Origin of the sequence: Acinetobacter sp. YH12231, from assembly GCF_013417755.1 — a bacterium.
GTDB classification, from domain to species: Bacteria; Pseudomonadota; Gammaproteobacteria; order Pseudomonadales; family Moraxellaceae; genus Acinetobacter; species Acinetobacter amyesii.
Genome location: NZ_VPDJ01000016.1, coordinates 57672 through 103354, shown reverse-complemented (window position 1 = coordinate 103354; position 45683 = coordinate 57672). Strand labels below are relative to the sequence as shown.

Sequence of the window (45683 nt, the reverse complement as noted above, 5' to 3'; positions counted from 1 at the left end):
TTGTCTCAAAGGACGCGGGTTTAATCTTGAAAATACGCGCTTGACAGACCCTAGACGAGTGAAAAAATTGATTGCGGTGTTAGCTATAAGCTTCTGTTGGTGTTACTTAACGGGTGAATGGCAACATAATCAAAAAAAAGCGATAAAAATAAAGAAGCATGGACGACTCTCAATGAGTTTATTTCGCTATGGTTTAGACTATGTTCAAATGGCGATTCAGCGTTTAATTGGTTTTGGGAAAAAAGAAGAGTTTAAGGAAATTTTGGCAATTTTAAGAAAGCAGAATCCTGATAGGATAAGGGTTCTGTGAAATTTGTCGTGTACAGAGGACTTATTTATCAAAAAAGTCGTGGTTTATGCGTTTTTCCACCATCCCCATACGCATTTAAAGCACAAAGGGTGGTGGAAAAATCAACAAATGAATAAACTCATCGAAGATTTATGACGGATTGTCTTCAGTCGGACTTTCTTCAACACGTTGCTCGTTTTCAGCAGTCCCATTTTTAGCAGTGCTGTCTTGAGCTTCAGACTTCTTTGCCTTTTTATCTTTATTCTTTTTTGACTTCTTCTTTTTTTTCTTTTTCTTTGGCTCTTCTTCCTCAAGCTCAGCACCGTCTTCAATCGCTTGCCAGTACTCAAGTTGCTCCATGACAGCAGCGTAGATTGAGCCTTTGCTATAACGACCTTTTTTATCAAGAGTGCCTACTGGACGCGCCATCAAAATTTCTAATGCTTGGTCAATGGTATCTATGGCGTGAATATGGAATTGACCTTGTTGCACAGCTTCAATCACATCTTTGCGTAACATTAAGTGCTGCATATTTTGGCGTGGAATAATCACACCTTGCTTGCCTGTTAACCCTTGTAATTTACATGCATCATAGAAGCCTTCAATCTTGGCATTTACACCCCCAATCGGTTGAACTTGACCCAATTGGTTCATGGAGCCAGTGATTGCCCAAGATTGATCGATCGGTAATTGGCTAATAGCGGAAATAAGAGCTGAAAGCTCTGCAACAGTTGCGCTGTCGCCATCCACTTGACCATAGCTTTGCTCAAAGGCGAGGGCAGCAGAGAAATGTAAAATTTGTTCACGACCAAAGTGTGCCTTTAAGAAACTCGACATCAATAGGACGCCTTTGGCATGCAGAGAACCACCGAGTTCTACGCTACGTTCGATATCTAAAATATCGCCACCGCCTTGATAAACCGAAGCTGTTAAACGTGACGGTAAACCAAATTCAACATCTGCATATTGAATCACAGAGAGGGCGTTGATCTGCCCGAATCGATGACCTTTGGTTTCAATTAATTGTGTGCCGCGACTGAGATCTTGCCAATACAATTCACGTAAGTAGCCTAGACGGTATTTACGATGATCAAGAGCGGTGTTGATATGTGTTTCTGTCACCATTTTATCGCCAGCGAGGGCTGCATGATGATGTGCTTCACGAATCAAATCACCTAAGGTGAGGGCATGTAATGACAAAGAGCTTTGATCTTCAGCTTGACGACTTGAATCAGTTAACAGTGCAGCAAGTGCTGTACGGTCAAACGGCAGAAGTTTGTCTGTTTGCACATAATCAGCAATTAGCTGCATATATGCCTGCTCATTAATGTCATTACGTTGTAATGTATCGGTAAAATCGGCACGAATTTTAAAGACACTGCCCAGTTCTGGTTCGAGTTCTAAAATATCGTAATAAATATCAGGTTCAGCAAGCAGGATCACTTTGATATTTAAATCAATAGCTTCAGGCTCAATCGAAATACTGCCTGTCAATGTAAGCATATGTTCAAGTGAAGATAGCTTTAAATGTCCTGACTTTAATGCACGTTTTAGACCTTGCCATGCATAAGGCTGCTCTAAAAGTTGTTCAGCTTCCAAGATGAGGAATCCACCATTGGCCTTATGCAATGCACCAGGACGGATTAACGTAAAGTCTGTGGTGATGGTGCCATTTTGGGTCAGTTGTTCGACATGACCTAGCAAATTGTAATGGGTTGGGAAATCTTCAAAAATAACTGGCGCACCAGCATTTGGTTTGTGTGTGGCGATAATGTTAGCTTGGTAGCGAGATGGCACGCGGTTAAATAGGCCAGGTGTAAAGTCATCTTCTTCTTGCTCAAGCACAAACTCAACATTTTGAATGATGTCATCTGCATATTGCTTCAGATAATCTTCCAAGCCTTCAACCATGCTGAATTTATTTTGAATTACATCAATACGCGGCATGACGACTTGTTTAGCAATTTCACGGTTTAAAACCTGAACTTTATCGCGTGCGTCATCTTCAAGATCACCAAGATGTAGACCAAGGCGTTCAAGTTTTTTATCCATATAACGGACGTTTGACGCAATTTCAGCTCGTTGTTTACTGCTTAGTGCATTGATGTCTTCTTTGGACATTTCTTGGTATTTGTTATCGACCAAATGCACGGGAACGAAACAATGATCATCATCCTGAGAAATCAGTTTAAGATCGAGCTCTTCACCTTCTCGGGTTAATTCAACTAAAGCAAGATGTTGTTCATCACCAGCATGTTGGCGAATCATTTCAATGCGATTGTGATAGGTTTCTGCGGTGAAGCGACGTTCAAGCTGTTTTAATATAGTTTGCCAACTTTGATGTAATAACGTTTGGAATTTTGTCGCTTGACCAGAAGGAAGTTTCAGCGCAATCGGTTCACGCGGAAACTTGAAATTATTGACATACACCCAGTCTGAAGGCGTTGGCATATTTTTAGCGTGTTGTTGTAATAAGCGCTTAATCATGGTGCGCTTACCTAAGCCTGCGGTACCTACAGCAAAAATGTTATAGCCTGAATAGGGCAATGCAATGCCAGCTTCAACCGAAGCACGGGCACGATCTTGTCCTAAAAAGTCATTGAGTGGTTTGATCCGCTTGGTAGACGTCGGTATTTTTTTAAGCTCAGGCGTATGCGTCAGCTGAAGCGGCTGCAACTGGGTTTTAGTTAAAGTATTCTGTATTTCGGGTTGATCAAAAGCACTCTTTAGTGTCGTTACTGTTTCTGCTAAGTTTTTTGTGTTGGTTTCATTAATGGTGGTTGATAAAGAAGAGTGAATTTGTTCAAGTCGCTGGGTCACTGTTGAATCCAAAAAACTAAAGAATAGAGATATGTAATTAAGGTATACAGGTTTAATGCCAAAGATCAAGCAACAGCATGCGAAATATCGATAAAATAAAACAATGATTTCATAAATGTTGTTGAAACCGTTGTCATTAAGCGCTTGAATAGCAACATTCGATTTTGACAAAAATAACTGAGTCATGACAACACAAGCTTCAGGATGGAAATCTGCTTTTACTGCATTTTTAGACCGACGTGCGCTGATTATGCTTTTTCTTGGCTTTTCGGCCGGTATCCCAATTTTACTGATCTTTTCCAGTTTATCGCTTTGGTTAGGTGAAGCAGGAATTGATAAAAGTGCAGTGACTTTTTTTAGTTGGGCAGCGCTTGGCTACTCATTTAAGTTTGTTTGGGCGCCATTAATTGATGAGTTGCCTGTGCCATTTTTAACTAAACAACTCGGACGGCGCCGTGCATGGTTGTTGATCGCTCAGGTTCTCATTATCTGTGCAATTTGTATCATGGCATTTTCAGATCCTGCTTTAGGACAAAGCTATATTTACCAAATGGCCGCTGGCGCTGTATTGCTAGGTTTTTCTGCCGCAACGCAAGACATTGTGATTGATGCTTATCGTATTGAGTTGGCAGAAACTGAAATGCAGACCGTTTTAGCTTCGACTTATAATGCAGGTTATCGTATCGGCATGATCGTGGCAGGTGCAGGGGCGTTATTTTTGGCGGCATATTTAGGCACGGCCAAAGGTAACTATATTTATGAAGCTTGGAAATATACTTACCTTGCAATGGCTGCTGTAATGGTTATCGGTATTATCACAACTTTATCGATACGTGAGCCGCAGGTTGACCGTGTACAAAAGCATTATAAACGGACCGACTATTATCGTTTAGTCGCTGTATTTTTTGCTGCGGTGGTTGCTTTTGTTTTGAGTTATATCTATTCAGGTGTTGCGGTTGAAAGCTTGAAAGAGCAGTGGCAAATTTCAGACTCATTTGCATTGTTTTGTTTAGAGGCTGTACGCTTTATTGGTTCAGCTATGGTTGCTTTTGGTGTCGGTTCTGTTTTAGTGAAATCAGGTGCTGTAAATAAGCAGATGGCATTTGAAACTTGGGTTAATCCAGTTGCAGATTTTTTTAAGCGTTATGGTCTAAAACTGGCTTTAGTGCTGTTGTTACTTATTGGTTTTTACCGTATTTCCGATATTATCGCCGGCGTCATTTCTAATGTGTTTTATCAAGATTTAAACTTCACCAAAGAGCAGATTGCTGAAGCTGTAAAAGTCTATGGTGTGATTTTTAGCTTGGTTGGCGGCTTCCTTGGCGGTTTGCTAGCGCAGCGCATGAACATTATGAAATTGATGTTTGTTGGTGCGATTTTAGCAAGTTCAACAAACTTGATTTTTATCGGTCTGGTCAAATCAGGTCAGCCATTGAGCGATGTCACTGTAAATGTAGCAGGGCAGCAATATACAGCGACGCCGGATGACACGGGAGCTTGGGCAGTTCAAATTCCAAAAGCAGTCTTGGCGGCTGATCAAAATATTCAGGTCAGTGCGGATTATCAGTCTAAGAATCAACATCCAATACAGGTGAGTTTGCCGTATCTGAATAATGCTTTTGCAAACTCAGCAATGATGTTGTTGCCAGTGACTTCAGATAACACGATTTCAGCTCAAGAGACTGCAAATAGTATCGTGGTCCGTGGACAATACTTGGCAGGCGAGTTAAAAGAAAATCAAAAAATTCAAATTATTTTGGATGCTAAACCATTCGACGCGAAGCTTGATAAAACCGGTGTTTTTAGTGCTGCAATTCCAGGGCAAGCGCTCGAAACAGCAAAGCAAAAAACATTAACGGCTCAACTGCTAGAAAATGATGTAGTGAAAAAGAGTGTCGATTTAGCATATCAAGTGAATACAGCGGCCAATATGGCGGGTGTGCTTGGTGTTGATATTCAACCGATTAATTTGGCTAGTGCTGAACAAAATGTGGACATCAAAGGTAAGGTCATTAAGTCTTATAGTTCGCTGTGGCTATATTTCGCGATTATTGTTGATAATTTGGCGTCAGGTCTTGCTGGTGCGGCATTTATTGCATTTTTATCGAGCTTGACCAGTGTTTCTTTCACAGCCGTTCAATATGCCATCTTTAGTTCATTAATGACTTTAACTCCTAAAATTTTAGGCGGTTATTCAGGTACGATTGTGACCAATATCGGTTATCCAAACTTTTTCTTGATGACGACTTTAATTGGTATTCCGATTTTGATTTTAGTGGTTTGGGTCGCCAAGCTATTGAAAGAACATGAACAAAAATCCAATTCATAATTCAATTTAAATTAAAAAAGCCCATTCAATCTGAACGGGCTTTTTTAATCTAAGCTTATAAATAGCCTAAGCATATCTGCGGTTTTGGACAAGGATATTTGAAATAAGCAGGTATATGCGTTCTAGACTTAAATTGAACTTTGCATGTTAAATCCCTATAGTATTCAGACATAATGATAGATTTAGGAAACTCGATTATGCGCATGCTGCATACCATGTTACGTGTAGGCAATTTAGAGCGTTCATTGGCGTTCTATACTGAAGTACTCGGTATGACTTTGCTTCGTAAGCGTGATTATGAAGAAGGTCGTTTTACTTTGGCATTTGTGGGCTATGGTGATGAAGAAAATCATACTGTACTTGAGTTAACGCATAACTGGGATACGGAGAGTTATGAATTGGGTAACGCTTATGGCCATATTGCTATTGCAGTAGATGATGCCTACAAGGCTTGTGAAGAAATTAAAGCACGTGGCGGAAACGTGGTACGTGAAGCAGGACCAATGAAAGGTGGTGTGACCGTCATTGCCTTTGTTGAAGATCCCGATGGCTATAAAATTGAGTTGATCCAACAAGACTCAAATGCACGAAATAATTAATCTGCAATTATTCATTTAAAGTCATCTGTAATTCTGAATATTCTTATTTATAAATTTTTTTGCGTTGAGCTCACTATCAACGTTTAAAATAATGAATATATCGGAGAAAAGCTGGCTTTATTTATATGGCCCAGTAAGATGAAATTTACTCAATGGTAAATTTAGCTTATTGGGCATTTTTGTGCCGATGAGCTTTAAAGGGAAATTTGTACAGGATGTTGTTATGCTAAAAATGTTGGCTTTGGATCGTTTTACCATTCTACTTTTTGTAATGGTCATACTTGCGACTTTTTTGCCTGTTAGTGGTCAAGCTGCAGAAATCTTTGGCTATATTACCACGGCTGCAATTGCCATTTTATTTTTCCTCCATGGTGCAAAGTTATCTCGTGAGGCTGTGGTTGAAGGCATTATGCACTGGAAGTTACATGCTTTAGTTTTTGCTTTTACCTTTGCATTATTTCCATTACTGGGTTTAATGGCGAAACCAATCCTCGTGCCGATGTTAGGGCAAGAGTTGTATTGGGGCTTTTTGTTTATGTGCTTTTTACCTTCGACAGTACAGTCTTCTATTGCATTTACTTCGGTAGCACAGGGTAATGTTGCTGGCGCAGTCTGTAGTGCATCATTTTCAAATATTATTGGGATGTTTATTACCCCAGTGATGGTGGCCTATTTTATTCTTGGTCAGTCACAACATAACTATGATCCGACGGCATCTATTATCCAAATTACCCTGTTATTACTGATTCCCTTCATTTTAGGGCAGCTCCTCCGTCCTTGGGTGTTTCCTTATATGAAGAAAATGCCAAAAATCGTGAAGGTATTTGATCAGGGCTCAATTTTGATGGTGGTCTATGGTGCATTCAGTAGTGCAGTGGTGGCAGGGCTATGGCATCAAGTGAGTGGTATGACCTTATTCCTATTGATTGTGGCGTGCTCTGCCTTGTTAACGATCATTATGTTATTGGCGCTATATGTACCACGTTGGTTGGGCTTTAGCCGAGCTGATCAAAAGACGATTTTCTTTTGTGGTTCTAAAAAAACCTTGGCGAGCGGCGTGCCCATGGCACAAATTTTATTTATTGGGCAGCCGATGGGGATGATAGTTTTACCGATTATGATCTTTCACCAAATTCAGTTGATGGTCTGTGGTGTGATTGCCAACCTTTGGGCAAAACAAAGCCGTGGGCAAGAATAGGGCGAGATGAGTACGTCCTTTTAAAATACCTTATATAGATGAAAAAAAATCATGAAAATTAAAAGAGGCTTCTTCATTTTATTCTTGGATTTGAACACAGTCGTTCATGCTCAAGAGGATTTATCTTTAAATAGTAACCGTGATGTCATTGAAAAAATGCCGCTCATCAGCCTACAGTCAATGCTAGATTTTTGTCGTGATCGACAACCACAGATCAATACGGAATTAGATCAGGCTTATCAAGCTGCAAAAACTTAAATTAATTGCTGCAGTTCAGGCTATCCGTTTTAATGGTGTAGAGCCATTAAAGGCAAAAGATGTTGATCTGTCAGTCGATGCACAATTTAAACAGCAGCTTCAAAGTATTTTAGAGGGTATGAGCAGATCATTACAGTCAGTAAATGCTACGACGTTTTGTCCTGCATTTATTGAAAGATTAAACCATTTTGATCAAGCCCAATTTCAGCGTACAGTCGAATTACAATATCAGAAATATTTAGAGCAAGCTCAACCCAAAGAGTAGAGCGATTCAGCCTTGAATATCTATTTATTAACATTAAAAAATCAGCTATAATTTGCCCCAACTTGTTGTGCTTAGCTCTGACGGTATCCGTCTCGGTGGGCCAAAAGAATGGTCTGTTATGGTGTTGGTCTGCTTTTTTAAGCCTTCCTTGTAGCGATACAAGAGTGATCAATTGCGATGACAGCTAAACCTTCTTAAATCTTAGGAGTAATCGACGATGCGCGCCGATATTCACCCAAAATATGAAACTTTAGTTGCTACATGTTCATGCGGTAACGTAATTGAAACTCGTTCAGCTCTCGGTAAAGAAACTATTTATCTAGACGTATGTTCTGCTTGCCACCCATTCTACACTGGTAAACAGAAAAGCGTTGACACTGGCGGTCGTATCGACAAATTCAAACAACGTTTTGCTGGTATGTCACGTTCTATCAAACGTTAATATCCAAAACGAAAAACGGGCTTTATGCCCGTTTTTTTGTGCCGATAAAAAGATAAACCTTAAATCGGTAATGTTCAGAACTTTATTGGTCCTGAACATCGATGAGATGGTCGAGTTTCTTCTGGAAATAATCACCTTGAATAAAACGAGCTTCGACATTCCAAGCATTGGCAAACAGGGTCATGTCATTTAATTCACGTAGCATGATTTCAACAGTTTTGATTTCATGATAAGTGGTAATTTTTTCTTGGAGCTCTTGGCATGACTTATCGTTTGCAAGCATTTTGGTCAAACTTGAATCTAATGTTAAGCAGTGAACATCCATTTGACGTAATAATGATTCACTAAACATCGAATGACCAAAATTGCGTAAAGCCAGTTCAGCACCATTTTTACGAAGTTCAACAAATGCTTTTTGAGCGGCATCGATATTGAGCTGAATGTCTTCTTCTGCAAATTGTAAAATTAACGGATTTTTCAATTTACTACGAATAATCGTAATCAGTTTCGAAATAAACTCAGGGAAGGTGCGGTCGCTATATAGCACTTCTTTGTTCAGGTTAACGATTAATTTAGCTTCAGGGAACTGAGTGATGAAGTTGTGTAGCTGTTTACACGATTCAACCAAGATCCAACGATCCAACTTAATGGATAGCTCTGAGTCTTCAGCTAACTCACGCAGTTGGGCGATATCTTTCCATTTATTTTCAAAAATAAAGCCGCTGGTTACTTCATAAGTATAAAGATGAGAATCTTCTTTATCATACAGTTGTTGATATTTAAGATGAATTTCACCGCGTTCTAAGCAGTTGCGAAGGGCCTTGATAACAGGAGCTTCATCACTAACGACAATCGGTGCAATTTGCGCTTCTGGTGTACCAAAATCCAAACTTGGAATATCAATTTCTAATGGAATCGTTAAATCGATTTCAGGCGCTTGTTGGTTGGTAGGTAGCGCAGTATTAAAGGCTTTTGCAACAAAGGTTTCAAAATGTGCTTCATCACGAATATCGCTGTCTAAAACACTGTATCCCATGCGTAAATTTAATGGATAAGTTTCATTATTTACACTGAGTAATTGAGGTTTGCTCAGGGTGTTAAGACCAATCAATTTAGACTCAAGTTTGAGCTGATTATCCGCTTGGAATAAGGCAACCATTGCACCATTGTCTAAACTAAATAATGGAGCATGTGTTTGATCTTTCAAGAAGTCTTTAATATTGGTGAAATAGCTCTTATAAGTATTCCAATCTTTTTGAAAAATCGCATCTGAGCAAGAAGCCAACGTAAATAGCACTAATGCATTTACATTGGCAGGTTGCTGACCGATGATACGGTTGAGTTGTTGAAATGCTTTTGGTTTTTGTGGGCTGGCTTCAACTGGCGCGTTGCTAACAGCATTACTGTTTTGACTACCAATTTCAATTGCGAGCTGTAACGCGTCTTCTTCAGCTGCGGCAATAAATTCGAGTTTTAGTGGGTTTTGCCCAGCCACAGCGATATTTTGCGAATCAAGATCAAAACGTCCTAAGTCGAGCTGTCCTTGGCTGATTTTTTTAAAGCGTTGTTTAAAGTCATTGAGGTCAGAAGGTTGTAATAGATCGAGCAGGGGCAGACCGATTACATCGTCTTCATTTTTTAGACCAAATAAAGTGAGATATTCAGCATTGGCTTGAATATGAATACCTTCTTGAATCACTGCAACCGCTTTACGACTATCTTCAACTAAAGACTGGGTTTGAATCTGAGCCGTTTCAAGCTCTTCCATTAAATGTTGTTGAGATTGTTGTAGGCGACTAAAGGATAAAGCACGGATTAAACCAAAATAGAAACTCTCAGGTTCAGCAATATCGACAATGTCATAAATCCCTTTTTTGACTAAACTTGCATATTGTTCTGCTTGATAGTCTTCGGGTTTAAGTAAAATAATCGGTAAATTCGGTTGGCTCGATAGTTGAACTAAACTTAAAGCTTGTTCATATTTTAAATCATAAGCACGTCCAAAAATGATCAAGTCCCAATTGAGATTCAGCTGTTTTTCGAAATTTTGTAAATCATCAAGTAATATGGCATGAACTTGATGTTCGCTGTCTGTCAATAATTCACGTATCTGGTTAAAACGTATTTGATTATCATCAATAATGAGTAATCGAGTTTCCGTACGTTTTAGTTTTTTGGATAGTAATGGATTTCTCACTTTAATGCTTCCCATAAGTCGTTATTTTTGATCTCATTGCTCTGTTTCGCAATATAGTCTTTAACGACATTTTCTTGCTCTTCATTCAATAATTCATATTCAAAGCGAATAAAGCTTTGTGTCACCAACTGCGCTTTGGTGAGATAGACTTTGATGTCTTCTTTGCCTAAGCGAAGGTGGATCGTTTGTTTCTCTCGGAAGAGATTTGCCCCAGGTAAAATTAAGGTCGTAGACACTTGATCAAGTTGTGTGGTCTGTACCAATAAAGCAGGTTGATGATTTGTTGTATTGCGGTCGGTACGAATATGGGCTGAACATGGATACAAATCTTGAGCCAGTACTTCGAGACCCAATTCCAAACTTTTTTCAGTCGATTGTTTGATCCAACGAACAACACCGCCACGCCATTGGCTTTGAGCATTTTCTTGGATCAAAATAAATTCGCCGGTTTTTAAATTAGCAGGGGTAGGGCCAGTCCATTTAATGCGATAACCATTCACACTAATATCTAAAACGTCAGCAGTATGAATCTGTTTTGCTTCACGATCTAGCGCTTTCGCATTAGTCATGCCTGTTGGCATATTTGAATCATGCGAATTGACAAAAGAGGCTTCATTGTGGAATTGATAATTGCCTTCTAAATCTAAAGTTTCGTGGAAGTTTTTACCTTTAGAGAGATAGAAATGCGCCACCATTAAGCTAAAGCAAATATTAATTTGCGCAGAATATTCATAACGCTCATGACGACGTTCAGTGTTGTTGGTCAAAATATTATGAATATGGAAATATAGCGCTGGGGTTAAGAATAACTTTTCATTTTTAGATAGATAATTGGCATTCTTAGTTTGCGTTTCAGTCAAATGATCGAGCAAGTTTTGCGTTGAAATGTACACATTGGCTTGATAAGACCGATCTTGTTTCGAGTTATAAATCGGTGGGTGATCTTTTTTCGTGTCCACAATATAGCGTGAAAGTGTGGTTTCTTTCGGTAAGATTTGAACCAATTTTGCCCAGTCAAAGCTACATAAATACAAACCTTGAATTTCAGCAGGGCGAATCTGATGATTATTGAAAATATCTAACAAGATCAATTGTGCATAAGCTTGGGCAATATTTGCAATTTGATGCTGGGTACCAAGTAATTGATTGACATTACTTTGATAGAAATTGTGTTCAATGGCACATTCAATCAGTTGATGTGCCGCAATCCATTGACCTGCAGTCGGTGTGGCATACAACATATGTTGTTGATACAACAACAGTGTCAGTTGTTGCAACGCATAGTAGATTGATGCAATTCGAGCGGTTTGTAAGCTTTTTTTATGGCCGAATGAAAAAATCGAAAACTTTTGTTGATTAAGCTGCTGATTACATCGTTTGGCAATATCAATATAGATTTTGGCAAAGTGACTGCGTAAAAGCATCGCCAATTCAATGATTTGGTCATTACGATCCGTGGTAATGAGGCTTTGATTGGTAAAGTGTTTTTCTAAGCTTGTGAGCACACTTTCCATAGTCGGATGTAAAATTTGAACCAAATCAAAACGTAACATCTCTTGGCATTTCAGCTCGGAGATTTCAAGTAAGGCATTGAATAAAGCTTTAGATGAGGTACCCAATTGTAAAATTGAAATACCGTTTAACCACTCTTGCAGACCTTTAGCATTGGTCGGACAAAAGCTTAATTTATCCAGCTTTAATTCAGTCGGATTGTAAAACGTATCTGAAGTATGCGTGGTCATCTTTATTATTTAACTCAAAAAGTTGAAGCCCCAAAAAGCGGTGTCTTGTTTTTTTCGCCCGCTATTTCCCGTACAAGTTTAGGAACCAAATAACCAGGTAGGTTCTCTAAAACTTTTTTATAAATTAAATCAATATCCTGAGCTGGTGTATCAAAATGATGAGCACCTTTTACTTTATCCAGAACATGCAAATAATATGGCATTACACCTGCGTCGAATAAGCGGTAACTTAAATCGACCAACACTTCTGCAGAATCATTAACCCCTTTTAATAAGACTGCTTGGTTCAGCACGGTGATTCCTTGTTTGACAAGCTGTTGAAGCTGGCTGCACGTGAAGTCATCTAGCTCTGATGGATGATTTGAGTGTACCACTAGAATAATGCGTAGCCTACTGTTTTTTAAATTAGAAACCAGCTCTTCATCGACACGGTTGGGGATTACGATAGGAACTCGTGAATGAATTCTCAAAAATTTAATTTGTGGCAAAGTCGATAAACGTTCAATCCACACTTGAAGTTTACGATTTGATAGTGTGAGCGGGTCTCCACCACTTAAAATCACTTCATTAATATCGGGTTGTTGTTCAATATATTGTTTAATGTTTGCCCAATCGTCATTTTTAGGCAGGTTTTCTTGGTAGGGAAAATGCCGGCGGAAACAATAACGGCAATGGACCGCGCAGGCACCGGTTAAAGTCAGTAAAAAACGAGACTTGTACTTATGTAATACCCCTGGCTGTTGGTTAGCCTGCTCTTCACCTAAAGGGTCGGTGACAAAACCGGCGTGTTCTTCAAGTTCCAAATGATGCGGTAGGACTTGGAGTAAAAGCGGATCAAGCGGATTACCTTTTTGCATTTTTTCGACAAAAGCGCGCGGCACACGTAGGCGAAACTCATCTGCTGCGAACTGAGCACCAGATAATAACTGATCATGCGAAAGTTCTAATACATCGAGTAATTCTTGAGGATTTGTAATCAAATCACTCAATTGGGTTTGCCAGTTTTGCTCTTGAAATAAATAGTTTATCATGCCGATTGTTTAAAAAATGCAGAAAGGTGAGTAGGGAATATTGCTGAAATTAATGCGTCGAACTTTTAAGTGTAAGCTGAAATAATTCCGATAAAGCTCACAACGGATGAAGCCTACGAAACATTTATTAAGTTTCAGTAAACAGCAATTTTACCTGTTTGTGGGCATTGTATAAACAAAGTTCTTTAATGTCTGAGTGTAAGTTAAGCAGCTTGACCCCTTTAATGGGGATTTTTTCGTTGCGACATGGTGCATTGGTCATTTAGAATACGCAATATCACATTAATGTGCATGTGGCAGCCAATGTTACAGTCAGTACTTGCTAAATGACATGTTACAGCCCATAGCATCTATAGATTAAAGTTAGTAAGTTTGGAGTGAGCCAGTCATGGCCTATTATTCTACGAATGATTTCAAGTCAGGCCTTAAGGTCATGCTTGACGGTAACCCATGTTCAATCATGGAAAACGAATACGTAAAACCAGGTAAAGGCCAAGCTTTTAACCGCGTAAAATTACGTAACCTTAAAACTGGTAAAGTTTTAGAAAAAACTTTCAAATCTGGTGATTCACTAGAAGCTGCTGACATCCAAGAAGTTGAAATGAACTACTTGTATAACGACGGTGAAATGTGGAACTTCATGGATCCAGAATCTTTCGAACAAATCGCTGCTGATAAAGTTGCTATGGGCGACGCGGCTAAATGGTTGAAAGATGACTCAAATGAACTTTGCACAATCATGCTTTGGAACGGTGTTCCTTTAACTGTGAGCGCGCCAAACTTCGTTGTATTAAAAATCGTTGAAACTGATCCAGGTGTACGTGGTGATACTTCAGGCGGTGGCGGTAAACCGGCTAAGCTTGAAACTGGTGCAGTTGTACGTGTTCCATTATTCGTACAGCAAGAAGAAAGCGTTCGTGTAGACACTCGTACTGGTGACTATTTAGAACGTGCATAATGGTTTAAAAATAGACTATTATCGAAAGGGATGAAGTGATTCATCCCTTTTTTTATACCTATTGGTTTAAATTTTTATGCCAAAGTATTAGATGAAAAAACCTATAACAGGAGTAGAGTTTCAAGGGAAGAAACAGCAGTACCTCGAACAAGAAAAATCAAGCTGATTTATTTCAACATTTATGAGGGATTGAGATGGAAACCATTCAACCGAAGTCAGGAATGGCTTCAAAGATTATCTGGCTGTTTGTAGCCATTCTAGGTGCCGTTTCATTCGGCATACTAGCACTCAGTCGAGGCGAGCATGTCAATGCAGTTTGGCTGATCCTTGCAGCAATCTGTGTGTATAGCATTGCATATCGTTTTTATAGTTTATTTATTGCCAATAAAGTCTTTGAACTGAATGAGCGACGTTTAACGCCTGCCCATCGCTTAGCTGACGGCTTGGATTATGTACCGACCAATAAAAGCGTTCTATTTGGTCACCACTTTGCTGCGATTGCAGGTGCAGGCCCATTAGTCGGACCGATCCTTGCTGCGCAAATGGGTTATTTGCCGGGAACAATTTGGCTCTTGGTGGGTGTTGTTCTTGCCGGTGCGGTTCAAGACTTTTTAGTCTTGTTCATCTCAACGCGTCGTGATGGTCGTTCACTCGGTGAAATGGCAAAACAAGAACTAGGTTCTTTTGCCGGAATCATCGTGATGCTTGGTGCACTTGGCGTGATGATCATCATTCTTGCGGTACTTGCTTTGGTTGTTGTAAAAGCGTTGACTAACAGTCCGTGGGGTGTTTTCAGTATCGCGGCCACTGTACCGATTGCGATTTTCATGGGTATCTACATGCGATTTATCCGTCCGGGTAAAATTGCAGAAGTGTCAATCATTGGTTTTGTACTGATGATGGCAGGGATTATTTATGGTGGTGACATTGCACAGCATCCGTACTGGGGGCCATTCTTTACACTTTCAGGTACTGAACTGACTTGGTGGCTGATCGGTTATGGTTTCGTAGCATCTGTGTTACCCGTATGGTTACTGCTTGCACCACGTGATTACCTATCGACCTTCTTGAAAATTGGTGTTATTGCAGGTTTAGCAATCGGGATTATGTTTGCTTTACCTGAAATGAAAATGCCGGCAGTAACGCATTTTATTGATGGTACAGGTCCTGTATTTGCAGGCTCAATGTTCCCATTCTTGTTTATTACCATTGCCTGTGGTGCAATTTCAGGTTTCCATGCGCTCGTTTCTTCAGGAACGACACCGAAACTTGTGAATAATGAAAAAGATATTCGCATGATCGGTTATGGCGGCATGTTGATGGAATCTTTTGTTGCGATCATGGCTTTGGTCTGTGCAACGATTCTTGAGCCTGGTGTGTATTTTGCGATTAATGCGCCAGCAGCTGTGATTGGTACAACGGTTGAGTCCGCTGCAGAAGCAGTTCGTACATTAGGCTTCGTGGTAACACCTGAAGCATTGACCTTACTTGCACAAGAAGTGGGTGAAAACTCGATTCTGTCTCGTACAGGGGGGGCGCCAACATTTGCGATTGGTATGGCGCATATCATTACGGAAATTTTTAATAACCGTTCAATGATGGCGTTCTGGTATCACTTTGCGATTTTATTCGAAGCACTCTTTATTTTAACTGCTGTGGATGCAGGTACGCGTGCATGTCGTTTCATGGTGCAAGATACAGTGGGTATCGTGGTTCCTGCGGTTAAAAACTCACATAATTTCTTCGGAAATCTGTTAGGTACAGCGGTAGCTGTTGCAGGTTGGGGCTTCTTCGTTTACCAAGGTGTGGTTGATCCACTCGGCGGTATTAATAGCTTATGGCCGCTATTTGGTATTGGTAACCAAATTCTTGCTGCGATGGCTTTGATCTTGGGTACAGTGATTTTATTCAAGATGAAAAAACAAAAGTATGTTTGGGTGACGATTATCCCAACAGTATTCTTGTTTATTACTTCAATGACCGCTGGTTGGCAGAAGATTTTCCACGAAAATCCAAAGATTGGTTTCTTGGCTCAGGCAGATCGTTTTAATGCAGCCATTGCGAAAAATGAATTGTTGGCACCTGCGAAAACCATGGCAGAAATGCATACGGTTGCATTGTCGAATCAAATCAATGCCGGTCTTTGTGCATTCTTTATGATCGTGGCATTTGTGATGTTATTTGCAGCGATTGGTGTGGTGCGTCGTGCCTTGGCAAATCCAAATCCATCGGTGAATGAAGCAGAAGCAATTTACCGTGACCCAGCTGAAATTAATCCGTCAAATTCAGCACATTAATAGGGGAATATGAATGAACCTGAAGTTTGCAAAAAGTGGAAAAACGGTGATTTATAAAATCATTAAAATGACCATTATGTCGCAGAAGGATCTAATTCTGAACCCGAAAAATTGGTCACGTATTGCGACGTTGTGGCAACGTTTACAGCAAAGCTTCCGCCTGATGGTGGGTGTGCCAGATTACCAAAACTATTTGGAACATATGGCAAAACATCATCCTGATTTGGAAGCGATGGATGCAAAAACATTTTATCGTCACTGTGTAGATGCACGTTATCCATCAGCTGGTGGTGACATGAAGAAGTGTCCTTGCTAATGCTTTGACTTGTGCTAAAAATCCAATAAAAAAAGCGTTCTTCGGGACGCTTTTTTTATTACTGATTTGTGATCAGTCGAAGCGATAACAACGCTTTTGTATACTCAATAAATATCAAGCGTATGTATTTAAAGTATTGAACTGGGTATAGATTGGAGATAAACACTGTATTTTTAAATAAAACCCTGTATGTTAGTCATTCATTTAACTTTTTTATTGGGGAATAAAAGGTGTTTTGGGTATCAGAGAAAAGCCAACAAAATAATACATCAACGCTTTTAAGTGAGGAGAGCCTTGCGCCTTTTTACCCGAAAATAAATACATTCCTCGAACAAATTAACCAAATTATTTTGGATAAAAATCAGCAAACCAAATTGGCTTTAGCTTGTCTATTGGCAGGCGGGCATGTGCTATTTGAAGACTTACCTGGTTTAGGAAAAACGACATTATCTAGCGCCTTGTCACATTTGGCGGGATTAAAGTTTCAACGGATTCAATTTACCAATGACATGCTGGCCAGCGATGTGATTGGGGTAAATATGTTTAATCAAAAAGAACATCATTTTGAGTTTAAATCTGGGCCGATTTTTACCCAAATTTTATTGGCAGATGAAATCAACCGTTGTAGTCCAAAGACCCAAAGTGCTTTATTGGAAGCGATGGAAGAGGGGTATGTGACGGTTGATGGTGTGCGCTATGCTTTGCCTCAACCATTTTGGGTGATTGCGACACAAAACCCTTTATTTCAAAGTGGTACTTATGCCTTACCTGAGTCCCAGTTGGACCGGTTTTTAATGCGTTTGTCTTTAGGTTATCCATCGCGTCAGGCAGAGAAATTATTGCTCCAACAAACTTCACGCCATGATCTGATTGCGGCATTAGCACATATCTTTAATGAATCAGAAATTTTACAACTACAAGGCTTTGTCGAGCAGATACATCTGAGTGATCGTTTGATGGATTACATTTTGGATCTTGCTGCTGAAACACGTAAAGGGAGACATGGTCTTTCTACGCGTGGTGTTTTATCCTTAAAGAAAGCTGCGCAAGCCTATGCGCTGATTGAGCAGCGAAATTATGTGAATCCTGACGATGTACAAGCCGTTTTTACAGCTGTGGTATCTCATCGAATTGGGTTGTCAGATCTTGAAGCCTTTAAGCTTTTAGAACAAGTTTCGATTCAATAAAGGAGTTGAACCTTGGCTTCAATGTGGCAGCAATGGATTGAACGTCGATTTAAAATCGATCAGCACAAGCAGCTGACTCAAAAAGATGTCTTGATCTTTATCTATCAGCAAGGCTACTTGTATTTGGTATTAATTTTCATCACTTTTATTGCAGGTGTGAATTATGCCAATAATTTGATTTTAGGCTTTTGCTTTTTAATTAGCGCCGTATTGAGTATTAGTTTCTATATTACTTTTAAGCAGCTTCATGCGTTGCAGATTCAAATAAATGTTGTTGATACACCGCAAGCAGGTGAATTACTCTCGGTCGAAATTTACTTTAAGCAAGATGCTGAACAGGCGCGATATTTGTGGATTAAAACTGAAAATCAGCTACATAAATTATTGTTCAATACGCAACAGCATGGCTTTCAATTAAATTTTACAACCAGCCAACGCGGTTTTTTTCAGATTCCACCCATACAAATTTATAGTGTTTATCCCTTTGGTTTGGTTCGGGCCTGGACGTATTTGTACGTACAGCAACCAGCGTGGGTTGCACCTCAAGCCAGTTGGCATTCCGTTGAAAATAAGCAACAACAGCAAAACTTTGAACCTGATCTTGATGAATTTCGCGAATTACGGAGTTTTCAGACGGGGGATTCACTTCATGCGGTGTCTTGGAAACAAGCAGCACGAGGACAAGGCTTATATGTGAAAGTCTTTGAACAATATGAAGATCTAAAGAAATTGGAGATTCATTATCACCATATGCCAGCTCAAAGTCATGAAGAAAAACTTAGCCTTATGATGGGTTTGGTCGAGCAGGCTGAGCAAAATCACGATCAATATGCACTGTATTTACCTAATGCTGAGTTAGCATCAGGCACTGGAGCAATGCATTTTTCCGAAGCTAAACGGTTATTGGCGCAGGCTTGATTTATGATTGAAAATACCATACGCCGCTCCATACTACTAACGTTAGCTTTAGTGCTCATTGCGCAAATGCTTTATATACCAGTGGTGACATCATTAGTATTTTTAGTCATTTGGCTTTTTTTATTACTCAATACCCGCGCCAGTAAAAAACCATTTTCTAAAATTTTAACCTATGTGCTGACATTGATAGCTTTATTCAGCATTTACATAAGTCATAAAACCTTTATTGGTGTTGATGCAGGGGTTACAGTACTTAGTACATTTTTATTTGCTAAATCTTTAGAAACAAAAACACGTCGTGATGTAATTATTTTATTTAACTTTGCGATGTTTGTGATTGCCAGTAGTTTTTTGTTTAGCCAGTCTTTTGCCATGGCATTGGTCATTTTGTTGGCGTTGTTGAGCTGCTTTATTGGATTATACCGTTTACAGACCGTTGGTTTTAGGCAAAACTCTGGCGGTGAAATACAAGCGATTAAACAAGATATTGGGCATGTGGGTAAATTTATTGCCTTAGCTGTTCCATTCTTTATCTTGCTGTTTCTCTTTTTTCCACGCCTGCCGCCGCTATGGCATATTCCTATTCCTGAAAATAAAGCCACAACGGGAATCAGTGACAGCATGTCTCCGGGCGATATTGCTGAGTTATCACAGTCGAGTAGTTTGGCTTTTCGTATAATTGGTGATATTCAAGCCTTGCCAACACGTACAGAGCTGTATTGGCGGGCGATGGCATTAGATGAATATGATGGTTCTAAATGGACTAGTCATTTTTTTAACCAGAACGTTATACAGCTGAATCCAGCTGATTTAAAACCCAAGCGGACATTGAATTATCAATATTTGGCTGCCGACCCAACTGTGATGTGGATTATGTCGTTGGAGCAATCCGTTCCCAATGAAGCACGTTTTGCATTAGGTCAAGATGGTCGAATTACACCCTACCGATTAACAGCACGTACAGAGCCGATTCAACTGAAATGGTTAGGAAGTGCAGAGCCGCCACAAATAAAAAATGTAGCTTTACTTGAAAAATTAAACACTCGCTATGTTGAAAACTTGGATGTTCAATCACAACAATTGGCCCAAACTTTATGGCAGCGAAGTCGTCAAAATCCTGAGCGTTATATTGCCGAAGTTTTGCAATGGTATAAACAAAATCGTTTTGCATATACCTTAAGCCCAGGTGTATTGGGGCAAAATCGGATAGATGATTTTTTATTTGGATCAAGACAGGGCTTTTGCGAACATTTTGCTTCGAGCTTTGCAATGTTGATGCGCTATGTTGGTGTTCCATCGCGTATTGTCGTGGGATATCAAGGTGGTCAATTAGCACCAGATGGAAAAAGTTGGGAGGTTCGTCAGCTCGATGCACATGCGTGGACAGAGGTTTATGTCAATCAACATTGGCGTCGAATTGATCCTACAGCCATGATCGCACCTCAGCGTATCGATGGTGGGATGCAGGATTATATGGAACAAGATCGGACAATTTTTGGGAGACAGCAGTCGACTTGGGCCTATCAACAATTTTCGATGTTGAAAAAAGTCCGTGTATGGAGTGATTATGCGAGTTACCAATGGCAGAGTAAAGTAGTGGGTTACAATGCAGAATCACAGCAACAATGGTTTAAAAAGCTCGGTACAAATTCTGCTTATGCAGGTGTTTTAATTCTTATTTTGAGTATTGGTGGCATTGTAGCATTATATTTTATATGGATTTTGTGGAAAAAAAGAAAAAGCCTAAGCTCTCTTGAAAGAGAAATTGCCAAGTTTGCTAAGAATTTACCCTTGAGCCAGCAAAAAGTGGCTTCTGAAAGTTTTCGGCATTGGTTACAACGTTTGGCTGAAAATGTACCTGAACAGGAAAGGGCGGCATTTGAACAAGTTATTACGTTATTTGAGCAGGAAATTTATGTAGGTACCGCGCTAAGTTCTCATGATATTCAATATTTTAAGGCTTTGCTTAAAACTTGTACGCAAAGTTTAAAAAAGTCAGAAAAGGGCTTGTCATAAAAAATAAAAATGAATATGATTCTACGCATTCTAGGTTTATAGCTCAGTTGGTTAGAGCGCTACGTTGACATCGTAGAGGTCACCAGTTCGAATCTGGTTAAACCTACCAAATTCAAAAAGCAGAATCAAAATGATTCTGCTTTTTTTTATCTGAAATTATTAGGGTCTGTTGACATTTACTGTTCATAATTAACCCTATAAAGGTAGCCATAAAAATATACAGGCTAAAGCAACAGAACTTTGATAATTCCTTTTGAGCTTGTCATATCGAGTAGCTATTCCTCTAAATTGCTTTAATCTACAAAACATATTTTCAACTAAATGCCTGATTTTATATAAATACCAGTCCATATGGTCATTGTTCGATTGGCTATTCGTTTTCCTTGGTATATTCGCTACTTCTTTGGCTCATATTTCTGCGTTTATGACTATATAGCAGTGCTTTATACAATGTATGCTATAGCGGATTATTTGAAACAAAAAAGCCGCATTCTATGCGGCTCTTAATTGAACAAATAAATTATGCATCTTCAGTTTCTAAAATTTCGAAGTCATGGGTAATTTCTACACCACCATCCATCAGCATTTTACTAGCAGAGCAGTATTTTTCAGCAGAAAGTTCAACCGCTTTTGCAACTTGCTTTTCCTTCACGCCATGACCAGTGACTACAAAGTGCAAATGAATTTTAGTGAATACAGCAGGAATAGTGTCGGCACGTTCTGCATTTAATTCACAACGAACATTGGTAATGTCTTGGCGTGCTTTCTTTAAAATCGTCACAATATCGAAAGATGCACAACCACCAAGTCCTGTTAAAATCAGTTCCATTGGGCGCGGACCACGGTTCTCACCGCCATATTCTTGTGATCCATCCATCATAACAGTGTGACCACTTTGAGTTTTTGCTTCAAAAGCAACATTCTCTAGCCAATGAACACTAGTTTGCATTGCAAGTCCCTAAAAAAAGCTATAAATTTACGCAGTACCTGTACACTAACATAAATTGAGTTGATAAGGAATTTCAACTCTTACGTGTGACAAGTTCACTTTAGGTCTTGTGCGATCTATAAATTATCCATATTCGGAAACTGTTAGCATGACTTCAAACTTTTCACAACTTAGCACAGATGCGCTATCTCCGGGGCAGTTACCTGAGTCGGTGAAGGCATTATTAAAACGTGCATATATTAATCGTTACCCAAAACGTACAACAATCATTGATGCGGGCTCAGAATCTAAATCTTTGTATTTAATTCTTAAGGGTTCAGTATCTATCATTTTACGCGAAGATGATGAGCGTGAAATTGTGGTTGCGTACTTAAATGCGGGTGACTTTTTTGGGGAAATGGGTCTATTCGAAGCAAATGCACAGCGTACTGCAGAAGTGCGTACGCGTGATGTATGTGAAATTGCTGAGATTACCTATGAAAACTTTCATGAATTAAGTAAACAATACCCAGACTTAAGTTATGCGGTATTTGCACAGCTTGTACGCCGTCTTAAAAATACGACGCGTAAAGTAACTGACCTTGCGTTTATCGACGTGTCAGGTCGTATTGCACGTTGCTTAATTGATTTATCTTCACAACCAGAGGCAATGATTTTGCCGAATGGTCGTCAGATTCGTATTACTCGTCAAGAGATTGGTCGTATCGTGGGTTGTTCCCGTGAAATGGTTGGTCGTGTTCTAAAAACACTTGAAGAGCAAGGCATGATCGAAACTGATGGTAAAGCGATTCTAATTTTTGATGCATCGCTTGAAGAGAAAAGCCAATTGGCTTCTGACGATTTCGACGACGAAGAATAATCAGTCTTCCGAATCTAAAAAAAGCAAACTCAGGGGTTTGCTTTTTTTATGTCCATTCATTTCTCACTATTATAGCGGAAGCAACCTTTCTCACATTTTTTGACAAATAAACAGAAAATTATGATTTAAACAAAGCCGATATCTTATGTAAGCTACTTCGTGACTTATATATTGATATTTAAAATAAAGAGGGAATTTGCGGCATGCAATTTAAACCATTGGCACATACAGGCATATTAGTTCCAGAAATTTGTTTAGGCACCATGACGTTTGGTGAACAAAACACCCAAGCAGAAGCTTTCGAGCAACTGGATTATGCTTTAGAGCGTGGTCTTAACTTTTGGGATACTGCAGAAATGTATCCTGTCCCGCCGAAACCTGAAACCCAAGGTTCGACTGAAACTATTATAGGTAACTGGATTGCAGCTCGCGGTGGCCGCGATAAAATAATCTTAGCTTCAAAAATTGCAGGGCCGTCACAAGGCGGTAGTCATATTCGTGACGGGCAAACTAAATTTATTGCTTCGGAAATTGAGTCTGCACTGGATCATTCTCTTCAGCGCTTACAAACAGATTATCTTGACTTATACCAGTTGCATTGGCCGCAACGTCCAACCAACTTTTTCGGTAAATTGGGTTATGGCAATGCCGAAGCAAACAGTACGCAAACTATTACCAATTTAGAAGAAACATTAGTTGCTTTAAGTCATGAGGTGAAAAAAGGTCGAATTCGCTCAATTGGACTATCTAATGAAACGCCATGGGGAACGTTGAAATTCCTACAACTTGCAGAAAAGCATGGTTTAGAAAAAATTGTCAGTGTGCAAAATCCATATAGTTTGTTGAATCGTACTTATGAAATCGGTTTATCTGAAATTGCACACTACGAAGGCGTGGGCTTATTGGCATATTCACCTTTAGCATTTGGTTATCTAACAGGTAAATTCCGTCATGGTGCACGTCCTGCCAATGCTCGAGTGACACTATTTTCACGCTTCAGCCGCTATTCAAATGCGGAGAGTGAATGGGCAACAGAACAATATGCACAATTGGCTGAACAACATGGTTTAACGTTGACACAGTTAGCACTAGCATTTATTAAGCAGCAATTTTTTGTCACCAGTACAATTATTGGTGCGACAAATCTAGATCAGTTGAAAGAAAATATTGATGCTTTTGAGGTGAATTTATCAGAAGACATTTTAAAAGGGATTGAAGCTATTCATCGCCAACAGCCAAATCCTGCACCTTAAGCTGAACTTTTTAGTGGATTAAGCAAAAGCCTGCATGTAAATGTGGGCTTTTTTGACATTTGTATTATTTAAGCAAATGGAAAATCATTGAATTTTATTGTCAGAAAGTCAGTTGAGTTGACAAGAAAATTGCCTAAAAATACATATGTATTTAAACAATATAATAAAGTACTAAATTCTTCAATAAATGACTTGAAAAGTATTCTATTTATACCAATATTATAATTGAGATTTATCTTTATCTTAAAATTAACTCATTGAAAAATATTTAAAAAATGTATTTGAAATTTTAAATATGACTCCCATATATGCTTCAAGTACAGAATTTGTTGTGAGGAATAACAAGAATGCGATTCGAAAAATTCACAAACCGTTTGCAGCAAGCATTATCCGATGCCCAATCTTTAGCAATGGGGAAAGACCATACAGCCATTGAAGGAATCCATATTCTTTCGACATTGCTTGAAGAGCCTTCGAACCAAAGCTTGTTACAACAGGCAGGTGCTAATCTTCCTGAGTTAAAAACCAAACTTCAGCAAGCCCTACAGGATACCGCCACCATTGCGACGCCTACAGGGGACATCAACCTAAATCCTGAAGCAGTCAAAGCGCTAAATTTAGCCGATAGTTTTGCGCAAAAAGCTGGAGATGAGTTTCTTTCTACAGATTGGGTGATTCTCGGTTTAGCTGAAACGGGTAAAACCAAAACCTTATTAAATAGTGTAGGCGTAACGACAGATAAATTACGTAGTGCAATTGAACAAATACGAGGCGGTGAACAAGTCATGAGTAATAACCACGAAGATCAACGTGATTCACTCAACAAATATACCTTAGACCTCAATGCACGTGCATTAGAAGGTAAGCTAGATCCGGTCATTGGTCGTGACGAAGAGATTCGCCGTACCATTCAGGTTTTATCACGCCGTAGTAAAAACAACCCCGTACTGATTGGTGAGCCGGGTGTGGGTAAAACAGCAATCGTTGAGGGCTTAGCACAGCGTATCGTCAATGGCGAAGTTCCTGAAAGTCTGAAAGGTAAACGTGTACTTTCACTCGACCTTGGTTCATTGCTTGCAGGTGCAAAATACCGCGGTGAATTTGAAGAACGTCTTAAAGCAGTTCTAAAAGATTTGGCCAAATATGATGGCGAGATCATTCTCTTCATTGACGAATTACATACGCTTGTTGGCGCAGGTAAAGGTGATGGTGCAATGGATGCAGGGAATATGCTTAAACCTGCGTTGGCACGTGGCGAACTTCGCTGTGTAGGTGCAACCACCTTAGATGAGTACCGTCAATATATCGAAAAGGATGCGGCATTAGAACGCCGTTTCCAAAAAGTGATTGTTGATGAACCGAGCGTGGAAGACACCATTGCGATTTTACGTGGTCTAAAAGACAAATATGCAACCCATCATGGTGTGCAAATTTTAGACTCTGCAATTATTGCTGCGGCAAAAATGTCGCATCGTTACATCACAGACCGTCAGTTGCCAGATAAAGCCATTGATTTGATTGATGAAGCAGCATCACGAATCAAAATGGAAATTGACTCAAAACCTGAGCCACTTGACCGTTTAGATCGCCGTTTAATTCAGTTAAAAATGCAACTTGAAGCGGTGAAAAAAGATGCAGATTCAGTCTCAAAAGCTGAAGTTGAGCATTTGGAGAAACAAATTGCTGAAGTTCAAAAAGAATATAGCGATTTGGAAGAAGTGTGGATTGCGGAAAAACGTCTGGTTGACGGAACGAATCAAGCTCAAATTGAGTTAGATAAAGCACGTACTGCCTTTGAAAAAGCACAACGTGAAGGTGATTTAGCAGAAGCGAGCCGTTTGCAATATGGAGTCATTCCTGAGTTGCAAAAACGCTTGAATGAAGAAGAAATTGCGGAGGTGAATGAAGAGCCGAAACTGATTCGTACCAAAGTCACTGAAAATGAAATCGCTGAAGTGGTAAGTGCAGCTACAGGTATTCCTGTTGCAAAAATGCTACAAGGTGAACGTGAAAAACTCTTACACATGGAAGAGTTCTTACATAACCGTGTAGTCGGTCAAGATGAAGCGGTCGTAGCAGTATCAAATGCGGTGCGTCGTTCTCGTGCAGGATTATCCGATCCAAACCGCCCAAGTGGTTCATTCTTATTCCTTGGGCCAACAGGTGTAGGTAAAACTGAGTTAACCAAAGCTCTAGGTAACTTCTTATTTGACAGTGATGATGCGATTATTCGTATCGACATGTCAGAGTTTATGGAAAAGCATTCGGTGAGCCGTTTAGTGGGTGCTCCTCCGGGCTATGTGGGCTATGAAGAAGGCGGTGTATTAACTGAGGCTGTACGTCGTAAACCTTATAGTGTGGTGTTGTTTGATGAGGTTGAAAAAGCCCATCCAGACGTCTTTAACATCTTGCTTCAAGTGTTAGATGATGGTCGATTAACTGACTCACAAGGTCGTGTGATTGATTTCAAAAACACCGTAATCGTGATGACCTCGAACTTAGGTTCAACCGATGTTCGTGAATTAGGTGAAAACCCGTCGAAAGACGAAGTTCGTGCTGTGGTCATGGCTGCTGTATCTGAACATTTCCGTCCTGAATTTGTGAACCGTATTGATGAGCTAGTGGTTTTCCATTCTTTACAAAAAGCGCAAATTCGTGGCATTGCAGATATTCAGTTGGATCGTTTACGTTCACGTTTGGCTGACAAAGACATGAGTTTGGCAGTTGAAGATAGTGCCTTTGAGTTACTTATCGATGCTGGTTTTGACCCTGTATATGGTGCACGTCCTCTAAAACGTGCCATCCAACAACAAGTTGAAAATACACTGGCACAGAAAATCTTGTCAGGCGCGTTCCAACCGGGCGATACGATTGTTGTTCAAGCGGAAGGAGATCACCTAAGTTTTGACAAGATGAAACTCAATTAAAAGGTACAAATTAGCCACGTTCAGTTGTAAAAACAGAAACCCGGTTTAGGCCGGGTTTTTTTATTTTACGCTTTTCGTGATTTTCGTTTAAATACGTAAAGTTGATTGCATTTCATCATTTTCACCCACTAATATGACGTCCGCACGCATCCAACGAGATGACTGTGTTCTGTAAAACAAAAACAATATCGCGCGTTCATCAAGAATGAATGGCAACAGGAAATTATGATTATGATGGAATTTAAACTGCTTAGGCAGATCAAAAAAGAACCTTATAGTTTATATAAACATACTGGTGACATCACTGTTCAAGAACTCAAACGTATGTATGGTATTTATCAAAAGTATTATGCCAATACCCGTTATGAAATTTTTGAACGCGACTTCTTAGAAAAAACCGGTGTTTTTTTTATTATTGAACCGAAAAATAATCAAATTGTCGGATTTTCGACGGTTATGGAACGTGACTTTGTTGTTGATGGTAAAGCCCGACATGCTTTTTTCAGTGGAGATACCATTATTGAGAAAGAGTATTGGGGAAATCGTGCATTAACTAGAGCAATGTTCCGTTATATTATTAGTTTTAAATTTCGTCATCCAAGAACACCTATATATTGGATTTTAATCTCTAAAGGCTTTAAAACTTATCTGCTCTTAGCCAATAACTACTACAGCTACTATCCACACTATGGTGAGAAAAATGCTCATCTCAAAGACTTTGTTGAATCGTACTGTAAAGAATACTTCTCAGAATATTATAACCACGAAACGGGTCTGCTGAATTTTGGCGAAGACTATCAACCACTCAAAGCAGATGTTGCGCCCATCACCCATGAAATGCGCGAAAATAATACCAAGATAGCTTTCTTTGAAGATAAGAACCCAACTTGGGTCGATGGAACAGAACTTCCGTGCATTGGTGAATTACGCTGGAGCGATTTATACCGTTATGTGAATCGATTCTTAACCAAGACCACCAGTGTGAGCAAACATGATAGCAAGTTACGTTATAAGTCACGTACATTACATATTGCGACAGGTTCTGACTCGAAGGTGGCCTAATGGGATTGCTTCTCACCACTGCACATCAAGTTTTGAATATTGCCTGCCGCAAAGCGTTTCAACGCTATACACAGCAGGCAAATCAGCTAGAAAATGTGCAACGTAAAAAATTAAGCCATTTTTTAAAACAGCACATTTCGCAAAATTTAAGCTATGAGCAATTTGCCAAAAAGTATCCGCTTTCTCGTTATAGCAATTGGAAAAGCCAAATTGAACAATCCAGACAAAGTGGCAAAAATAGTTTGGGGCCTGAAAAAATTGTACGGTTTCAACCGACCAGTGGGTCGAGTGAAGCAATTAAATTCATTCCCTATACTCAGGCTTTTTTAGATGAACTGGATGAGGCTATTGGTTTATGGCTGACTAATTTATATCGGACACACCCACAACTTAAAAATTCAACGCATTATTGGTCGGTTTCATGGTTGCCTGAAAGCCAGCGAAAGCTTTTAGAAAATAGTAATTTAAATGATGACAGTGCGCTGCTTAATCTGTCGAAGCGAGTGTTGAGTAAAATTACTCAATCGGTACCGACTGAAATTGCGATGGCAAATTCAGCCGAAGATGCCATGTTTGCAACCGCGGTGTATCTCGTTGCAGATAAGCATTTAGGCATGATTTCGGTATGGAGTCCTACATTTGCATTGCAATTGCTGGATATTATTCAAGAACATCAAGCTGAAATTGTACAGGTCTTAAAAACTGGACAATGGCAACGTGATGGTTTGAGTTTTCTGCAAGTTCCTAAATCTTGTCAACAATGCTATCGCTTACAAGACTTGGATTTAACCCAAGCAACGGCGTGGAAAAAACTGTGGCCTAAACTCAGTCTGGTTTCGAGTTGGGATACAGCGAGCGCAGAGCAATGGGCAGTACAGCTACAGCAACGAATTGCAGGGGTGGCATTTGAGGGTAAAGGTTTATGGGCAACTGAAGGCGTAGTGACGATTCCATTTGCAAACCGTTTTACCTTAAGTTATCAGTCACATTTTTATGAATTTATTTTGCAAGACAGCCAAAAAGTGGTGCCATCGTGGCAACTGAAAGTAGGTGATATTGTTAGTCCTGTGATCACGACAGGTTCAGGATTAATTCGTTATGTGATTGATGATGAATTAGAAGTCACAGACTTTTATCAGCAAGTGCCATGTTTCGAATTTTTAGGTCGTAAAATGACAGTAGATTTGGTCGGAGAAAAGCTCGACCACAATGCTGCAGTTAAAGTTCTTGCAGAGTTTAAACAAGCGGATTATTTGCCGATTAGTATCTTGGGTATCGAACAATGTTCGGTTAAAAAACCGCACTATATTTTACTCAGTGAAGGCAATGTAGATAAACAACCATCCGCTCAAGCACTAGACCGTTTGCTTAAACATAATTTTCATTATGAATTGGCACGCGATCTAGGGCAGTTGGATGAACCTGAAGTGGTTCATGTACAAGATGCATGGGACTACTACAAAACATTAGCCATGAACAATGGCATGATTGAAGGGAATATTAAGCCTGAGCCGCTTAAGAAAATGAAAACAAAAATAATTGAGTATTGAGATGGATATTGATGTGTTAGATGCACCGTTCGACGAAACGGCGCTATATCATTCAAAGAATGAGACTAAGTTTGCGGTTCGAAATGCGACTGTCGAAGATGATGAGCAACTAATGAAAATTAGTGCTGAGACTGTGCCAAGTAATGGCATTACCTTATCTTATGAACGTCACCCGAGTTATTTGGCTGCTAGCCATGCACAGTATAATCGACCAGATTTAAAAGTGGTTGTCCCTGTGGATGATCCATCTATTGTGATTGCGATGATGAATTTGGGATGGCGTTATTGTTATATCAATGGTCAGCCTGACCTAATGCGTTATGTCGCCGATTTAAGAATGAATCCAGCGTATCGTGGTGCTAAAGTCATGCGCTTATTGATGGACTATCTCCATGATGAAATACCACAAGACACGATTTTTGAAAGTGTGGTTTTAAACGACAATATTGTCGCTGCCAGTATTTTACATCATGAAAGATCTGGATTTCCGCTGCCATATTTTTATGATGAAATTCGAACCTTTACCGTTTCACAGGCAGTGAAACCAAAAACTTTCAATCAATATCAATTTAAAACCCTGACTGCTGAACGTGTAGATGAAGCGAATGATTTCATTTTAAAAATGAAAGACCATTATAATTTTTTACCTAGCTATGATTTTAATGCTTTAGTAGATGGTCAAAATCCATTTTGGGCATGCTTAAATCTAGATGACTTCTATTTGATTTACGATCAGCACAATCAGTTGGTTGGACTTTATGGCTTATGGAATCAAAAAAGTTTTAAACAAACTCGAGTGATCGATTATTCAAGGTCATTAAAGTTGATGAAACCTTTTTATAATGCCTATGCCAGTGTGCGTGGTGTTTTATTACTGCCAAAAATTCATGGAACCTTTGATTATTTAATGTTGCATAGTCCGCTATGTCATCCTGAACATCTGGACGTATTTGCAAGTTTGATTTTTCATGCAAAACAGCAGACAAAGCAACGTGGTAAAGAAACCTATTGTATTACTTTGGCAGAGAAGGACCCGCGTATTGAGTGGATGAAAAATACGACCTCACATGTGTTAAAAGCCAAGCACTATTTTCATAGTTTTAAAGCCAATCCATACGCTGCTTTTGATCGTAAACGTATTAGTTATTTTGAAGTTGGGCGTATATAGAGGAAGTGATAACGATCAAAAAATCAATTAAAACTGCCAAATCAATCATTTAAAATCATTCTAATTGTGTACTTATGTAACTGAGTTCTTCAGTATACTGCGCAAAGAATAATCAGAATGAGAAAGACATGTCGAAGTTGATGTGGGGAATTGGCAGTTTAGCGGTGCTTTCAGCAGCAGTGGTGGGAGGGAATTTATATGCAGATAAATCTCTTGCCCAATTTTATACACAGAATAATTGGTCCGCAGCTGTACAAGATGTTGATGTAAAGTACAGCAATTATCAAATGGGCTTGATGGGTGGAACAGTCGATTGGGTATTAACCCTGAAAACAGACCCGTGTAAACCCAAAGAAGTGATTGTGTTGAAGGGAACCGATCAGATTCAACGTGGGTTGAAAGGCTATAACATCAACTCTAACTTTAAGATTGTTCAACAACAAAGTACGTCCGAATATGCCAAGCTTTTTGGTACGGACTTAACGGCAAAAACCTTGGTCAATTGGATTGGTCAAAGTAAAACAGATTTACAGATTCCTGCATTTAAAACGACTGCACAAGGTGCAACGGTACAAGCTGATGCCAGCCAATTGCAAATTCGAATCAATAGTTTACCAGGGCAAGCCACTAAGGTATCTGAGCTTTCAATCCATTTACCTGTGGTTCGGTTGAGTGAAGGTCCAATGCAAACCATGGTGCAAAATTTTTCGATGAAGACCAATCAAGGTTTAAATCAGGAAAATCTTGAAAATGGTTTTCTTGAAATCCAAGCGGCTTCTATCAAACGTTTAGATCAAAAGTTCTCAGGCGGCATGCGTGGTATGCAACTGCGTTGGGAGACCGAACTAAATAAACATGATGTGGACTTTGAAGGCTACTTAAAAGCTGATGAGATGGATTTCCCAGGTTCACCGGTCACCAAAGATTTCGCACTGAATTTGGCATTGCATAAAGTTAATCTAGATAAAGTTCGTGCATTTAGTGAACTTTTGCATCAGGTGGAAAATTCCTGTGATGCAGTGGGTGAATCAAGTGAAGAAATGACTCAAGCTTTCTTAGCTATCGCAAGCCAAGGTTTTGATTTTGAGTCTAAAGATAACTCGATCAGTATTGGTGGAGGTAAAGCCTCTGCAAATGTCGTGGGGAAAGTCATGCCGGGTCACCATGCCTCAATGGAGTCTTTTATTAAAATGGTGCCGAGCTTACTGGATTTTCAAGCAGACTTAAGTTTTGATAAAAATATGATGACTGCAATCATGAATAACTTTTTGCAATTACAGGGCAAAAGTTTGTCAGGACAGGAAGCTGAAGCCATGTTTGCTGGTTTTGAAACATCAGGGCAAGGCAAGCGCGATGGCGATAACATGGTCATGAGTATGCAATATAAGTTCGGTCAAAAGCTTTTTGGTCAAGCCATACAAAAGAAATAAGCAACAAGTCGTTAGTCGTTTAGTTTGAAAATATAAAACCGTCATTGATTGACGGTTTCATATTTTTAGCTGCGGAATCATGATGTTCACTTTATCGGAACACAGCGGCCTAGCCATTGTTGAACAGTTGAAAAGTTGCTAGCGTCAATGGGCAACTAGCCAATCAAAACAACAATAGGAAAGACACGATGTCACACGATTATTTTTTTAGACGGAAACTTGTTCAATCATCCATGCCTAAATGTTCTTGGGTAAAACACAGTCTTATTAGTAGCATTTTTCTGATCGCTGTTCAGTCTACAGCTTTTGCGGGTACTTCAATTTCAGATCAACGTTTGTCGAATGAAACGCAAGGTAAAAAACAGTTTAGTGAAGAAACCTTAGATATTATTGAGAGTGAGGCAGCTAAACCCAAAGAAGAGCAGCAGCAAAATTCAAATCATAAATCTAATCGTAATAATAAGATCATTCAGGAGGCCCAGCTTGAAGGTTCAACTATGAGTGATTATTTGCTTCAAAAGAAAAGGGCAGCGGATCAGGTCGGGTTAATACAATCTCCAGAAGTAGCACCGATTAACCGTATCGTGCTGCAAGAGCGACACGAAAATATTCGAGTAACGTATCCAGATGGCGTCGTGGTTGAAATGAAGCACTGACGTGCTTCATTTCATAGATCAGGAATTTCTAAAGTTAAATCTTAGATTTGTGGATGGGTAATTTTCCATGCACGGTGAATTTTGGTATTACGTTTAAAGTCTAGGCCAATGGTTTCATTGCTGATTTCTTCAACGTCAAACATTGCCATGATTACATCATCCATCTCAAAACCACGGTAGTTGTTTGAGAAGTAAAGCGTACCGTCAGTGGTTAAACGGTTCATGGCACGTTTAAGCAAAGACATATGGTCGCGTTGGACATCAAACGTACCATAGAACTTTTTAGAGTTTGAGAAGGTTGGTGGGTCAATAAAGATCAGGTCATATTGCTCGTGACCTTCTTTTAACCATTCAAAACAGTCGCTAGAGAAGAACTGATGTTGTTCATCTGCATGATCTACAGTCAAACCATTCAGTACAAAGTTCTCTTTAGACCAGTTTAGGTAGGTATTTGACAAATCGACACTGGTCGTACTTGCTGCACCGCCAAGTGCTGCATGTAAGCTCGCTGTAGAGGTATAGCTGTATAAGTTCAGGAAGTGTTTACCTTTGGTTTCTTTGGCAATCCGTAGACGCATTTGACGATGGTCAAGGAACAGACCTGTATCGAGGTAGTCTGTTAGGTTCACCAAAATCTTTGCTTTGCCTTCTTGAACGATAAAACGTTTAGACGCAGTACTTTGTTTGGTGTACTGATTTTTACCTTCTTGGCGGGCACGTGTTTTAATGAAAATCGCATCACGACCTAAGCCTGTCACTGCACGAATCGCTTGCAGTGCTAAGTTAAAGCGTTTTTTGGCTTTCTCAGGGTCAATTTTTTTCGGTGGTGCGTATTCTTGTACGTGTAAACGATCACCATATAAATCTACTGCGACATTAAAGTCTGGTAAATCGGCATCATATAAACGTAGGCAGAAAATATTTTCTTTAACTGCCCATTTTTTAAGATTCTGCATGTTTTTTTGCAGACGGTTAGTAAAGTCTTCTGCACCTTCAATTTTTTCAAATTGTTGGGGTTCCCAATGCTCGAGGAAAGGCTTTTGAACTGCCGCAGGTTTGACAGTACCAAAACGGACGTAAATTGGGAGCTTACCATTCATCAAACGTAAAATTTGCGGATCATTGAAGGCAAGGACATCGGCCTGTTCAACTTGTGCTGCAATAATCGCAGCAGGCTGATTCGGGAAGTTCTTTTGTAATAGTGCCGATAAACCTAAATACAGTGCGCGGTTAGAGGCTTTATCACCTAAACGCTCGCCGTATGGCGGGTTAGTGACAACAAAGCTTTTCTTACCTGTTGCTTGGAAATCTGGCCAGTCTGCAAGTGTACGTTCTTCAATCTTAATTTGATCAAGTACAGATTCGAAACCTGCCGCGATAATATTTTGTTTAGTCGCTTTTACCGCTTCCCAGTCGGCATCAAATGCATAGAATTGTGGGAGAGGGTTTTCAAGTGCAGCTTTATGACGTTCAGCAGCTTCGCCTTTGATCGACATCCAAAGTTCATGGTCATGACCATTCCAACCATTAAAACCAAAACGACGAACAAGGCCTGGCGCGCGGTCAGTCAAAATCATTAAAGATTCAATGATAAATGTCCCTGAACCACACATTGGGTCCAAGATAATATCGGGTTGATGCTGTTTAAGTTTTGCTTTCTGTAAGATGGCAGCCGCTAAGTTTTCTTTAATCGGTGCATCTGTCATGTAGCGACGGTAGCCGCGTTTATGCAGAGAGTCACCTGATAAATCTAAGCAATAAGTATGTTCAGTTTTGCCAGCTAATACATACAATGTAATTTCAGGTTGCTTAATGTCAATGCTAGGACGTTTGCCCACAGCTTCCATAAAGGAATCGACCACACCATCTTTGACACGTAAAGTTGCGAACTGAGAATTGACTTTAATGTCACGTTCGATGTGTAAACGAACGGCAAATGTACTTTGTGGTGCAAAAATAAGTGACCAGTCAAAGTTTATTGCACCTTCATAGAGCTCTTCCGCTACATCACGTGCATCATGCGTGAACTCTAATTCATGTGTATGAATTGGAGTGAGTACACGAGAAGCCAAACGTGACCACATGCAAATACGGTATGCATCTTCAAGTGTGCCTTTGAATACAAGACGACCCGGGAACTGTTCAATATTTTGAACACCTAAACCTTCAATTTCCTCGCGGAGTAAGGTTTCCAGTCCATCTGCACAGGTAACCCAATATGTAGAAAGACGCGGTTTCGAATTCATGTAAATTTCCAAAGGCAAAAAAGCAATCGCATATTTTAACGTATTTTCGTGGATTTGGGCGGACGATATTGCGCTGAAACGGGAGAAATATCGGTAGATTTGAATGACTTTACCAAATTTATTCTGCGTACATTGTGAGAAATATCACTTAATGGTACAAAAATTGCTATAACCCTGATCAAAATTCGATCTTTATAATATTGATATCATTAGGGGTATTTATGACAGGGCTGGCAATCAATAGTCAATCAAACGCATTTTCAATCGCCACTTTAATTTACGCGCGTTTACGTCGTGTGTCAGGTCGGGTTATTGACGCGTTATATGTGGTAGAGAACGCAGAATATGCACGCTTTGTTTCTAACTTGGCTTTGGAAACGGCTGATCCTGAATTATCTCGTTTAGTTGCACGTTTATATAGTGAGTTGAATTTGCATGAAGTTGCAGTTTCAGCACCAGAAGAACCAATAGTTAGCTCAGTTCAATCTGAAACAGCAGAAATTTTAATGAGCGAACCGACTGCGGAAGATATCTATAAAGCACAGGTTGCACATCGTTATATCGGCGCGTTGCGTTAATTCAATCCTGCTGTGAGCAGTAGTAGGTATATTTTTCTTGCTGCGCACAGCCTGATGTATAAACCAACTTCCTTATTTCAAGAGTTCTTGAACTGCGCAGAAGGCGGCTGTTTATAGCTGAACTTTATCTGTTTGAAAGTATTCAATTCAATCAAAATAAGGGTAGATGAAAGCCCTATTTGAAGGCTTTTTAAAAGGGGAAAGGTGAAGTTTAATTTAAAACGTTTAATTTATCTAATTGAAATGATAGATAGGAATTTGAAAATTCATTTTGAATAACATCATGCGTTTGCATTGAACGTTGAAAACTTCAACTGCCATTTGCCAAGATTCTCTGTATAATGCGTTAACTTAACGATAAGGAATCTCTCATGCACTTGGCGGCATTGCATACACCGAGCCAGATTCAACTCAACCAAGATGGTAACTTAAAACATTTCCTCACCATCGAAGGCCTTTCTAAAGAAACTCTCACAAAAATATTGGACACTGCACAGTCCTTTTTTAATGACCAAAATCAGCTGATTACCAACAACCTTTTAGAAGGTCGTACGGTAATGAACCTTTTTTTTGAAAATTCAACACGTACCCGTACCACTTTTGAAGCGGCAGCAAAACGTCTGTCTGCAAACGTATTGAACATTGATATTGCACGTTCAAGTACATCAAAAGGCGAGACACTGCGTGATACCTTGTGGAATTTAGAAGCGATGGCGACCGACATTTTTGTGGTTCGTCATTCATCGTCAGGTGCGCCACACTTTATTGCGAAAGATGTATGTCCGCATGTGGCAATCATCAATGCTGGCGATGGCCGTCATGCGCATCCTACGCAAGCCATGTTGGATATGTTGACGATTCGCCGCGAAACAAAAAAGAATTTTGAAGACATTTCCATTGCCATTATTGGTGATATTAAGCATTCTCGAGTTGCCCGCTCAGATGTCGCTGCATTGCAAACATTAGGCTGTAAAGATATTCGTGTCATTGCGCCAAATACTTTGCTGCCTTACGGTTTTAATGACTATGGCGAAGGCGTTCGTCTGTTCAACAACATGGAAGCCGGTATTCAAGACTGCGACGTGATTATTACTTTGCGTATTCAAAATGAACGTATTGATTCTCCTGCGCTGTCATCTCAAGCTGAATTCTACAAAATGTACGGTTTGAATAAAGAGCGCTTGGCTTTGGCAAAACCTGACTGCATTGTGATGCATCCGGGACCAATGAACCGTGGTGTTGAAATTGACTCGAGTATTGCCGATGGCACTCAGTCAGTGATTTTACATCAGGTGACCAATGGTATTGCGGTGCGTATGGCTGTACTGGCTTTGGCAATGCAAGGTCAGTTGCAAGAAAAAGGTTTAATTGAAGCGATTGCGGTTTAAGGGATAGTCATGAGTATTGTTAAAGTTGAAAATGTACGTGTCTTAGATCCAATCAATCAAACTGACAGCGTACAGACGGTTTATATTGAAAATGGCCGATTGGTTGCCGAAAGCAATGCCGCTGAAACCATTGATGGACAAGGCAAATGGCTAATGCCAAGTATGGTTGACCTTTGCGCGCGTTTGCGTGAGCCGGGTCAGCAGCAGCATGGCACTTTAAAGTCAGAAGGTAAGGCTGCGCGTGCGAATGGTATTTTGCATGTGTTTACCCCGCCAGACTCTAAACCGATTGTGCAGGACAATGGCGCATTGATTCATGGCCTGGTGGAAAAAGCCATGCTGGACGGCGGCATTTATCTGCAGGTGATTGGTGCGCAAACTCAAGGTTTGTTAGGCAAGCAGCCGGCGAATATGGCAGGTTTGAAAAAAGGTGGCTGTACTGCGGTATCGAATGCCAATGCGCCATTTATGGACGATGATGTAGTGATTCGCACCTTGGAATATGCTGCGGGTCTGAACATGACCGTTGTGTTCTATGCCGAAGAGCCGCAGATTGCCAAAGATGGCTGTGTGCATGAAGGTTTTGTCGCATCTCGTCAAGGTTTACCGATGATCCCTGCATTAGCGGAAACCGTAGCCATTGCAAAATATTTACTGATGATTGAAGCCACTAAAGTGCGTGCGCACTTTGGTCTGTTGTCATCAGGTGCATCTGTTGAATTGATTAAACATGCCAAAGCGAAAGGCTTGCCGGTGACTTGCGATGTAGCCATGCACCAATTGCATTTAACGGATCAGTTGATTGATGGCTTTAATTCACTTGCGCATGTGCGTCCGCCACTGCGTTCAGAACAAGATAAAGACTTGCTCCGCCAAGCAGTGAAAGACGGTGTAATTGACGCGATTTGTACGCATCATGAGCCACTGAGCAGCTCTGCGAAAATGGCGCCTTTTGCTGAAACACAGCCCGGTTTTACCGCATTTGATACCTTTGTACCTTTTGGTATTCAACTGATTCAAGAAGGTCTATTAAGCCCACTGGAATGGGTTGAGAAAGTCACACTCGCACCTGCTAAAGTAGCCAATATGCAACAACGTTGGGCAGATGAAGCGGGTTGGGTGCTTGTTGATCCAGAGCTTGAATGGACCATCAATAAAGACACGATTGTGTCAAATGGTAAGAACACACCATTAATTCAGCACACCGTTAAAGGTAAAGTGCTTCAAGCTTTTTATGCTGTTTAAGCTAGAGCCCAGCATTAAAATCAGTTGAGTTCTAATATTTTAATCAGACATCAAAAAAGTCAGCTTCGGCTGGCTTTTTTTATAATAATTAAAGAGAATAGATTGCAAATAGAAGAAGAGTTGAAAATCTTGACAAGTCCGAACAAATTATTACATTTGATCAAAAAATAAGCATATAAACTAAAGTACACATGAAAATAATGACAACTGCATGGAGTACAAATATGAATATAGACTTATTAGCGCTGATTAAGCAGCACGTCTCCTCGATTGTGCTGGACGGTGATACACAACACTTAACTGAAAAAAATTCAGCCATTAGTCAATTTATTCCATTCCTGTTAAATATTTTTCGATCCAAACCTGAATTTATTGATGCCTTTCAAAAACAGTTAAACCCTCGTATTAGTGATATATTTTCGGCAAATCCCACATTAAAAGATCAATTTTTGCAACATCTCGGTGGCGGTACGGCCCCAACGTCAGAAATAGAGCAAACCTTAAACCACTCTATAGCTCCAACTTTAGGGGCACTTGAAAATGAAGCGGGTTCATCTGATCCCGTAGCAATCACGCATTTACTTGATAATCATGCAGATAGCATTTTGGCGGCACTACCACAATGGGCAGTGCCTTTACTCGCAGGTTTAGGGGTAAACACTGCAGCTAGCCGTACATTACACCAAGCGCCTGTTGTTGAACCAACACCTGTTATCGTTGAAGAAAAACGCTCGAATTGGTTATTGCCAATTATTGCGCTGCTTATATTATTGGGTCTGATCGCATTTTGGTTTAAGTCTTGTACCAATAAACAAGAACCAACCACCTCTGCAACAACGGTTGCACAGCCTGCTGCATCTCAGCCAGCACATTTGCAATTTAGCACCGGTACAGATGGGCAGTTAACCAACTGTCAAATTCAAACTGGTGATTCAAATTATCTTGAAATTTTGCAGCAACAAGTCAAACAGATCTTTAACTTTAATACGGGTTGTGGTGCTTCATCTGATGCCAGTTACCATACTCAATTTATTGATCAAGATACCATTCCAACGGTTCTGCAAAAACTTAAAGGTGTGCCAAATACCACTTTAACCTGGACAGAAAATCAGTTATCGATTTTGTCGCAAAATCCTGCGGATGCTCAAAGCCTTGCCAATCAAATTAAGCCTTTAGCAAAAAATATGACGGTATTGGTTCAAGAAGGCGTGAGCGAACAAACTGCAGTAGATAACAGTATTACTGATGCACAAAAAGCATTAGCGAGTATTAACCCTGAACAAGTTCGTGCGCTAGATGTTGCGACTGCGCTGAACTTACAAATTATTAATTTTGCGACAGGTTCATCTGATATTCCTGACGTGAATAAATCGATTTTGGATCAAGCGGCAGCGTTAATGCAGCGCGCTACAGAAGTACATCTGACTGTACAAGGTCATACCGATGCTGTGGGTAATGCGGAAGCGAATAAAGCTTTATCGCAAGAGCGTGCACAAGCTGTGGTGGATTACTTGGTGTCGAAAGGCGTTGATCCTGCACAGCTTCAAGCGGTGGGTTATGGTCAAGAAAAACCGGTAGCAGAAAACAGCACCAAAGAAGGTCAATTCAAAAACCGTCGTATTGAGTTTGAAGTTTTAAATACCGAGAATGGTAAAGTACGAGATGTCACCAGCGAAGGCGTAACTGAAAAGACCAATTAAAACCGTACTAAATGAGATGATATATAAAAAATCCCTGCACATGCGGGGATTTTTCTCGTCAAAGCGCTGTAATTTTGAGTAAAATACGCCCGAAGAATAAAATCATAATGGTACTTATACAATGAAAAAAATAGTCATCACGAGCCTCATGTTGTCTGCGGCATTGATATCCGGCTGTGATAATTTTAAAAATAAAAAAGATGCTGAAGCCAAAACGGAAGCGCCTGCTTTGGAAGATTGGAGTTGTACTGCACAAGCCAATATTGACCAATTGCAAGATCATTTAAAAAAAGAATATCTCAAAGAATTAAACAAAGAAATACGTCAGTCAGATTATGAAGCCGATCAGCAACTCATGGATCTGATTGTAAAAAATCTAAAATTTAACATTCAAAATGTCACGACTTTAACTGAAGACCCTAATAAAGCCAAAACATTGGAATGTAGCAGTCAATTGTTGGTGGTTTTCCCGAAAGGATTACAAAAGCGTGCTGAAAACGCCTTTGCTGAACGACCATGTGATGAAGGCTGTGAAGAACGTGGTAATTATACTTTGAATGATTCACTCGAAGATGGTGAGTCAGGCTTAAGCATGGACAATGATCAGCTTAAAGGGAACTTTAGCTATAGCATCACTAAAACGGACAAAGATGGTTTAAGTTTAAGTGTCCCAAGTCAAAATGACGTAATTGATAGCGTTGTAACAGTGACACGTCATGCGGTGCTATATGCGGCATATAGTGCTCAAAATAAGCGAGATGAAGAATTCTATCAGCAAGGGATGGAGAGTCAATCTCAACAAATGAGCCTTGCACAAAAGGCAATGGATATTCGTAAGAAAGAGCTAGATCAGGATAATGCCAAAGTGGTGGATCGTCTCAATCAGACTTGGGATCGTTTTAGTGATGAACAAAAGGCGCAGTTACAGCAAGATCAAGCAGACTGGTTTGAAAAGCGTGATATCGACTGTAAAGTGCTTGCACAAAAAAGTGTTTATTCATTAAATGAAAGTGAAAAAGAGACTTATCAAAAGCATTCGCAATACTGGGATGATGCGATGAATACGCAAAATCAAGAGTTGCAATATACCAAATGTTTTAATCAGAAAACTACAGAACGAATTGTATATTTAAATAACGTGTTTAATTGATCTAAAAGAAGAAAAGCCCTCAATGAAGGGCTTTTCTTTGAATCTTAGTTTATTGCTTGATGATCAAAACAGGAATTGGGCACTGCGTTAAAATATTTTGTGCTACGCTGCCCAGCATGGCTTTTTTTAAACCTGTGCGTCCATGCGAACCCATGATGATTAAATCTGCAGAGATTTCATCAGCCACTTGTAAAATCCCTTCGGTTGGCGATACACCATGAATCAAACGGGTTTTAACTTCGATACCATCACGTACAAAGGTTTGTTTGATATCTTCTAAACGCAGCTGAGCACTTTTTTCAGCTTGCATAAAATATTCAGTGATTGCAGGTGCAACAGCATAGAAATCGACACCAACGAATGGATCAACAGCAACAACACTGACAATGGTCACTTGTGCATTTTGACTTTTAGCCAAGCTGAGCGCATGTTCAACAGCAGAATATGAAATTGGAGATTCATCCACAGGGACTAAAATTTGTTGATATTGACTCATATCTGCTTCCTTAATATTTTAAATGTTATCAATCTAATCTTGCTCTATTCACGATATTGTATGAATGAGACAAAAGGGTAAGCCTATGGGGGAAGGGTGTGCTGAATAGAAAAAAGCCCACATGATGTGGGCTTAGTCATCTTAAGCTTTTACAACCAACACAGGTAATTCAGTATTACTGAGTACATCTTGTGCGAAGCTGCCGAGTAGCATTTTCTTAAAGCCTTTACGACCATGTGAACCCATCACAATCAAATCGGCTTTGACTTCATTGGCTGCTTCTACCACACCTTCAGCAGAAACTTGGCCTTTAATGATTTTACTTTGTGCTTCTACACCCACTTCAGTTGTAATTTGCACAGCTTCTTTCAAAGCAGATTCAGCATTTGCATAAGCTTGTACGAAATATTCTTTCATGATTGATGAAGAATAATAGAAGTCTGCATCGGTAAATGGGTCTTCAGCAACAAGGCTGATTAAAGTGAGTTGGCTGTTAAATGCCTTGGCAATAATTGCAGCTTTTTTTACTGCAGAAAACGAGATTTCTGAACCATCGACAGGTACTAAAATGTTTTGATATGACATGGAACAATCTCCTGTAATTTTGCTTTTAAACCCTATAGATTATTGATAACACATTGTCGTGCATGGTTCAATTTATTAATCAAAAAAATATTGTAAATTCATAAAATTACATAAATTAATGTCGATAAGCCGTCAAATAAATCTGAGTGGAAAACTCGGACTTTGCTCAAAAAATATTAAAATAAAATCGACTAATTTTCTCGGATTTTGAGCTTAAAAGATCAATTTGAACTTTATAAAAATAAGCCTAAACTATATACAGTTTTAAATCTAAGATTTATAACAGAATTGATGCGATTGGATAGTTAGATATGTCATATAAAGTAGGGTTGGTTGTACTCAGCATGTGTTCAGTGTTGCATTTGTCTGGTTGTCAAAACACGCAAAGCAGTACCAAAGTGATTGCAGGTGCATTTAACTTATCGACACAAGTCCAAAAGACCTTTATTAACCTACATGCACCTGACAATGTCATTGTGCAGTCGAATATTCAATATCTACAAAATCCAAATTTAAGCTTGGATATCTATCAACCTGAAACAAGTACGGTTATTGCACCAAGACCAACGATTGTTTGGATTCACGGGGGCGGTTGGGTCTCTGGCTCAAAAGAACATGCAGGTGGATATTTTAAACGGCTCGCAGCCCAAGGTTATAATGTGGTTTCTGTTCAATATCAGTTTGCACCTGAAGCCATTTATCCCACACAGCTCAACCAAATAGATGCAGCACTGACGTTTTTGAATCTACATGCAGCACAATATGGCATTGATTCGCAAAATATGTATTTGGCAGGGGATTCTGCAGGTGCAAATATGGCCAGTCATTATGCCGCCTTGGTTACGAATCCAGATTTTGCGAAAGCGTCAAAGATTCAACCTGTATTAAAGCCTTCACAGCTTAAAGGGCTGATTTTACATTGTGGTATTTATGATTTAAACAGCTTTGTAAATACTGCACCCGCAGAGATTGGACTGATCGAGTGGGGCGTCTATAACTTAGTTCAGGCGTATACCGGAGACAAAAAAGATGATGCCGAGTTTTTAACGCGTATTTCAACGGCCTCAAATATTAATTCAAATTATCCGCCTGTATTTATCAGTGGTGGCAATAAAGATTTTTTAACCAAAACGCAATCTGAGCCTTTTGTAGAAAAATTGAAGGCAAATAATGTACCTGTGACAGCGGTATTTTATCCAGATTCGAAAGAATTTTTGGTACATGAATATCAATTTATGATGAGTAAAAAGGCCAGTCAGCAGACCTTTTATCGCACTTTAGAATTTTTGAAACAACACGTACAGACCGTCAAAAATTAAAAACAGATTTAAAAGGCTTGCAGAATAATCTCTAACTTAATAACATACCTACCAGCTGGTATGTTTGTTTTGGAATGAATAATGAATTCGGTAACATTGGCGTATGGCTTACTGTCATTGGCGATTATCTCAGAAGTAATTGGTTCGACATTTTTGGTGAAGTCAGAAGGGTTTACCAAACTTGCGCCTTCATTGGCTGTCGCAGTTTTATTCTGTTTGGCATTTTATTTATTGTCTCAGGTGATTAAAGTCATACCACTTGGTATTGCTTATGCCATTTGGGCGGGTGTTGGTATTGTTTTAACTGCACTAATTGGCTACTTTATCTTTCGTCAAAGTTTAGACCTCCCAGCCATGTTAGGGATAGGCCTGATTGTTTCAGGTGTGGTCGTAATTAACCTGTTTTCAACTTCTGCTGGACACTAGTATGGATAATCCGCATCAGCGCAAGAAAGAACCTCAACTGATACGCCAAAGTATTTTGCAGCATGCAATCCGTCTTGCTGCAGATAAAGGTGTCAACGGGGTGTCGATTCAAGCCGTTGCGGATTTAGTTGGGGTCACAAAAGGTGGTGTATTTCATCATTTCTCAAATAAGCAAAAGCTCTTAGAGTCCATGATCGTCATGCTTTTAGCTCAATTAGACGAGGTTGTTGACCGATTGATTGACGAAGACCCTGAGCCATACGGTCGTTTTACCCGAGCCTATATTGAAATTACCTTAGAAAAACAAATCATGGGTTTGCAACAGTCATGGTCCGCGATTTCGATGACCATGCTGACCGATAAAACTTTTAATGAATATTGGATTGAATGGATGAACTCACGTTTAGAGCGACATCATCAGACCGATTCAGATATAGAACTCAAAATTGTTCGTTATGCAGCCGATGGTATTTGGCTCACCGCTTTTACAGAAGTGGAAGACGAAAGCGAAACCGAATTATTAAAACAAGAACTTATCGCCCGAACGTATCGAGCGAAATAGATTAAATAACTGATGTTACACACGTAAAAGTAATTACGCATTTTTAAAATGATTTTTAAGTCTATTCGACGGAGGCTTACATCTAGGGATTAAATAAAGGGATTAGCCTTCGGTTGGAGGTGCTTTTGTTTAGGTAAAATGAGAAGCGTGCTTCGTAAGGAAGCCATCTTGCGGAGCATTGCTCCTCACCGCAAAACTTGTTCACTAGTGTCTAATTATTCAAAGTATCGCAAAAACATTTTTGATTAGAAATAGTCCTATCTCAAACACTTGCGGATGACGTTACCGCGTATCATTCTTTTATTTGAAGCAAATTATTTAACTGAGGGCTTAATTTCTCTTATATTTGAAAATAGCATGTACGACTAAACCAAAGACCAACCCCCAAAACGCGGAACCAATACCAAAAAATTGTACGCCCGATGCACTAAACAAGAAGGTGAGTAGAACGGCGTCACGTTCACTCGCTTCTTGGAAAGCAATGACGATGTTGTGTCCAATGGTGCCTAGTAGGGCAATGCCTGCTAAAGCGGTAATAAATACCAATGGGAAAGCGGTTAAGAAACTCACCAAAGTGGCTGCAAACAGGCCCATCAAAATATAAAAGAAGCCACAGGTCATACCTGCGATATAGCGCTTTTTCTCATCGGGGTGGGCTTGGTCATCTAGACTGATTGCCGCACTAATCGCAGCAATATTGACACTAAAACATCCAAATGGCGCGAGTAGCGTTTGGGCTGTCCCAGTCCAACCGATCAGTTGATTGACGTGGGGTTGATAACCATAACTTTTAATCATGGCTAAACCCGGTAAATACTGAGAGGCCATATTGATTACAAAGAGTGGTAGCGCTAAACCCAGTATTGCTGAGATCGAAAATTCAGGTGTAACCCAAACAGGCTGTGCGAGTTCTAAATTAAGCGCCGGTAATTGAAAACCAAGTAATAATGGGCAAAGCATGATGCCAATGATCACCGTAATGACAATGCTATAACGTGGTAACAGTCGTTTACTGATGACATAAGCCGCGAGTAAACCCAGAACGAATGCCCATTCATTTTGTAAACTGACAAATAATTCAATACCAAATTTTAGAAGTACGCCCGCCAACATTGCACTGGTTAGACTTTGCGGGATATAGCGCAGTATTTTTTCAAAAATGCCTAAAAATCCAAGTATTGCTGTCAATAAGCCACAGACCAAGAAAGCACCTAGGGCGGCATTCATGCTGTAACCATTTGCAGTCGCTAAAATCAGTGCTAGTCCTGCAGT

At 39.8% G+C, this 45683-nt stretch carries 37 protein-coding genes, 1 tRNA gene and 2 pseudogenes (1 of these 40 only partly in view); 30 read left to right on the top strand and 10 right to left on the bottom strand.

Annotated elements, in window-relative coordinates; all coding sequences use genetic code 11:
- Nucleotides 1-310 (top strand): annotated as a pseudogene (locus tag FTV11_RS11295) (IS4 family transposase); the annotation flags it as partial.
- Nucleotides 311-439: 129 nt separating this feature from the next.
- Here the strand turns inward: FTV11_RS11295 and FTV11_RS11290 are convergent.
- Nucleotides 440-3088 carry a Lon protease family protein gene (locus FTV11_RS11290; RefSeq protein ID WP_373685421.1) on the bottom strand — a complete coding sequence of 883 codons (2649 nt, stop codon included), beginning with the start codon at nucleotides 3086-3088 and terminating at the stop codon, nucleotides 440-442.
- A 205-nt stretch (nucleotides 3089-3293) separates the two neighbouring features.
- On the opposite strand from FTV11_RS11290, the gene FTV11_RS11285 reads away from it, so the two are divergent.
- The 6 genes from FTV11_RS11285 (at nucleotide 3294) to rpmE (ending at nucleotide 8200) form a co-directional block, all read left to right on the top strand.
- The gene (locus tag FTV11_RS11285) at nucleotides 3294-5438 is read left to right on the top strand and encodes an MFS transporter (protein ID WP_180074010.1); all 2145 of its coding nucleotides are present in this window, start codon (nucleotides 3294-3296) and stop codon (nucleotides 5436-5438) included.
- A gap of 197 nt (nucleotides 5439-5635) precedes the next feature.
- On the top strand, nucleotides 5636-6037 hold the full coding sequence (gloA, locus tag FTV11_RS11280) for a lactoylglutathione lyase (protein WP_078191833.1): 402 nt from the start codon (nucleotides 5636-5638) through the stop codon (nucleotides 6035-6037).
- Between the two features lie 223 nt (nucleotides 6038-6260).
- On the top strand, nucleotides 6261-7235 hold the full coding sequence (locus tag FTV11_RS11275) for a bile acid:sodium symporter family protein (protein ID WP_180026456.1): 975 nt from the start codon (nucleotides 6261-6263) through the stop codon (nucleotides 7233-7235).
- 51 nt (nucleotides 7236-7286) lie between these two features.
- The gene (locus tag FTV11_RS11270) at nucleotides 7287-7493 is read left to right on the top strand and encodes a hypothetical protein (RefSeq protein WP_180026455.1); all 207 of its coding nucleotides are present in this window, start codon (nucleotides 7287-7289) and stop codon (nucleotides 7491-7493) included.
- A gap of 118 nt (nucleotides 7494-7611) precedes the next feature.
- A complete protein-coding gene (locus tag FTV11_RS11265) occupies nucleotides 7612-7758 on the top strand; it encodes a hypothetical protein (RefSeq protein ID WP_180026454.1) in 147 nt (48 codons plus the stop codon).
- A 217-nt stretch (nucleotides 7759-7975) separates the two neighbouring features.
- A complete protein-coding gene (gene rpmE, locus FTV11_RS11260) occupies nucleotides 7976-8200 on the top strand; it encodes a 50S ribosomal protein L31 (protein ID WP_078190165.1) in 225 nt (74 codons plus the stop codon).
- Between the two features lie 82 nt (nucleotides 8201-8282).
- On the opposite strand, the gene FTV11_RS11255 is transcribed toward rpmE, so the two are convergent.
- The 3 genes from FTV11_RS11255 to epmB are packed head-to-tail and all read right to left on the bottom strand — an operon-like array spanning nucleotide 8283 to nucleotide 13170.
- On the bottom strand, nucleotides 8283-10412 hold the full coding sequence (locus tag FTV11_RS11255) for an EAL domain-containing protein (protein WP_180063515.1): 2130 nt from the start codon (nucleotides 10410-10412) through the stop codon (nucleotides 8283-8285).
- Nucleotides 10394-12139: a GTPase gene (locus FTV11_RS11250; protein WP_180026452.1), complete on the bottom strand. Its 1746-nt coding sequence runs from the start codon at nucleotides 12137-12139 to the stop codon at nucleotides 10394-10396. The genes FTV11_RS11255 and FTV11_RS11250 overlap by 19 nt, the downstream gene beginning before the upstream one ends.
- A gap of 14 nt (nucleotides 12140-12153) precedes the next feature.
- Nucleotides 12154-13170, bottom strand: coding sequence for an EF-P beta-lysylation protein EpmB (epmB, locus tag FTV11_RS11245; protein ID WP_180010399.1), 1017 nt, complete (start codon nucleotides 13168-13170; stop codon nucleotides 12154-12156).
- Nucleotides 13171-13558: 388 nt separating this feature from the next.
- Here epmB and efp point away from each other — a divergent pair, with 388 nt between their 5' ends.
- The 7 genes from efp to FTV11_RS11210 all read left to right on the top strand — a co-directional run bounded on the left by efp (nucleotide 13559) and on the right by FTV11_RS11210 (nucleotide 20971).
- Nucleotides 13559-14128 carry an elongation factor P gene (gene efp, locus FTV11_RS11240; RefSeq protein WP_067762759.1) on the top strand — a complete coding sequence of 190 codons (570 nt, stop codon included), beginning with the start codon at nucleotides 13559-13561 and terminating at the stop codon, nucleotides 14126-14128.
- 194 nt (nucleotides 14129-14322) lie between these two features.
- On the top strand, nucleotides 14323-16425 hold the full coding sequence (locus FTV11_RS11235; protein WP_078190161.1) for a carbon starvation CstA family protein: 2103 nt from the start codon (nucleotides 14323-14325) through the stop codon (nucleotides 16423-16425).
- A 13-nt stretch (nucleotides 16426-16438) separates the two neighbouring features.
- Nucleotides 16439-16741, top strand: coding sequence for a YbdD/YjiX family protein (locus FTV11_RS11230; RefSeq protein ID WP_078190160.1), 303 nt, complete (start codon nucleotides 16439-16441; stop codon nucleotides 16739-16741).
- Nucleotides 16742-16971: 230 nt separating this feature from the next.
- Nucleotides 16972-17928: an AAA family ATPase gene (locus tag FTV11_RS11225; RefSeq protein ID WP_180074009.1), complete on the top strand. Its 957-nt coding sequence runs from the start codon at nucleotides 16972-16974 to the stop codon at nucleotides 17926-17928.
- 12 nt (nucleotides 17929-17940) lie between these two features.
- Nucleotides 17941-18846, top strand: coding sequence for a DUF58 domain-containing protein (locus FTV11_RS11220; RefSeq protein WP_180074008.1), 906 nt, complete (start codon nucleotides 17941-17943; stop codon nucleotides 18844-18846).
- A gap of 3 nt (nucleotides 18847-18849) precedes the next feature.
- Entirely contained in the window at nucleotides 18850-20862 is a 2013-nt protein-coding gene (locus tag FTV11_RS11215) for a DUF3488 and transglutaminase-like domain-containing protein (RefSeq protein ID WP_180074007.1), read from the top strand.
- Nucleotides 20863-20894: 32 nt separating this feature from the next.
- Nucleotides 20895-20971: transfer RNA gene (locus tag FTV11_RS11210), tRNA-Val, on the top strand.
- Between the two features lie 86 nt (nucleotides 20972-21057).
- On the opposite strand, the pseudogene FTV11_RS11205 reads toward FTV11_RS11210, so the two are convergent.
- Both FTV11_RS11205 and FTV11_RS11200 read right to left on the bottom strand, forming a co-directional pair.
- A pseudogene (locus FTV11_RS11205) lies at nucleotides 21058-21258 on the bottom strand (IS5/IS1182 family transposase); the annotation flags it as partial.
- 124 nt (nucleotides 21259-21382) lie between these two features.
- Entirely contained in the window at nucleotides 21383-21811 is a 429-nt protein-coding gene (locus tag FTV11_RS11200) for an OsmC family protein (RefSeq protein ID WP_180009335.1), read from the bottom strand.
- A gap of 148 nt (nucleotides 21812-21959) precedes the next feature.
- Here FTV11_RS11200 and crp point away from each other — a divergent pair, with 148 nt between their 5' ends.
- From crp to FTV11_RS11160, 8 genes are all read left to right on the top strand, one after another.
- A complete protein-coding gene (crp, locus tag FTV11_RS11195) occupies nucleotides 21960-22670 on the top strand; it encodes a cAMP-activated global transcriptional regulator CRP (protein WP_078191819.1) in 711 nt (236 codons plus the stop codon).
- 203 nt (nucleotides 22671-22873) lie between these two features.
- Complete coding sequence (locus tag FTV11_RS11190; protein WP_180074006.1) at nucleotides 22874-23923, top strand: NADP(H)-dependent aldo-keto reductase; 1050 nt, start codon at nucleotides 22874-22876, stop codon at nucleotides 23921-23923.
- Nucleotides 23924-24270: 347 nt separating this feature from the next.
- Nucleotides 24271-26850 (top strand): ATP-dependent chaperone ClpB, encoded by a 2580-nt coding sequence (clpB, locus tag FTV11_RS11185; protein ID WP_168377776.1) that lies wholly within the window; start codon nucleotides 24271-24273, stop codon nucleotides 26848-26850.
- A gap of 225 nt (nucleotides 26851-27075) precedes the next feature.
- Complete coding sequence (locus FTV11_RS11180) at nucleotides 27076-27912, top strand: hypothetical protein (protein WP_306669391.1); 837 nt, start codon at nucleotides 27076-27078, stop codon at nucleotides 27910-27912.
- The gene (locus FTV11_RS11175) at nucleotides 27912-29462 is read left to right on the top strand and encodes a GH3 auxin-responsive promoter family protein (RefSeq protein ID WP_180007877.1); all 1551 of its coding nucleotides are present in this window, start codon (nucleotides 27912-27914) and stop codon (nucleotides 29460-29462) included. The genes FTV11_RS11180 and FTV11_RS11175 overlap by 1 nt, the downstream gene beginning before the upstream one ends.
- A 1-nt stretch (nucleotide 29463) precedes the next feature.
- Complete coding sequence (locus FTV11_RS11170) at nucleotides 29464-30630, top strand: GNAT family N-acetyltransferase (protein ID WP_180007878.1); 1167 nt, start codon at nucleotides 29464-29466, stop codon at nucleotides 30628-30630.
- 128 nt (nucleotides 30631-30758) lie between these two features.
- Nucleotides 30759-32060 carry a DUF945 family protein gene (locus FTV11_RS11165; protein WP_180007879.1) on the top strand — a complete coding sequence of 434 codons (1302 nt, stop codon included), beginning with the start codon at nucleotides 30759-30761 and terminating at the stop codon, nucleotides 32058-32060.
- 188 nt (nucleotides 32061-32248) lie between these two features.
- Nucleotides 32249-32716, top strand: coding sequence for a hypothetical protein (locus FTV11_RS11160; RefSeq protein ID WP_180007880.1), 468 nt, complete (start codon nucleotides 32249-32251; stop codon nucleotides 32714-32716).
- 41 nt (nucleotides 32717-32757) lie between these two features.
- On the opposite strand, the gene rlmKL is transcribed toward FTV11_RS11160, so the two are convergent.
- The gene (rlmKL, locus tag FTV11_RS11155) at nucleotides 32758-34962 is read right to left on the bottom strand and encodes a bifunctional 23S rRNA (guanine(2069)-N(7))-methyltransferase RlmK/23S rRNA (guanine(2445)-N(2))-methyltransferase RlmL (RefSeq protein ID WP_180007881.1); all 2205 of its coding nucleotides are present in this window, start codon (nucleotides 34960-34962) and stop codon (nucleotides 32758-32760) included.
- 221 nt (nucleotides 34963-35183) lie between these two features.
- Here rlmKL and FTV11_RS11150 point away from each other — a divergent pair, with 221 nt between their 5' ends.
- The 5 genes from FTV11_RS11150 (at nucleotide 35184) to FTV11_RS11130 (ending at nucleotide 41023) form a co-directional block, all read left to right on the top strand.
- Entirely contained in the window at nucleotides 35184-35540 is a 357-nt protein-coding gene (locus FTV11_RS11150) for a hypothetical protein (protein ID WP_180007882.1), read from the top strand.
- A gap of 371 nt (nucleotides 35541-35911) precedes the next feature.
- The gene (locus tag FTV11_RS11145; protein ID WP_180007883.1) at nucleotides 35912-36928 is read left to right on the top strand and encodes an aspartate carbamoyltransferase catalytic subunit; all 1017 of its coding nucleotides are present in this window, start codon (nucleotides 35912-35914) and stop codon (nucleotides 36926-36928) included.
- A gap of 9 nt (nucleotides 36929-36937) precedes the next feature.
- Complete coding sequence (locus FTV11_RS11140) at nucleotides 36938-38173, top strand: dihydroorotase (RefSeq protein WP_180007884.1); 1236 nt, start codon at nucleotides 36938-36940, stop codon at nucleotides 38171-38173.
- A 224-nt stretch (nucleotides 38174-38397) separates the two neighbouring features.
- The gene (locus FTV11_RS11135) at nucleotides 38398-39873 is read left to right on the top strand and encodes an OmpA family protein (RefSeq protein ID WP_180074005.1); all 1476 of its coding nucleotides are present in this window, start codon (nucleotides 38398-38400) and stop codon (nucleotides 39871-39873) included.
- A 121-nt stretch (nucleotides 39874-39994) separates the two neighbouring features.
- Nucleotides 39995-41023: a DUF1311 domain-containing protein gene (locus FTV11_RS11130; protein WP_180074004.1), complete on the top strand. Its 1029-nt coding sequence runs from the start codon at nucleotides 39995-39997 to the stop codon at nucleotides 41021-41023.
- Nucleotides 41024-41072: 49 nt separating this feature from the next.
- Here FTV11_RS11130 and FTV11_RS11125 read toward each other — a convergent pair whose 3' ends face one another.
- Nucleotides 41073-41519, bottom strand: coding sequence for a universal stress protein (locus tag FTV11_RS11125; protein WP_078188616.1), 447 nt, complete (start codon nucleotides 41517-41519; stop codon nucleotides 41073-41075).
- 141 nt (nucleotides 41520-41660) lie between these two features.
- Entirely contained in the window at nucleotides 41661-42104 is a 444-nt protein-coding gene (locus tag FTV11_RS11120) for a universal stress protein (protein WP_078191806.1), read from the bottom strand.
- A gap of 311 nt (nucleotides 42105-42415) precedes the next feature.
- On the opposite strand from FTV11_RS11120, the gene FTV11_RS11115 reads away from it, so the two are divergent.
- The 3 genes from FTV11_RS11115 to FTV11_RS11105 all read left to right on the top strand — a co-directional run bounded on the left by FTV11_RS11115 (nucleotide 42416) and on the right by FTV11_RS11105 (nucleotide 44411).
- On the top strand, nucleotides 42416-43423 hold the full coding sequence (locus tag FTV11_RS11115; RefSeq protein ID WP_180074003.1) for an alpha/beta hydrolase: 1008 nt from the start codon (nucleotides 42416-42418) through the stop codon (nucleotides 43421-43423).
- 81 nt (nucleotides 43424-43504) lie between these two features.
- A complete protein-coding gene (locus FTV11_RS11110) occupies nucleotides 43505-43849 on the top strand; it encodes an SMR family transporter (RefSeq protein ID WP_078188613.1) in 345 nt (114 codons plus the stop codon).
- A gap of 1 nt (nucleotide 43850) precedes the next feature.
- On the top strand, nucleotides 43851-44411 hold the full coding sequence (locus tag FTV11_RS11105) for a TetR/AcrR family transcriptional regulator (RefSeq protein ID WP_180060072.1): 561 nt from the start codon (nucleotides 43851-43853) through the stop codon (nucleotides 44409-44411).
- 330 nt (nucleotides 44412-44741) lie between these two features.
- On the opposite strand, the gene FTV11_RS11100 is transcribed toward FTV11_RS11105, so the two are convergent.
- Nucleotides 44742-45683, bottom strand: partial view of a benzoate/H(+) symporter BenE family transporter gene (locus tag FTV11_RS11100; protein WP_180074002.1) — the 3' portion only. The gene runs 228 nt beyond the window's last position; only the last 942 of its 1170 coding nucleotides appear in the window; its start codon lies beyond the right edge, outside the window — the gene reads right to left on this strand; its stop codon occupies nucleotides 44742-44744.

What these genes read in the sequence shown, in the direction of transcription:
- FTV11_RS11285 (WP_180074010.1), top strand. Translation starts at nt 3,294, where the DNA reads ATGACAACACAAGCTTCAGGATGGAAATCTGCTTTTACTGCATTTTTA.
- gloA (WP_078191833.1), top strand. Translation starts at nt 5,636, where the DNA reads ATGCGCATGCTGCATACCATGTTACGTGTAGGCAATTTAGAGCGTTCA.
- FTV11_RS11275 (WP_180026456.1), top strand. Translation starts at nt 6,261, where the DNA reads ATGCTAAAAATGTTGGCTTTGGATCGTTTTACCATTCTACTTTTTGTA.
- FTV11_RS11270 (WP_180026455.1), top strand. Translation starts at nt 7,287, where the DNA reads ATGAAAATTAAAAGAGGCTTCTTCATTTTATTCTTGGATTTGAACACA.
- FTV11_RS11265 (WP_180026454.1), top strand. Translation starts at nt 7,612, where the DNA reads ATGAGCAGATCATTACAGTCAGTAAATGCTACGACGTTTTGTCCTGCA.
- rpmE (WP_078190165.1), top strand. Translation starts at nt 7,976, where the DNA reads ATGCGCGCCGATATTCACCCAAAATATGAAACTTTAGTTGCTACATGT.
- FTV11_RS11255 (WP_180063515.1), bottom strand. Translation starts at nt 10,412, where the DNA reads ATGGGAAGCATTAAAGTGAGAAATCCATTACTATCCAAAAAACTAAAA.
- FTV11_RS11250 (WP_180026452.1), bottom strand. Translation starts at nt 12,139, where the DNA reads ATGACCACGCATACTTCAGATACGTTTTACAATCCGACTGAATTAAAG.
- epmB (WP_180010399.1), bottom strand. Translation starts at nt 13,170, where the DNA reads ATGATAAACTATTTATTTCAAGAGCAAAACTGGCAAACCCAATTGAGT.
- efp (WP_067762759.1), top strand. Translation starts at nt 13,559, where the DNA reads ATGGCCTATTATTCTACGAATGATTTCAAGTCAGGCCTTAAGGTCATG.
- FTV11_RS11235 (WP_078190161.1), top strand. Translation starts at nt 14,323, where the DNA reads ATGGAAACCATTCAACCGAAGTCAGGAATGGCTTCAAAGATTATCTGG.
- FTV11_RS11230 (WP_078190160.1), top strand. Translation starts at nt 16,439, where the DNA reads ATGAACCTGAAGTTTGCAAAAAGTGGAAAAACGGTGATTTATAAAATC.
- FTV11_RS11215 (WP_180074007.1), top strand. Translation starts at nt 18,850, where the DNA reads ATGATTGAAAATACCATACGCCGCTCCATACTACTAACGTTAGCTTTA.
- FTV11_RS11200 (WP_180009335.1), bottom strand. Translation starts at nt 21,811, where the DNA reads ATGCAAACTAGTGTTCATTGGCTAGAGAATGTTGCTTTTGAAGCAAAA.
- crp (WP_078191819.1), top strand. Translation starts at nt 21,960, where the DNA reads ATGACTTCAAACTTTTCACAACTTAGCACAGATGCGCTATCTCCGGGG.
- FTV11_RS11190 (WP_180074006.1), top strand. Translation starts at nt 22,874, where the DNA reads ATGCAATTTAAACCATTGGCACATACAGGCATATTAGTTCCAGAAATT.
- clpB (WP_168377776.1), top strand. Translation starts at nt 24,271, where the DNA reads ATGCGATTCGAAAAATTCACAAACCGTTTGCAGCAAGCATTATCCGAT.
- FTV11_RS11180 (WP_306669391.1), top strand. Translation starts at nt 27,076, where the DNA reads ATGATTATGATGGAATTTAAACTGCTTAGGCAGATCAAAAAAGAACCT.
- FTV11_RS11175 (WP_180007877.1), top strand. Translation starts at nt 27,912, where the DNA reads ATGGGATTGCTTCTCACCACTGCACATCAAGTTTTGAATATTGCCTGC.
- FTV11_RS11170 (WP_180007878.1), top strand. Translation starts at nt 29,464, where the DNA reads ATGGATATTGATGTGTTAGATGCACCGTTCGACGAAACGGCGCTATAT.
- FTV11_RS11165 (WP_180007879.1), top strand. Translation starts at nt 30,759, where the DNA reads ATGTCGAAGTTGATGTGGGGAATTGGCAGTTTAGCGGTGCTTTCAGCA.
- FTV11_RS11160 (WP_180007880.1), top strand. Translation starts at nt 32,249, where the DNA reads ATGTCACACGATTATTTTTTTAGACGGAAACTTGTTCAATCATCCATG.
- rlmKL (WP_180007881.1), bottom strand. Translation starts at nt 34,962, where the DNA reads ATGAATTCGAAACCGCGTCTTTCTACATATTGGGTTACCTGTGCAGAT.
- FTV11_RS11150 (WP_180007882.1), top strand. Translation starts at nt 35,184, where the DNA reads ATGACAGGGCTGGCAATCAATAGTCAATCAAACGCATTTTCAATCGCC.
- FTV11_RS11145 (WP_180007883.1), top strand. Translation starts at nt 35,912, where the DNA reads ATGCACTTGGCGGCATTGCATACACCGAGCCAGATTCAACTCAACCAA.
- FTV11_RS11140 (WP_180007884.1), top strand. Translation starts at nt 36,938, where the DNA reads ATGAGTATTGTTAAAGTTGAAAATGTACGTGTCTTAGATCCAATCAAT.
- FTV11_RS11135 (WP_180074005.1), top strand. Translation starts at nt 38,398, where the DNA reads ATGAATATAGACTTATTAGCGCTGATTAAGCAGCACGTCTCCTCGATT.
- FTV11_RS11130 (WP_180074004.1), top strand. Translation starts at nt 39,995, where the DNA reads ATGAAAAAAATAGTCATCACGAGCCTCATGTTGTCTGCGGCATTGATA.
- FTV11_RS11125 (WP_078188616.1), bottom strand. Translation starts at nt 41,519, where the DNA reads ATGAGTCAATATCAACAAATTTTAGTCCCTGTGGATGAATCTCCAATT.
- FTV11_RS11120 (WP_078191806.1), bottom strand. Translation starts at nt 42,104, where the DNA reads ATGTCATATCAAAACATTTTAGTACCTGTCGATGGTTCAGAAATCTCG.
- FTV11_RS11115 (WP_180074003.1), top strand. Translation starts at nt 42,416, where the DNA reads ATGTCATATAAAGTAGGGTTGGTTGTACTCAGCATGTGTTCAGTGTTG.
- FTV11_RS11110 (WP_078188613.1), top strand. Translation starts at nt 43,505, where the DNA reads ATGAATTCGGTAACATTGGCGTATGGCTTACTGTCATTGGCGATTATC.
- FTV11_RS11105 (WP_180060072.1), top strand. Translation starts at nt 43,851, where the DNA reads ATGGATAATCCGCATCAGCGCAAGAAAGAACCTCAACTGATACGCCAA.